The organism is Sphingomonas sp. AC449 (assembly GCF_979253475.1).
This window is the reverse complement of the sequence record NZ_CEEDCZ010000002.1, coordinates 54,011-102,832: the sequence shown is the minus strand read 5'-3', so window position 1 is coordinate 102,832 and position 48,822 is coordinate 54,011. Positions and strand designations below refer to the sequence as shown.

Annotated in this window: 49 protein-coding genes and 2 riboswitches; of the genes, 27 read left to right on the top strand and 22 right to left on the bottom strand. The window is 67.1% G+C overall.

Features of this window, described 5'->3' with window-relative positions; genetic code table 11:
* The 3 genes from AC0CH3_RS04110 to AC0CH3_RS04100 form a co-directional block, all read right to left on the bottom strand.
* A partial coding sequence (locus tag AC0CH3_RS04110; protein WP_465237630.1) for a homocysteine S-methyltransferase family protein occupies positions 1-1,039 on the bottom strand: 1,039 nt, incomplete at its 3' end.
* 102 nt (positions 1,040-1,141) lie between these two features.
* Entirely contained in the window at positions 1,142-2,086 is a 945-nt protein-coding gene (gene metF / locus AC0CH3_RS04105) for a methylenetetrahydrofolate reductase (RefSeq protein WP_354302882.1), read from the bottom strand.
* Positions 2,083-3,036, bottom strand: a complete 954-nt coding sequence (locus tag AC0CH3_RS04100) for an ArsR/SmtB family transcription factor (protein ID WP_056020867.1) — start codon at positions 3,034-3,036, stop codon at positions 2,083-2,085. The genes metF and AC0CH3_RS04100 overlap by 4 nt, the downstream gene beginning before the upstream one ends.
* Positions 3,037-3,241: 205 nt before the next feature.
* On the opposite strand from AC0CH3_RS04100, the gene AC0CH3_RS04095 reads away from it, so the two are divergent.
* The 3 genes from AC0CH3_RS04095 to AC0CH3_RS04085 are packed head-to-tail and all read left to right on the top strand — an operon-like array spanning position 3,242 to position 4,783.
* The gene (locus AC0CH3_RS04095) at positions 3,242-3,613 is read left to right on the top strand and encodes a hypothetical protein (protein WP_056020864.1); all 372 of its coding nucleotides are present in this window, start codon (positions 3,242-3,244) and stop codon (positions 3,611-3,613) included.
* 16 nt (positions 3,614-3,629) lie between these two features.
* Positions 3,630-3,839 (top strand): hypothetical protein, encoded by a 210-nt coding sequence (locus AC0CH3_RS04090; protein WP_354302883.1) that lies wholly within the window; start codon positions 3,630-3,632, stop codon positions 3,837-3,839.
* Positions 3,836-4,783: an aldo/keto reductase gene (locus AC0CH3_RS04085; protein WP_354302884.1), complete on the top strand. Its 948-nt coding sequence runs from the start codon at positions 3,836-3,838 to the stop codon at positions 4,781-4,783. Before AC0CH3_RS04090 ends, AC0CH3_RS04085 begins: the two co-directional genes overlap by 4 nt.
* A gap of 3 nt (positions 4,784-4,786) precedes the next feature.
* Here the strand turns inward: AC0CH3_RS04085 and AC0CH3_RS04080 are convergent, their stop codons facing one another.
* Both AC0CH3_RS04080 and AC0CH3_RS04075 read right to left on the bottom strand, forming a co-directional pair.
* Positions 4,787-5,155, bottom strand: coding sequence for a response regulator (locus tag AC0CH3_RS04080; protein ID WP_056020854.1), 369 nt, complete (start codon positions 5,153-5,155; stop codon positions 4,787-4,789).
* A 155-nt stretch (positions 5,156-5,310) separates the two neighbouring features.
* Positions 5,311-6,693, bottom strand: coding sequence for a helix-turn-helix domain-containing protein (locus AC0CH3_RS04075; protein WP_465237629.1), 1,383 nt, complete (start codon positions 6,691-6,693; stop codon positions 5,311-5,313).
* Between the two features lie 193 nt (positions 6,694-6,886).
* Here AC0CH3_RS04075 and AC0CH3_RS04070 point away from each other — a divergent pair, with 193 nt between their 5' ends.
* The 3 genes from AC0CH3_RS04070 (at position 6,887) to AC0CH3_RS04060 (ending at position 8,851) form a co-directional block, all read left to right on the top strand.
* The gene (locus tag AC0CH3_RS04070) at positions 6,887-7,045 is read left to right on the top strand and encodes a hypothetical protein (protein WP_200916239.1); all 159 of its coding nucleotides are present in this window, start codon (positions 6,887-6,889) and stop codon (positions 7,043-7,045) included.
* A 99-nt stretch (positions 7,046-7,144) separates the two neighbouring features.
* Complete coding sequence (locus tag AC0CH3_RS04065; protein WP_354302887.1) at positions 7,145-8,110, top strand: cation diffusion facilitator family transporter; 966 nt, start codon at positions 7,145-7,147, stop codon at positions 8,108-8,110.
* Between the two features lie 60 nt (positions 8,111-8,170).
* Positions 8,171-8,851, top strand: coding sequence for a hypothetical protein (locus AC0CH3_RS04060; RefSeq protein ID WP_354302889.1), 681 nt, complete (start codon positions 8,171-8,173; stop codon positions 8,849-8,851).
* Here AC0CH3_RS04060 and AC0CH3_RS04055 read toward each other — a convergent pair.
* Positions 8,845-10,380, bottom strand: coding sequence for an aminoacyl--tRNA ligase-related protein (locus AC0CH3_RS04055; RefSeq protein ID WP_354302890.1), 1,536 nt, complete (start codon positions 10,378-10,380; stop codon positions 8,845-8,847). The two genes, AC0CH3_RS04060 and AC0CH3_RS04055, sit on opposite strands and share 7 nt — an antisense overlap.
* A 183-nt stretch (positions 10,381-10,563) precedes the next feature.
* Between AC0CH3_RS04055 and AC0CH3_RS04050 the strand changes: the two genes are divergently transcribed.
* Positions 10,564-11,457: a DMT family transporter gene (locus tag AC0CH3_RS04050; protein ID WP_354302892.1), complete on the top strand. Its 894-nt coding sequence runs from the start codon at positions 10,564-10,566 to the stop codon at positions 11,455-11,457.
* Positions 11,458-11,553: 96 nt separating this feature from the next.
* Here the strand turns inward: AC0CH3_RS04050 and AC0CH3_RS04045 are convergent, their stop codons facing one another.
* The 6 genes from AC0CH3_RS04045 to AC0CH3_RS04020 all read right to left on the bottom strand — a co-directional run bounded on the left by AC0CH3_RS04045 (position 11,554) and on the right by AC0CH3_RS04020 (position 17,965).
* Positions 11,554-12,081, bottom strand: coding sequence for a CcdC protein domain-containing protein (locus tag AC0CH3_RS04045; protein ID WP_354302894.1), 528 nt, complete (start codon positions 12,079-12,081; stop codon positions 11,554-11,556).
* Between the two features lie 114 nt (positions 12,082-12,195).
* Positions 12,196-13,776, bottom strand: coding sequence for an aminomethyl-transferring glycine dehydrogenase subunit GcvPB (gene gcvPB, locus AC0CH3_RS04040; RefSeq protein ID WP_354302896.1), 1,581 nt, complete (start codon positions 13,774-13,776; stop codon positions 12,196-12,198).
* A complete protein-coding gene (gene gcvPA, locus AC0CH3_RS04035; RefSeq protein ID WP_354302898.1) occupies positions 13,773-15,143 on the bottom strand; it encodes an aminomethyl-transferring glycine dehydrogenase subunit GcvPA in 1,371 nt (456 codons plus the stop codon). Before gcvPA ends, gcvPB begins: the two co-directional genes overlap by 4 nt.
* A 135-nt stretch (positions 15,144-15,278) precedes the next feature.
* The gene (gcvH, locus tag AC0CH3_RS04030; RefSeq protein WP_055872811.1) at positions 15,279-15,650 is read right to left on the bottom strand and encodes a glycine cleavage system protein GcvH; all 372 of its coding nucleotides are present in this window, start codon (positions 15,648-15,650) and stop codon (positions 15,279-15,281) included.
* Between the two features lies 1 nt (position 15,651).
* Positions 15,652-16,899 carry a glycine cleavage system aminomethyltransferase GcvT gene (gene gcvT / locus AC0CH3_RS04025; protein WP_354302900.1) on the bottom strand — a complete coding sequence of 416 codons (1,248 nt, stop codon included), beginning with the start codon at positions 16,897-16,899 and terminating at the stop codon, positions 15,652-15,654.
* Between the two features lie 46 nt (positions 16,900-16,945).
* Positions 16,946-17,050, bottom strand: a riboswitch (glycine riboswitch).
* Position 17,051: 1 nt separating this feature from the next.
* A riboswitch (glycine riboswitch) is annotated at positions 17,052-17,170 on the bottom strand.
* 156 nt (positions 17,171-17,326) lie between these two features.
* Positions 17,327-17,965, bottom strand: a complete 639-nt coding sequence (locus tag AC0CH3_RS04020; RefSeq protein WP_235532327.1) for a hypothetical protein — start codon at positions 17,963-17,965, stop codon at positions 17,327-17,329.
* A 119-nt stretch (positions 17,966-18,084) separates the two neighbouring features.
* On the opposite strand from AC0CH3_RS04020, the gene ispH reads away from it, so the two are divergent.
* The 3 genes from ispH to rnhA are packed head-to-tail and all read left to right on the top strand — an operon-like array spanning position 18,085 to position 20,513.
* A complete protein-coding gene (gene ispH, locus AC0CH3_RS04015; protein ID WP_082445943.1) occupies positions 18,085-19,089 on the top strand; it encodes a 4-hydroxy-3-methylbut-2-enyl diphosphate reductase in 1,005 nt (334 codons plus the stop codon).
* A gap of 3 nt (positions 19,090-19,092) precedes the next feature.
* The gene (gene thrB, locus AC0CH3_RS04010) at positions 19,093-20,043 is read left to right on the top strand and encodes a homoserine kinase (protein ID WP_354302902.1); all 951 of its coding nucleotides are present in this window, start codon (positions 19,093-19,095) and stop codon (positions 20,041-20,043) included.
* Positions 20,040-20,513: a ribonuclease HI gene (gene rnhA / locus AC0CH3_RS04005; protein ID WP_354302904.1), complete on the top strand. Its 474-nt coding sequence runs from the start codon at positions 20,040-20,042 to the stop codon at positions 20,511-20,513. Before thrB ends, rnhA begins: the two co-directional genes overlap by 4 nt.
* A 26-nt stretch (positions 20,514-20,539) precedes the next feature.
* On the opposite strand, the gene AC0CH3_RS04000 is transcribed toward rnhA, so the two are convergent.
* The gene (locus tag AC0CH3_RS04000; RefSeq protein ID WP_354303548.1) at positions 20,540-21,631 is read right to left on the bottom strand and encodes an NAD(P)/FAD-dependent oxidoreductase; all 1,092 of its coding nucleotides are present in this window, start codon (positions 21,629-21,631) and stop codon (positions 20,540-20,542) included.
* Complete coding sequence (locus tag AC0CH3_RS03995; RefSeq protein WP_354302906.1) at positions 21,631-22,617, bottom strand: alpha/beta hydrolase; 987 nt, start codon at positions 22,615-22,617, stop codon at positions 21,631-21,633. Before AC0CH3_RS03995 ends, AC0CH3_RS04000 begins: the two co-directional genes overlap by 1 nt.
* Positions 22,618-22,720: 103 nt before the next feature.
* Between AC0CH3_RS03995 and AC0CH3_RS03990 the strand changes: the two genes are divergently transcribed.
* Genes AC0CH3_RS03990 through AC0CH3_RS03955 form a run of 8 tightly spaced genes read left to right on the top strand, consistent with a single transcriptional unit; the run spans position 22,721 to position 30,378 of the window.
* Positions 22,721-23,206 carry an A24 family peptidase gene (locus tag AC0CH3_RS03990; RefSeq protein WP_354302908.1) on the top strand — a complete coding sequence of 162 codons (486 nt, stop codon included), beginning with the start codon at positions 22,721-22,723 and terminating at the stop codon, positions 23,204-23,206.
* A gap of 49 nt (positions 23,207-23,255) precedes the next feature.
* Complete coding sequence (gene cpaB, locus AC0CH3_RS03985) at positions 23,256-24,296, top strand: Flp pilus assembly protein CpaB (protein ID WP_354302910.1); 1,041 nt, start codon at positions 23,256-23,258, stop codon at positions 24,294-24,296.
* Positions 24,297-24,309: 13 nt separating this feature from the next.
* Positions 24,310-25,932, top strand: coding sequence for a type II and III secretion system protein family protein (locus AC0CH3_RS03980; RefSeq protein WP_156350386.1), 1,623 nt, complete (start codon positions 24,310-24,312; stop codon positions 25,930-25,932).
* 32 nt (positions 25,933-25,964) lie between these two features.
* Complete coding sequence (locus AC0CH3_RS03975; protein ID WP_354302912.1) at positions 25,965-26,600, top strand: CpaD family pilus assembly protein; 636 nt, start codon at positions 25,965-25,967, stop codon at positions 26,598-26,600.
* The gene (locus AC0CH3_RS03970) at positions 26,600-27,883 is read left to right on the top strand and encodes an AAA family ATPase (RefSeq protein ID WP_354302914.1); all 1,284 of its coding nucleotides are present in this window, start codon (positions 26,600-26,602) and stop codon (positions 27,881-27,883) included. Before AC0CH3_RS03975 ends, AC0CH3_RS03970 begins: the two co-directional genes overlap by 1 nt.
* 53 nt (positions 27,884-27,936) lie before the next feature.
* Complete coding sequence (locus AC0CH3_RS03965) at positions 27,937-28,908, top strand: type II secretion system F family protein (RefSeq protein WP_354302916.1); 972 nt, start codon at positions 27,937-27,939, stop codon at positions 28,906-28,908.
* Positions 28,909-28,918: 10 nt separating this feature from the next.
* Positions 28,919-29,911: a type II secretion system F family protein gene (locus AC0CH3_RS03960; RefSeq protein ID WP_056020800.1), complete on the top strand. Its 993-nt coding sequence runs from the start codon at positions 28,919-28,921 to the stop codon at positions 29,909-29,911.
* Positions 29,912-29,964: 53 nt separating this feature from the next.
* Complete coding sequence (locus tag AC0CH3_RS03955) at positions 29,965-30,378, top strand: hypothetical protein (protein WP_354302918.1); 414 nt, start codon at positions 29,965-29,967, stop codon at positions 30,376-30,378.
* A gap of 224 nt (positions 30,379-30,602) precedes the next feature.
* Here the strand turns inward: AC0CH3_RS03955 and ppdK are convergent, their stop codons facing one another.
* From ppdK to AC0CH3_RS03940, 3 genes are all read right to left on the bottom strand, one after another.
* Positions 30,603-33,266 (bottom strand): pyruvate, phosphate dikinase, encoded by a 2,664-nt coding sequence (gene ppdK, locus AC0CH3_RS03950; RefSeq protein ID WP_465237628.1) that lies wholly within the window; start codon positions 33,264-33,266, stop codon positions 30,603-30,605.
* A gap of 63 nt (positions 33,267-33,329) precedes the next feature.
* Positions 33,330-35,570 carry a glycine--tRNA ligase subunit beta gene (glyS, locus tag AC0CH3_RS03945; RefSeq protein ID WP_465237627.1) on the bottom strand — a complete coding sequence of 747 codons (2,241 nt, stop codon included), beginning with the start codon at positions 35,568-35,570 and terminating at the stop codon, positions 33,330-33,332.
* A gap of 124 nt (positions 35,571-35,694) precedes the next feature.
* Positions 35,695-36,534, bottom strand: coding sequence for a glycine--tRNA ligase subunit alpha (locus AC0CH3_RS03940; RefSeq protein WP_354303550.1), 840 nt, complete (start codon positions 36,532-36,534; stop codon positions 35,695-35,697).
* A 162-nt stretch (positions 36,535-36,696) separates the two neighbouring features.
* Between AC0CH3_RS03940 and AC0CH3_RS03935 the strand changes: the two genes are divergently transcribed.
* From AC0CH3_RS03935 to AC0CH3_RS03920, 4 genes are all read left to right on the top strand, one after another.
* On the top strand, positions 36,697-37,605 hold the full coding sequence (locus AC0CH3_RS03935; RefSeq protein WP_354302922.1) for a TraB/GumN family protein: 909 nt from the start codon (positions 36,697-36,699) through the stop codon (positions 37,603-37,605).
* A gap of 251 nt (positions 37,606-37,856) precedes the next feature.
* Positions 37,857-38,555, top strand: a complete 699-nt coding sequence (locus AC0CH3_RS03930) for a 50S ribosomal protein L25/general stress protein Ctc (RefSeq protein ID WP_056020790.1) — start codon at positions 37,857-37,859, stop codon at positions 38,553-38,555.
* Between the two features lie 242 nt (positions 38,556-38,797).
* Positions 38,798-39,367 (top strand): aminoacyl-tRNA hydrolase, encoded by a 570-nt coding sequence (pth, locus tag AC0CH3_RS03925; protein ID WP_354302924.1) that lies wholly within the window; start codon positions 38,798-38,800, stop codon positions 39,365-39,367.
* Complete coding sequence (locus tag AC0CH3_RS03920; RefSeq protein ID WP_056479833.1) at positions 39,364-39,969, top strand: TIGR02466 family protein; 606 nt, start codon at positions 39,364-39,366, stop codon at positions 39,967-39,969. The genes pth and AC0CH3_RS03920 overlap by 4 nt, the downstream gene beginning before the upstream one ends.
* A gap of 146 nt (positions 39,970-40,115) precedes the next feature.
* On the opposite strand, the gene AC0CH3_RS03915 is transcribed toward AC0CH3_RS03920, so the two are convergent.
* Positions 40,116-41,180, bottom strand: coding sequence for an NAD(P)-dependent alcohol dehydrogenase (locus AC0CH3_RS03915; protein ID WP_354302926.1), 1,065 nt, complete (start codon positions 41,178-41,180; stop codon positions 40,116-40,118).
* Between the two features lie 294 nt (positions 41,181-41,474).
* Here AC0CH3_RS03915 and ychF point away from each other — a divergent pair, with 294 nt between their 5' ends.
* Entirely contained in the window at positions 41,475-42,572 is a 1,098-nt protein-coding gene (ychF, locus tag AC0CH3_RS03910) for a redox-regulated ATPase YchF (protein ID WP_055880966.1), read from the top strand.
* A 20-nt stretch (positions 42,573-42,592) separates the two neighbouring features.
* On the opposite strand, the gene AC0CH3_RS03905 is transcribed toward ychF, so the two are convergent.
* The 3 genes from AC0CH3_RS03905 to AC0CH3_RS03895 all read right to left on the bottom strand — a co-directional run bounded on the left by AC0CH3_RS03905 (position 42,593) and on the right by AC0CH3_RS03895 (position 43,945).
* Complete coding sequence (locus AC0CH3_RS03905) at positions 42,593-43,105, bottom strand: GNAT family N-acetyltransferase (RefSeq protein ID WP_457325981.1); 513 nt, start codon at positions 43,103-43,105, stop codon at positions 42,593-42,595.
* Positions 43,106-43,189: 84 nt separating this feature from the next.
* Positions 43,190-43,660 (bottom strand): VOC family protein, encoded by a 471-nt coding sequence (locus tag AC0CH3_RS03900; RefSeq protein ID WP_354302928.1) that lies wholly within the window; start codon positions 43,658-43,660, stop codon positions 43,190-43,192.
* A gap of 48 nt (positions 43,661-43,708) precedes the next feature.
* Complete coding sequence (locus AC0CH3_RS03895; protein WP_354302930.1) at positions 43,709-43,945, bottom strand: hypothetical protein; 237 nt, start codon at positions 43,943-43,945, stop codon at positions 43,709-43,711.
* Between the two features lie 151 nt (positions 43,946-44,096).
* Between AC0CH3_RS03895 and AC0CH3_RS03890 the strand changes: the two genes are divergently transcribed.
* The 4 genes from AC0CH3_RS03890 (at position 44,097) to AC0CH3_RS03875 (ending at position 48,026) form a co-directional block, all read left to right on the top strand.
* The gene (locus AC0CH3_RS03890) at positions 44,097-44,453 is read left to right on the top strand and encodes a hypothetical protein (RefSeq protein WP_354302932.1); all 357 of its coding nucleotides are present in this window, start codon (positions 44,097-44,099) and stop codon (positions 44,451-44,453) included.
* A gap of 50 nt (positions 44,454-44,503) precedes the next feature.
* Positions 44,504-46,132, top strand: a complete 1,629-nt coding sequence (locus AC0CH3_RS03885; RefSeq protein WP_354302934.1) for a hypothetical protein — start codon at positions 44,504-44,506, stop codon at positions 46,130-46,132.
* A gap of 98 nt (positions 46,133-46,230) precedes the next feature.
* The gene (locus AC0CH3_RS03880; RefSeq protein WP_465237626.1) at positions 46,231-47,553 is read left to right on the top strand and encodes an alkaline phosphatase family protein; all 1,323 of its coding nucleotides are present in this window, start codon (positions 46,231-46,233) and stop codon (positions 47,551-47,553) included.
* An 11-nt stretch (positions 47,554-47,564) separates the two neighbouring features.
* Complete coding sequence (locus AC0CH3_RS03875; protein WP_354302938.1) at positions 47,565-48,026, top strand: MaoC family dehydratase; 462 nt, start codon at positions 47,565-47,567, stop codon at positions 48,024-48,026.
* A 12-nt stretch (positions 48,027-48,038) separates the two neighbouring features.
* On the opposite strand, the gene AC0CH3_RS03870 is transcribed toward AC0CH3_RS03875, so the two are convergent.
* Positions 48,039-48,692, bottom strand: coding sequence for a hypothetical protein (locus tag AC0CH3_RS03870; RefSeq protein WP_354302940.1), 654 nt, complete (start codon positions 48,690-48,692; stop codon positions 48,039-48,041).
* Positions 48,693-48,822: the final 130 nt, after the last annotated feature.

Sequence of the window (48,822 nt, the reverse complement as noted above, 5' to 3'; positions counted from 1 at the left end):
GGTCGAGGCCGGCGAGCTTGGTCCGCACCTCCGGGCTCGCGACCACACGCGGTTCCAGCCCGCGCACACCGTCCGCCATCGCCTTGATATGCGCCGGCGTTGAGCCACAGCAGCCGCCGAGCACGTTGACCTGCTTGGCCACCGCCCACTCGCCGACCAGCCCCGCGGTCGTCGCGGGCATCTCGTCATACTCACCGAGCTCGTTGGGCAGCCCGGCGTTCGGGTAGATCATGATCAGCGTATCGGCGATGCCGGCCAAGGTCTTCACATGCGGCCGCAACTGCTCCGCACCGAACGAACAGTTCAGCCCGATCGTGATCGGCTTGGCATGCCGCACCGCGTGCCAGAACGCCTCGACCGTATGCCCCGACAGGTTGCGCCCCGACAGATCGGTCAGCGTCATCGACAGCATGATCGGCACGTCGCGCCCGAGATCGTCGCCCGCCTCGATCGCGGCCATGATCCCGGCCTTGGCGTTCAGCGTGTCGAACACCGTCTCGATCAGGATGAAGTCGACGCCGACCCCCTCGCCGCCTTCGAGCAACGCATCGATCTGCTCGCGGTAGACGCCCTTGAGATAATCGAAGTCGATCTCGCGAAAGCCCGGATCATTGACGTCGGGCGACAGCGACAGCGTCTTGTTGGTCGGCCCGATCGCGCCCGCCACGAACCGCGGGCGGCCGTCCTTCGCTTCATATTCGGTTACGAGGCGGCGGGCGATCTTCGCGCTCTCGACGTTGATCGCGCGCACCAGATGCTCGGCGCCGTAATCCGCTTGGCTGATGATGTTCGCGCTGAACGTGTTGGTCGACACGATGTCCGACCCAGCCTCCAAATATTCGCGCGTGATCGTCTCGGGCACGTCTGGCCTGGTGATCGCCAGAATGTCGTTGTTGCCCTTCTGGTCGTGGCTGAGCTTCAGGTCGCCCGCATAGGCCGCCTCGTCGAGCTTCCAGTTCTGGATCTCGGTCCCGAACGCGCCGTCGGTGATCAGGATGCGCTTGGCGGCTTCGGCGTTGAAACGGTCACGTACATTCATCAGTTTCACTCCGTCATCCCGGACTTGATCCGGGATCCAGGACAACAAAGAGCACCGCTTGGCGCTCTGGATCCCGGATCCAGTCCGGGATGACGATGGGGTCTATGCCGCGGCGACCGTTTCGGCCGACTTGGCGCGCACGCCGAGCATATGGCAGATAGCATAGGCGAGTTCGGCGCGGTTGAGCGTGTAGAAGTGGAAATCCTTCACGCCGCCCGCATAGAGCCGCCGACACATCTCGGCCGCGATCGTCGCCGCGACGAGCTGCCGCGCGGCGGGATGATCGTCGAGCCCGTCGAACAGCCGGTCCATCCAGGCCGGGATCTCCGCGCCACAAAGCCCCGCGAACTTGCGCGTCTGCGCGACGTTCGACACCGGCAGGATGCCCGGCAGGATCTGCGCGGTGATGCCCGCCGCGGCGACGCGGTCGCGGAAGCGGAAATACGCCTCGGGCGAGAAGAAGAACTGCGTGATCGCACGGCTGGCGCCTGCGTCGAGCTTGCGCTTCAGATTGTCGATATCGGCATTGGGATCACCCGATTCCGGATGGGATTCGGGATAGGCCGCGACCGAAATCTCGAACGGATGCAGCTTGCGCAGGCCCGCGACCAGCGCCGCCGCATTCTCATACCCACCCGGATGCGCCTGATAGGGCTGGCCGAGCGTCGGCATGTCGCCGCGCAATGCGACGATGTGACGCACGCCCGCCGCCCAATATTCCTCGGCAACCTGGTCGATCTCGGCCTTGGTCGCCTCGACACAGGTGAGATGCGCCGCCGCGTTCATCGACGTCTCGCGCTGGATTCGTGCGACGGTCGCATGCGTCCGCTCGCGCGTCGACCCGCCCGCGCCGTACGTCACCGACACGAAATCGGGACCGAGCGGCTCGAGCGTGCGGATCGCGTCCCAGAGCTGCGCGTCCATCTTCTCCGTCTTGGGCGGGAAGAACTCGAAGCTGATGCCGACATCGCCCGCCAGATCCGCAAACAGCGGCTCTTCGAGTGCGCGACGGGCTTCCGCCAATTGGGGGACCGAAATGTTCGTCATGCCGCCTTCACCTCACGCAGGCTCGCGCCGACCTTTCGGCCGAGCCATAATTTCACCGTCAACTCACCGCCCTCGAGCGTCTCGACACGCGCCGTTTGGAGCCCTGCCGCGTCGAACCACGCCGCCATCTGATCGTCAGCGAACCCGAGCCGCGTATGCGCGTCGCGGGTCCGGAGATCCTCGCGGTCGTGGCTGGCAAAATCCGCGATCAGCAATCGTCCACCCGGTTTGAGGACGCGGGCGGCTTCGCCCACCGCGGCCCCGGGTTGCTGCGCGAAATGGAGGACATGGTGCAGGATCGCGACGTCGGCAGCGGCATCGGCGAGAGGCAGCGCGTACAGATCCGCCTGGCGAAGTTCCGCATGCGCCATGTCGTGGAGCTTCGCGCGCGCCAGTCGCAGCATCTCCGAGCTGCGATCGATGCCGAGCGCGACCTTTGCCCGGTTGCCGAACAGTTCGAGCATGCGCCCCGTACCCGTGCCGATGTCGATCAGCGTTCCCATCGCGGCGTCCCCGAGCATCGCTGCCATCGCCGCCTCGACTTCGCTCTCGGCGATATGCATCGACCGGATCGCATCCCATTCGCCGGCATGGCCCTCGAACCATGCCGCGGCACTCGCCGCCCGGTCCGCGCGCACCGCGGCAAGGCGCGCGACGTCGGCCACCGCCCAATGGTCGGGCTCCGCCTTGTCCCACTGGTCGAGCGCCGCGGCGATGGGTTCGATGATGTCCGGTCGGCCGAGCGCCACGAAGACCCAGCTGCCTTCCTTGCGCCGTTCGGCCAGGCCGGCGTCGCAGAGGATCTTCACATGCCGGGATACGCGCGGCTGGCTCTGGCCCAGCACCTGTGCAAGCTCGCCCACCGAAAGCTCCATCCGCCGCAGCAATGCGAGAATCCGAAGCCGGGTCGCGTCCGCCATCGCACGGAAGATTTCGAGCGCCATCGTCATGCAGCAACATATAAAGAATTCTTTATATGCGGTCAACGCAGCCCGTGGCATTCTTCGCGGCGTGCCGTCGAACGACATCCTGTCGCATCTGACGGATCATATCGGCACGACCCGCGTTCGAGTGCGCTATGGGCTAATGAACCTAGCTCACAGGGACATATCCCCCCGGACCAACACCCGGGTTCCTCGATGGGAGTGATTGCACATGAAGAAGTTCCTTATTCCTGCACTGGCCCTCGCCGCCGGTCTTTCGGCCTGCAGCAACAATGCACAGAACGAGACCGCCGAGGCCGCAAACGCGATCGCCACGGATGCGACCGCGACGACCGAGAATGCCGTCAACGACGTCGAGGCCGCCAGCGACCGCGCGCTCGGTTCGGCAGAAGCCTCGCTCGACAATGCCGGTGCGCGCCTCGACCGCGCGGGTGACCGCCTCGACGCGTCGACCGACCGCGCCGGCGATCGCATCGAAGCCAATGCGGATCGCGCTGGTGCTTCGATCAACAACGGCGCAGACCGCGCAGCAGACGCGACGGGCAATGCGCTGACCCGCGCAGGCAACGCGATCAAGGACTGACCTGATGCGCCCTCACTTGCCCGGTTTCGGATTGCTGGTGGGGGCACTTCTGGCGTCGTCGGCGTGTTCACCGTCCGACGCGCCGCCGGGCGCCGTCACGGCGGACGAAGCACAGCAACTCAATGACGCGGCGGCGATGCTCGACCAGAACAGCGTCGATCTCGATCAGATCAACACCGAAACCGCACCGAATTCCGTAACAAACCAAGGTGACCCGCCCCGATGACCCAGCGCCGCCTCGGCTCGACCGACCTGAAGATCGCCCCGCTGGTCCTGGGCGGCAACGTCTTCGGCTGGACGGCAGACCGCACTGCCAGCTTTGCCGTGCTCGACGCGTTCGTCGCCGGCGGCGGCACGATGATCGACACCGCGGACGTTTATTCCGCATGGATCGACGGGCATTCCGGTGGCGAGTCGGAGAGCATGATCGGCGAATGGCTGAGGACGTCCGGCAAGCGTGACGCGGTGCTGCTCGCGACGAAAGTCGGCATGCTCGCGGGCGATGGCGGCGAAAAGCTCGCACCGGCGCGTATCGCGGCGGCGGCCGAAGCCTCGCTCAGGCGTCTCGGCACCGATCGCATCGATCTCTATTACGCGCACCAGGACGACGAGCAGGTTGCGCAGGACGATGTTCTCGAGGCATTCGGCAAGCTTGTCGACGCGGGCAAGGTCCGCGTCATCGGCGCGTCGAACTTCCATGCGGCGCGGCTCAAGTCCGCGGTCGACAGCGCGAAGGCGTCGGGCCTGCCGCGCTACCATGTCCTTCAGCCCGAATATAACCTCGTCAGCCGCGGGAAGTTCGAAGGCGAGCTACAGGATTACTGCGTTACGGAGAACATCGGCGTGCTGCCCTATTACGGGCTGGCATCGGGGTTTCTCACGGGCAAATACCGGACGCGCGACGATCTCGACCAGAGCGTGCGTGGGCGCGGGATGGGAAAATTGCTCGAAGGCAAGGGCAAGGACGTTCTGGACGCGCTGGACGGCGTGGTCGAGGAGACCAAGGCGACGCATGCACAGGTCGCGCTGGCCTGGCTGATGGCACAGCCGGGCGTCACCGCACCGATCGCAAGCGCGACCACCGTCAAGCAGATCGAGGATCTGTTGCCGGCCATGTCGCTGACGCTGTCTGACGATCAGCGCGACCGCCTCACGATGGCGGGCGCCTGATCGTTACCGGAGTTCGTCGACGATAGCCGAATATTCATAGGGCTTCTGGAAGAACGCGACGTCGTCGGGAAGCCGATCGACCGCGCGCGGCTTCCCGCCGGACGTAACCACAACCCGGATATCGGGCCAGCGCTCCCGCACCACCATCGCGAGCGCCAGTCCGTCCATGGTCCCGGGCATGTCGATATCGGTAAAGACCGTGCGCACGTCGTTGCGTGTCGCGAGGATCTGCAGCGCCTCATCGGCGTCGTTCGCAACGAGCGTCGCCATCCCGGCATCCTCGATCTGCGCGGTCGCGGTGATCTGCACCAGCAAATGATCTTCGACGATCAGAACAACACCCGCTTCGGGGTCCCTGATGGGTGGAAACATGTTCAAGGTGGAGGCCCCGTGGAAAAAACTCGACCGTAACGCGCCAGATTGCCTCGTGAAATCAGAGGGATTGGCTTGGTCCCACCATAAACGACCAGATTGGGATTTGGCCTCGCATCGGTTCAAATATTCTTGTGCGAGGGGTTTTGGACGGATCAGTCCCCCGCAAAGGTCAACGCCGACGTCCGGCGCTCCCGCTCGTTGACGATCAGCGCGCGCCCCGCGGGGGCCGCCGAGCGCTGCGGGCAATCGCCGCGGAAACAGGCGCGGCAGCCAAGGCCGATCGGCATCGCCGCCCCGGCCAGGTCGATGCCGCTTGCCGCGACCAGCCCGGTGGCAAGGGAGGCCTGCACGCCGAGCCCGATCGAGAACTCCGCGCGTACCGCGCCGAACCGTCGCCCCTGCGGCGTCACGGTCCGTGCCATCGTCAGCCACCGCGCACCATCCTCGAGCTCCACGAGCTGGACCGCCAGACTTCCCGGCCGATCAAAGGCGTGGTGCAACTGCCAGAGCGGACAACGCCCCTCCCCCTCGACCAGCGCCGCGCCGCTCGCGCCAGGATAGCGCTTCGAGGCCTGCCCGGCGCGATCGATCCGGATCATGAAGAACGGCAGACCGCGCGCGCCGACGCGCTGCAGCGTCGTCAAACGGTGCGCGACCTGCTCGAATCCGGCGCCGAACCGTCGCTGCAGAAGCTCGATGTCATAGCCGGTGGCCTCGCACCCGCGCAGGAACCGCGCATAGGGCATCATCACGCCCGCCGCGAAATAGCTGAGCAGATGCCGCCGATACAGGCGTTCCGCCGCGCGATCCGAAAACGCCGCGCCCTTCGCGAGCGAGTCGATCTCCGCGCGCGCCTCGATCTGGCCAAGCTGGAACGCGACGGCAAACGTGCGCGATGCGGGATCGAGCACCTCGCTCAGCTGCAGCTGCCGGGCGTGAAGATCGAGGCGGCGCAACGTATCGGGCAACACGTCGGCGGGTAGCACCCGGATCGTGATCCCGTGCCTGGCGCGAAGCCGTTCGGCGATCGCGCCGTACAGATCCCCCGCGCCCAGACGCAGTTCGTCGGCGAGCTCCTCGGCAGCGGCGTCGAGGTCGGCGAAATGGTTACGCCAGCGCTCGATCTCGCGCCGGACCAGCCCGACGGGATCATCCGGCACTGCCGCGTCACCCGCGCTTCCAATTCGGTCGAAGACGCGCGCGAATGCCTCTACCCCGCCGGGCGCGCTCGCAAGCCATTCCTCGACCTCGTTGCGATCGATTTCGAGATCGGCGAACATCGGATCGGCGAGGCGCCTGCGGATCGCGTCCGCGCCGCCGCCCGGCTCGCCGGCCGCCAACGCGCGCGGATCGAAATCAAAACTCTCGGCGAGCTTCACGAGCAGCGCGGCCGAGATCGGTCGCTGGTTGCGTTCGACCAGATTGAGGTAGCTCGGACTGATCGCCATCATGTCCGCCATCGCGGCCTGCGTCAGCCCGGCGCCGCGCCGCAACCGCCGGATCGCATGCCCCGCCAACAATTTTCGATCCGCCATACGGCTCTCCGTTCTGTCACGAACTTTACAGAACAACACGAGGCACGCAACCCGGGGCGACAGCCCGACGCCGTGCCTTGATGGTTCACTCTGTCCACGTCCTGCTTTGTCAGGCTTTACAGTTGCATTGCCGCTTCCCGTACACGATCGAATGTAAAGGAAGCGACAAAGACAAACACGACGGAGGAAACCCATGACGAACGAACCCGCCCGCGCTCGCGCCGTTTTCTCGACGGAGGATTTCGCGCTGCTCAAGGAAGCGATCGGCGAACTGATCCCCAAGGTCGCGGTCGACGACAGGAAGATGAGCCGGCTCAGCGCGCTGTATCACCGCCTCGGTCGCCTGGGCTGATCCGTCCCTAACCCACTGGAAAGAAAAGCCCGTCGATGGACTATCCATCGGCGGGCTTTCTCGTATGGAACCGGCTTTCGCACCCGCGCAGGATTCCCGATGACCGACGGACTGATCACGAGAATCAAGGACGACATCGTCCTGTACGGCGCGCTCGCCGCCAATGTCGGGATTGCCGTCGCGAAGTTCGTTGCCGCCGGGATCACCGGCTCTTCCTCGATGCTCACCGAGGGCGTGCATTCGCTCGTCGACAGCGGCAACCAGGTCCTGCTGCTCTATGGCCAGTCGCGTGCCAAGCGTGCGGCGGATACCGCGCATCCGTTCGGCTATGGTCGCGAGCTGTATTTCTGGGCGTTCGTCGTCGCCATCCTGATCTTCGCGGTCGGCGCGGGCGTATCGATCTACGAAGGCTATCGCCACATCATCGCGCCCGAACCGCTCAGCGATCCGCTCATCAACTATGTCGTCCTCGGCGTCTCGGCGCTGCTCGAGGGGACGAGCTGGACGATCGCGGTGCGCGAATTCTCGCGCGCGAAAGGCGACCTAGGCTGGTGGCAGGCTGTGCACCAGTCGAAGGACCCCGCGGGCTTCATCGTCCTGTTCGAGGATTCGGCGGCGCTTGCCGGACTGGTGATCGCGGCGCTGGGCGTCTGGGCGAGCCACGCGTTCGGCGATCCGCGGATCGACGGTGCGGCATCGATCGCAATCGGCCTGATCCTGGCACTGGTCGCGGTCCTGCTCGCGCGCGAATCGAAGGGGCTTCTGATCGGCGAGCGTGCCGACCCTGCGATCATCGCGTCGATCCGCGAGATCGTGCAGGCGCATCCCGCGATCCTCGCGGTCAACCATGTCCGCACGATCCACACCGCTCCCGACAGCATCTTCGCAGCGATCAGCGCCGATTTCGACGACTCGGTGACGATGGGTGAAGGCGAGGCGATCATCGAGGTGCTGGAGACACGCCTTCGCGACGCCGTGCCGACACTCGCATCGATCTACATACGTCCGGAAAACAGCGCGGCAGCGGCTGCCGCCGCCGCATCACAGAGCGCCCCTCATCCCTGAACCGCAGAATGGCTGCGCGATGTTGCACAGCGCCCACAACCGGCGCTAGCATCCGATATCATGAGACTTATCAAGCAGTTCGCCGCGCTCCTCCTTTTCCTGTTCGTCGCGCAGCCTGCCCAAGCGGCGGTGACGATCACGTTCTGGAGCCATGAACTCGGCAACAGCTTTCCCCACGCGTTCGTGACGCTACGCGGCGTACCCGACGCCGGCGGTGCGCCGGTGGACGTCAACTACGGCTTCACCGCAAGGACGCTGAGCCCCGCGCTGCTGTTCGGTCCGGTCGCGGGTGCGCTCGACGTGGCGACGCCGTCGTACATCAAGGGCAGCAACGCGCAGTTCTCGGTCGTGATGACGGATGCGCAATATGCGGCGATCGTCGCGCTGGCTGCCGAATGGAGCGGCGCCACGGGCAGCAGCGAATACCGGCTCGGCGATCGCAACTGTGTCCATTTCGTTCAGGAAGCCGCCCGGCGTGTCGGCCTGACCGGACTTCAGCATCCCAGGCTGATGAAAAAGCCCCGTTCGTTCCTCAAGGCAGTGGCTTCGGCGAACACCGGGCACGTCACGCTGATCAACCAGCACGGCAAGGCGCATCTGGAGACGCTGCCGCCGCTGACACGCGCGCCCGCCGCCTTGTCGACCGCAACCGCCGGCACGCGGTCATCCGGGCAAACGGCCGCGTCGGCGACGAACGCCGCGCGGCCCACGCGACCGGCGGCGCAGGCCACGGCTCAATAGGCACGGCCGATCAGGACGCGCTCGACCGAGGGCTCGCCGGTGAAGATGCACGGACCGTTATCCTGGCCGGTCTGTCCCATCGGCGCATTGCGGATCGTGAGCTTCAGCGCCTTCAGCCGCTCGACGACCTTGTCGAGCGCGGCGCCGGTGGGCTTGGACCAGCGGACGTCGACCCAGCCCGGGTTCTTGATGCCGTCCGCAAAGTGCGCCTCGAGCGCCGCGAAATCGTCGACGGGGACGATGTTGGCCTTGAGGCGGTTCATCGACTCGACGTGGAGCGTCGCCTGCACGTCGTGCAGCATGCCCGAGACCTCGGCGACGAAGTCCGTGCGGGCGACCGCATTGCTGTCGAGCTTGCCGTCCTCACGATAGAGGCGATCGCGGCGAATGACCGAGACGTTGCCGCCCGCCATGTCGCGCCCGCCGACCTCGATCACGATCGGCGCACCCTTCTTGACCCAGCCCCAGCGCTTCGTCGCGGCCTTGGCGGGCTTGAGATCGAGCAGCGCACGCACGGGTTCGCCCAGCGCGGACTGCTTGGCGAGCTCCGCCTGGAGCGACTTGCAATAGTCGACGATCGCCGCGTCGTCGGGATTGTCGCGCAGCATCGGCACGATCACCACCTGCCACGGCGCGATCATCGGCGGCACGCGCAGCCCGTCGTCGTCGCCGTGCACCATGATGACGCCGCCGATCATCCGCGTCGACACGCCCCAGCTCGTCGTGTTGGCGAGCTCGAACTCGCCGGCTGCGTTCTGGAAGCGGATGTTCTGCGCCGACGCGAAATTGGTGCCGAGGAAATGCGAGGTGCCCGCCTGGAGCGCCTTGCCGTCCTGCATCATCGCCTCGATCGAATAGGTCGCGACCGCGCCGGGGAAGCGCTCGTTCTCGGGCTTTTCGCCCGCGATCACGTGGAGACCAAGGCACTCCTCGGCGAAGTCACGATAGACTTCGAGCATCTTGAGCGTCTCGTCGCGCGCCTCCTGCGGGGTGGCGTGCGCGGTATGCCCCTCCTGCCAGAGGAACTCGCTGGTGCGCAGGAACATGCGCGTGCGCATTTCCCAGCGGACGACGTTGGCCCACTGGTTGATCAGCACGGGCAGGTCGCGCCACGACTGGACCCAGCGCGCGAACGCGGCGCCGATGACCATCTCGGACGTGGGCCGCACGACGAGCGGCTCCTCGAGCTTCGCCTCGGGATCAGGGACGAGCCGGCCATAGCCGTCGGCCTTCAACCGGTGATGCGTGACGACCGCCATTTCCTTGGCGAACCCGTCGACGTGCTCTGCCTCCTTCTCGAAATAGGAGAGCGGGATGAAGAGCGGGAAATAGCAATTCTCGTGCCCCGTCGCCTTGATCCGGTCGTCGAGCAGCCGCTGGATGCGCTCCCAGATGCCATAGCCCCAGGGCCGGATGACCATGCACCCGCGGACGCCCGATTCCTCGGCGAGGTCGGCTTCCGAAATGACGGCCTGGTACCAGGCGGAGAAATCCGCCTCGCGGGTGACGGGGAGTGCGCGCTTTATCATGGGCTGCGCTTATCGCGTACACGGCGGTTCGTCACCCCATCCCACCGCCCCTCCCCCGTCATCCTGACGAAAGTCAGGATCCAGAGCCAAGAGCGGCGCGCGTGGTACCCTGGATCCTGACTTTCGTCAGGATGACGGGAGTTTCGGGTGGGATCGCGGGCGCGGTTTGCGTAGGGGCAGGCAATGCCCTCAGACCGCATCCTTCCCGCCATCGGCATGCGGCTGCTGTCGGTCGTGATCTTCGCGTTGATGAACACCGCGATCAAGCTGGCCGAACGCCACGGCGCGAGCGTGTCGGAGATCCTGTTCTTTCGCCAGTTCGGCGCGTGCCTGCTGGTGTCGGCCGTCATCGCCGCCGGGCCCGGCCTCCCCTCGATCGCGACGCAGCGCCTGCCCGCGCACATCGTCCGCGCGGTCGTCGGACTGTCGGCGATGGCGTTCACGTTCAACGGGATCGTCGCGCTGCCGCTGGCGGAGGCGACGACGATCGGCTTCACCGTACCGATCTTCGCGACGATTCTCGGTGCGCTCGTGCTGCGCGAGCCGACCGGCTGGCATCGCTGGGGCGCGGTGGCGGCGGGGTTTGCCGGCGTGCTGATCGTCGCGCAGCCGGGCGGCGATCACTTTCCGCTATGGGGCGCGGGTTGTGCGCTGGCAGGCGCGTTCGGGACGGCAAGCGTGTCGATCCTGCTCCGGCAGATCGGCAAGACCGAGAGCGCGCTGACGACGGTATTCTGGTTCTCCGCGCTGTCGTTGATCCCGTTGTCGGTATTCTACGCACAGGCCGCGCAGCCGCATGACGCCATTACCTGGGCGTGTCTCGCGACCGTCGGGATTGCGGGGGGGCTCGCGCAGATCGCGATGACGACGTCGCTGCGGCTCGGGCCGGTGTCGGTGGTGGTGCCGATGGATTATTCGAGCCTGTTGTGGGCGACATTGCTCGGCTGGCTGGTGTTCGACACGCTGCCCGCCGAGGCGACGTGGTTCGGCGCGCCGGTCATCGTCGCGAGCGGGCTGTACATCGTCTGGCGCGAGCATGTCCGCCGGCAGGACGAGACGGATCGCGCGATCGCTTGAAGGCTCCCCGTCCACTGACAATCCCGTCATCCTAACGAAAGTCAGGATCCAGAGTTACGGAGCACCGCCCTATGCGGCTCTGGATCCTGACTTTCGTCAGGATGACGCAGTGGGTCGAACCCGCGCGGTTTCGAGCATCCGTTTCGCGCGCAGGTACATCTCGATCCGTTGCGTGGTGAACAGGCCGAGCGCGAGCGCGACCAGCATGTCGGTGACCGCAAACGGGTCGAGGTGCAGTGCCTGCCCGTCACCGATCACCGCGCGTGCCCCGGAGCGGATCGCGACGATCGCGACGAGGAACAGGACCGCGGCGGGCGACGACGTCGTGTTGAGTGCATGGCTGTCGGGATCGATCGTGATCCGCATCATCTTGCCGCGCTGCCAGCCGAGCGCCGCGCCCATGACGAGCGCGATCGCGCAGAACAGCCAGGCGAGACCGTGCGGCGGGTACATCACCGCCATGTAGAGCGCGACCGCAGCGTACAGCGCGGGAAAGACCCAGAGCCGCTCGAGCTTGAGCGGCTTGACCACGCTCATCCGCCGCCACCGGACCGCAAAGACCACCGCGATGACGACCGCCGTGATCGCGTAGCTGATCCAGCCCTGGACATCGTTCGCCTGCATCGATTCCCCCCTGCGACCTTACCCCTTGCGGTGTAGTATGGTCACAACACAGCGGGAGTAAAGGGGGCGTACGGCAAAGCCCCCCCCCCGGCGGCGACCGGGGAGGAGGCCGTCCTACTCGGCCGCCTGCGCGAGGGGCGCTGGATCCTTCCAGACCAGCACCGGCTTGCGAGCCGCGAGCGTCTCGTCGAGGCGCGCGCGGGGGGCGAAGTGCGGCGCGGTCTTGAGGTTGGGGTCGCCCGCCTTGGCGCGCTCGGCGACCGAGCGGAGCGCGGCGATGAACTGGTCGAGCGCCGCCTTCGACTCGGTCTCGGTCGGCTCGACCAGCATCGCACCGTGGACGACGAGCGGGAAGTACATCGTCATCGGGTGGAAGCCCTCGTCGATCAGCCCCTTGGCGATGTCGATCGTTGAGAAACCGGCGGCGAGGCCCGAGTCCGAGAACAGCGCCTCATGCATGCACGGACCCGACGGTCCGAACGGCGCGTCGAGCGTGTCGTCGAGGCTGCGCAGGATGTAGTTCGCGTTGAGCACCGCATCCTCGGACACCTGGCGCAGGCCGTCCGCACCGTGGCTGAGGATATAGGTCAGCGCACGCGTGAACATGCCCATCTGGCCGTGGAACGCGACCATCCGGCCGAAGCTGCCGGCGTGATGTTCGTCGGCATTCTCCTCCTCGATCAGGACGAACTGGTCCCCCTGCTTCTCGACGAACGGCAGCGGCGCGTAGGGTGTGAGCGCTGCCGAGAACACCACCGGCCCCGAACCCGGACCGCCGCCGCCATGCGGGGTCGAGAAGGTCTTGTGCAGGTTGATGTGCATTGCGTCGATGCCGAGATCGCCCGGCCGGACGCGGCCGACGATCGCGTTGAAGTTCGCGCCGTCGCAATAGACGAAACCGCCCGCCGCGTGCACCGCGTCCGAAATCTCGCGCATGTCGCGCTCGAACAGCCCGCAGGTGTTGGGGTTGGTGATCATCACGCCCGCGACGTCGGGGCCGAGCCGGGCCTTCAGCGCGGCGGTGTCGACGCGGCCCTCGGCGGTGGCGGGGATATCCTCGACGCTGTAGCCCGCGAACGCCGCGGTGGCGGGATTGGTGCCGTGCGCGCTCTCGGGGACGAGGATGATCTTGCGATGCCCCTCACCCTTGGCTTCGAGCGCGGCGCGGATCGCGAGGACGCCGCACAACTCGCCATGCGCGCCAGCCTTCGGGCTCATCGCGACCGAGGTCATGCCGGTGAGCGTGACGAGCCAGTGTGCGAGCTGGTGGATGACCTCGAGCGCGCCCTGCACCGTGTCGACCGGCTGGAGCGGGTGGACGTCGGAGAAACCGGGCAACCGCGCCATCTTCTCGTTGAGGCGCGGGTTGTGCTTCATCGTGCACGAGCCGAGCGGGAAGAAGCCGAGATCGATGCCGTAATTCTGGCGCGACAGGCGCGTGTAATGGCGAACGGTCTCGGGCTCCGAGAGACCGGGGAGGCCGATCGGGGCCTTGCGTGCCAGCGCGCCGAGCTTGCTGGTCGTCGCGCGCGCGGGCGTGGTCGCGAAGTCGACGCCGGTGGTGTGGCTGTCGCCGATCTCGAAGATCAGCGCTTCCTCGAGCATCAGCGCCTTGTTGCCGGTGACGCTGGCGGGGACGTTGCCCTTGCCCTGCTCGGGCGCGGTCGGGCGCCAGCCGCTCTGGTTGATGCTCATGCCAGTATCTCCCCAAGTACGGTGGATAGTGCGGACGCAAGCGTTTCGACGTCCTCCGCGGTGGTCGTTTCGGTCACGGCGACGACGAGGCCGTTCGCGAGATCGTCCTTGCCGGGATAGAGCCGCCCGAGCGAGACGCCCGCGAGGATGCCGCGATCGGCGAGCGTGCGGACGACGGGACGCGCCTCGACGGGCAGCTTCAGCGTGAACTCGTTGAAGAAGCTGTCGTTGATCAGTTCGACGCCGGGGATCTGCGACAGCCGCTCGGCCGCGGCCACGGCACCCGCATGGTTCACCGCGGCGAGCTGGCGAAGGCCCGCTTCACCCAGCAACGTCATGTGGATCGAGAAGGCCAGCGCGCAGAGCCCCGAATTGGTGCAGATGTTCGACGTCGCCTTTTCGCGGCGGATATGCTGCTCGCGCGTCGACAGAGTCAGCACGAACCCGCGTCGGCCATCGGCGTCGACGGTTTCGCCACAGAGCCGGCCGGGCATCTGGCGGACATATTTGTCCTTGCACCCGAACAGGCCGACATAGGGCCCGCCGAACTGGAGGCCGACGCCGAGCGACTGCCCCTCGCCGACGACGATGTCCGCGTCCATCTCGCCGGGCGAGGTGATCGCGCCGAGCGCGACGGGCTCGGTGACGACCGCGATCAGCAATGCCTTCTTGGCATGGCACGCATCCGCGAGCGGACGCAGATCGGCGATGCGGCCGAGAATGTCGGGATATTGGACGACCACGCACGACGTATCGTCGTCGATCTTCGCGATCAGCCGGTCGAGGTCCATCTCGGGCACCAGCCGCGGGTCGGTCGTGTCGAGCACGTCGCCGGTGAACTTGGCCATCGTGTTCGACACCGACACGTAATGCGGGTGCAGCCCCGCCGACAGGATCGCCTTGCCGCGCTTGGTGATACGCCGCGCCATCACGATCGCTTCCCAGCACGCGGTCGAGCCGTCGTACATCGACGCGTTGGCGACGTCGGTGCCGAGCAGCCGCGCGACCTGCGTCTGGAACTCGAACAGCATCTGCAGCGTGCCCTGCGCGATCTCGGGCTGGTACGGCGTGTAAGCGGTCAGGAACTCGCCGCGCTGGATCAGGTGATCGACGCTGGCGGGAACATGATGCTTGTACGCGCCGCAACCGAGGAAGAACGGCGCTTCCCCTGCGGTCAGGTTCTTCTTGGCGAGCGCCGCCATGTGGCGTTCGACCGCCATTTCGGACGCATGCATCGGCAGGTCGCGGACGGGGCCGTCGAGGCGCGCGGCCTCGGGCACGTCGACGAAGAGGTCATCGATCGTCGCGGCGCCGATGACGGCGAGCATCGCCTCGCGGTCGGGCTGGGTCAGGGGAAGGTAGCGCATTGTCGGCACTCCCCCCCTCCCGCAAGCGGGAGGGGGTTGGGGGGTGGGCGCCCGGCCTATTGCGGGCGGAACGTCTGGAGGTGAGCGCGTGCCCACCCCCTGCCCCCTCCCGCATGCGGGAGGGGGTTCTAGGACTTAAAGCCCTTCGACGAAGGCTGCGTAGGCAGCTTCGTCCATCAGGCTGTCGAGCTCGCTCGGATCGCTGAGCGTCAGCTTGAAGAACCAGCCGGCGGCTTCGGCATCCGAATTCACCAGGCTCGAATCGTCGGCGAGCGCGGCATTGCCCTCGATGACGGTGCCCGACACCGGCGAATAGACGTCCGAGGCGGCCTTGACCGATTCGACGACCGCGGCATCGGCGCCCTTGGTCAGCTGCTTACCGGCCTCTGGAACCTCGACGAACACGACGTCGCCGAGCTGGCTCTGCGCGTATTCGCTGATGCCGACTGTGCCGACATCACCGTCGACATCGACCCATTCATGATCTTGCGTGAAGAAACGGCTCATATCACTTGGCTCCTGCGCGGACGTAGCGGTGGGGAATGAAGGGCATCGCGGTGACGGTCGCGGTATGGACCTTGCCGCGCTGTGCGATCTCGATGCGGGTGCCCGGCGTCGCCAGCGCGAGCGGCACATAGGCCATCGCGATCGGCTTCCCGAGCGTCGGCGCGAAGCCGCCGCTGGTGAGGCGGCCGATCGGCGCGCCGGTGTCGTCGATCACCTCGGACCCTTCGCGCGCGGGCTGGCGGCCCTCGACGATCAGGCCGACCCGCTTGGTGGCAGGACCATGCTCGCGCTGGGTGAGGATACGCTTGGCGCCGGGGAAATCGGCGGCCTCACGGCGGCGCTTGGACAGCGCGAACCCGAGGTCCGCCATCACCGGCGTGGTCTCGGGATCGAGGTCGTGGCCGTAAAGCGGCAAACCGGCTTCGAGACGCAGCGAATCGCGCGCGCCAAGGCCGATCGGCTTGATCTCGGGCAGCGCGAGCAGCGCGTCGGCAAAGGCGACGGCGTGTTCGGCGGGAAGCGATATCTCGACGCCGTCCTCGCCGGTATAGCCCGATCGGCTGATCCAAAGCGGCACCTCGTTCCAGTGGAACGCGCCCGCGGTCATGAACACGAGGCGGTCGATGCCGGGAACGATCCGCGCGACCGCCGCGACCGCCTTGGGGCCCTGCACCGCGAGCAGCGCCTGGTCCTCGAGGATGTTGATCGTGACGTCGTCGGGCAGATGCTCGATGAGATAGCTGACATCGTCGTACTTGGTCGCGCCGTTGACGACGACGTAGAAGCTGCCGCTCGCGGTCGGCGACGGGTGGAGCGGGTCGTACGCCTCGGGCTCGATGTCCTGCGCCGAGAAGGGCGAGGGCTGATCGTCGGGCAGGCGCGTGGCCATCAGGTCGTCGAGGATGCCGCCGTCCTGCGCGAGCAGCAGCGAGTAGCGCATCTTGCCCTCACCGAGCCCGGCGATGTCGCCCGGCAGCACGGTTTCGAGCGCATGCGCGACGCCCTCGCCCGAGAAGACGAGCTGCCCCATGTGGCTGACGTCGAACAGGCCGGCCGAGTCGCGCGTCCAGGCGTGTTCGGCCATGATGCCGTCATACTGGATCGGCATCTGATAGCCGGCGAACTCGACCATCCGCGCGCCCTGTGCGCGGTGCCACGCGTCGAGCGGCAACGGCAGCACCTCGGGCTCGACGTAATCGTCGGCCTGGTCGATGATGCTGGCATAGTCTCGAATGTCGGCGTCGCTCATGTCGGTCTCCGTCGAAGGGGCGCGCGGCACCCTGTGGTGCTGCGATCCAACCCCCTCTGTCACGGAACCTGAGAGCTTTCACCGCCTGATTGGCGGCTTACCCCTTCGGTGGCCCTCGGCGCGAACGCCAGGACGCTTTCCAGAGTGTCGATCAGCCCCGCGCGGTCTCTGGTGCCTGAGAGATTCCGGGGTGGTTGCTCCTTCGGCGGCCCCCTGCCCTTCTAAAGGCCAGTCCTTGAAGGACCAGGAAACGCTCTCCCGCGCGGTGCCATGCCGGTTGCCCGACATCGACGCGCCAAGCTGTGACGCGCCGCACAATCTTAGTCAATCGGGCTTGGTGATCACGGCCCGAGATTGTCGAAACTCCCGTTCTTCCGCGCGCGCGGAAGAACGAATCGTCTGCGACAAGCCGGGTCCGCAGGCGGCGTCAGCGGGTGGCGTTGTACTTCAGCTGCGCATCAGTGAGCTGGAAGCCGACCAGGGCTTCGAACGTCGCGCGCTGGACGGCCTGGCGCACCTCGGGGGTGCTGAGCGGATCGACGGCGGCGTCCTCGTCGCCCGCCTTGCGCTTGCGCGTCAGCCGCTCGCGCACTTCGGGCGGCAGCGTGGCGGCGGCGCGCGTTATCGTCGCCGTGCCCTGGCCATCGGCCTGTGCGCGCGCCTGTCCGGCATCGAAATGCAGCGAGACGCGGCCGACGCGCTTGGCGACCACCGCGCTGCCGCCGCGGACGACCGTCACGAAGTACGGCACCGTCACGTCGCGTGCCGCCTCGGTCCGCGCGCGCCGCGCCTGCACCGTGAAGGTGACGGTGGTCAGGATCGGATCGGTCGCGTCGGCACAGGTCGAGCGGACGTTGGTCATCAGTGCGGTGACGTCGATCGCCGACTGGTCGCGGCTGGTGACCGGGTCAAACATGGTGATGTCCCCGGTCGCGGCCGGAACCGCCACGGTCGGGCAGGCCGAGCGAATGGCGGAGATGCCACCGGTCGCGTCGATTTCACCCTTCGACGCACAGCCGCCCAAGGTGAGCGCGAGGATCGAAGCGGCAAGGATGGGGGCTTTCACGGGGACGCGTACCTTCTCGAACGAGCGAAAGGGCCTGCGCAATCGCACCGGCCCCTGTCGCCGCGCACCATAGGAACCGGCTTTCGTCCAGGCAAGCAATCGCGTAGAGCCCGACGACTATGAGCATCCCCGCAGAGTCCGCCGCAGACCCCGCAGCCGTTCCCGCGACGACGCGCGGCGACAAACCCGCGCTCGAACTGCTGATCGCGGCACCACGCGGCTTCTGCGCCGGCGTCGACCGTGCGATCCGCATCGTCGAGCTGGCGATCGAGAAGCATGGCGCACCCGTCTATGTCCGTCACGAGATCGTCCACAACAAGTTCGTCGTCGACACGCTCAAGGCGCAGGGCGCGGTGTTCGTCGAGGATCTGAGCGAGGTGCCCGACGATGCGCCGGTCGTGTTCTCGGCGCACGGCGTTCCCAAATCGGTGCCGCTCGACGCGCAGGCGCGCGGTCTCGAATATCTCGATGCGACCTGTCCGCTGGTATCCAAGGTGCACCGCCAGGCCGAGCGGCTGGTCGCGCAGGGGCGGCACATCGTGTTCATCGGCCATGCCGGGCATCCCGAGGTGATCGGCACGTTCGGCCAGGTCCCCGAAGGCGCGATGTCGCTGATCGAGACGGTCGAGGATGCCGAGGGCTTCACCCCCGCCGACCCCGCCAACCTTGCCTTCCTCACGCAGACCACGCTGTCCGTCGACGACACCGCCGCGGTCGTCGCGACGTTGCAGCGCCGTTTCCCCGAGATGCAGCCGCCGCGCGGTGAGGACATCTGCTACGCGACCTCGAACCGCCAGGCGGCGGTCAAGGCGATCGCGCATGGCTGCGACGCGATGCTGGTGATCGGTGCGCCCAATTCGTCCAACTCGGTCCGGCTCGTCGAGGTCGCGCTGCGCGAAGGCACGCCCGCGATGCTCATCCAGCGCGCGAGCGAGCTCGACTGGGACTTCCTCGCGGGCGTCGGAACGCTCGGGATCACCGCTGGCGCGTCGGCCCCCGAATTGCTCGTGCGCGAGCTCGTCGATCGGCTGTCGGAGCGGTTCGAGGTCTCGGAGCGCGAGGTCGAGACCACGCGCGAGACGATCGCGTTCAAGCTGCCCCGCGGACTCGAAGCCGCGGCCTGACGCGTGGCGGTCTATACGCACGTCTCGGCCGAAGCGCTTGGCGACTTCCTCGCGCGGTTCGATCGCGGCGAGCTGCTGTCGGCAAAGGGGATCGCCGAGGGCGTCCAGAACAGCAACTACCTGGTCGAGACGACCGCCGACCGCTTCATCCTGACGCTGTACGAGGAATGGACGTCGACCGACGACCTGCCCTTCTTCCTCGCGATGCTCGACCATCTGGCGGCCGCAGGCAATCCGGTCCCTCGTGCGCTGCCGGACCGGCACGGCGTCGCGATCCAGCAGCTCGCGGGCCGGGCCGCGTGCCTGATCGAGTTCCTGACGGGCGTCTCGGTCTCGCACCCGACACCGCGACAGGCGCACGCCGCGGGCGCGGCGATGGGCCGCATCCATACCGACCTCGCCGACTTCGCGCAGGCGAGGCCCAACCCGCTCGGTGCCGACACATGGCGTCCGCTTCTCGAACGATGCGGACGCGGGATGGAGACGATCGAGCCGGGGCTGTACGACCGCGTCGACACCGCCCTGCAAGCGGTCCTTGCCGACTGGCCGCGCGATCTGCCGGTCGCGGCGATCCATTCCGACCTGTTTCCCGACAATGTCCTGATGCTCGGCGACCGGGTGACGGGGATCATCGACTTCTATTTCGCGTGCACCGACATCCGCGCCTATGATCTCGCGGTGATGCACACCGCCTGGTCGTTCGACGCCGAGGGCCGGCGTTTCGACCCGGCGATCGGCCGCGCGCTGATCGACGGATATACCAGCGTCGCGCCGTTGTCGGTGGCCGAGCGCGCGGCGTTGCCGACGCTCGCGCAGGGTGCCTGCCTGCGATTCCTGCTCACGCGGGCATGGGACTGGGTCAACACACCGGCGGATGCGCTGGTGACGCGCAAGGATCCGCTGGCCTATTGGCGGCGACTCGACGCGTATCGCAAGGACGATCTGTTTGCATGACTGACGACGTGATGACGAAGGTGGAGATTTTCACCGACGGCGCCTGCAAGGGCAATCCCGGCCCCGGCGGCTGGGGCGCGGTAATCCGGATGGGCGTGCACGAGAAGGAATTGTCGGGCGGCGATGCGCAGACGACGAACAACCGCATGGAGATGACCGCCGCGATCGAGGCGCTCAACATCCTGACACGGCCCTGCGCGGTGACGCTATACACCGACAGCAAGTACGTGATGGACGGGCTGACCAAGTGGGTGAAGGGCTGGCAGCGCAACGGCTGGAAGACCGCCGACAAGAAGCCCGTCAAGAACGCCGAACTCTGGCACGCGCTGCTGGCTGCGGTGGCGCGGCACAAGATCGAGTGGCAATGGGTCAAGGGCCATGCCGGCCACCCCGAGAACGAGCGCGCGGACAAGCTCGCCAGCGATGCCGCGGTCGCGTCGATCGCACCCGGAGCAACGCGGCGCCGCTGACCGCTTGCCGTCCGACGCCGCCGCGATCAGCCGGCGTCGAACCGGTCGGGCGCATAGCGGTCCGCATCGATGTGCGCGACGATCGCATCCGGCGCGCGCTTGAGCAGCAACGCCGCTGCCAGGCGCGCGGCGGCGGGCGCGGTCTGAATCCCGAACCCGCCCTGTCCCGCGCACCAGAAGAACGCGGGATTGCGCGGATCGAACCCGTACACCGGGTGACGATCCGGCGCGAACGTCCGCAGCCCCGCCCAGCGGCGCTCGACCTGCTCGACCCGCCAGTCGACCGCCTGCTCGAGCCGGTCGATCGCGATCGCGACGTCGATCTCCTCGGGCGCGGCATCGCAGGGATCGGTGGGCGTCTCGTCGTGCGGGCTCAGCCATAACCGACCGCCGGGTTCGGGCTTGAAATAGAAGCCCCCCGCGATATCGGCGACATGCGGCAGACCCGGCGCGACGGGCGGATCGGTGCGCAGCTGTACCATCGTCCGGCGGTAGGGGCGCATGCCGAGCGGACGAACCCCGGCGCGCATTGCCACCATATCGGCCCAGGCGCCCGCGGCATCGACCAGCATGTCGGCCCGGAACGTGCCGCCGCTCGTTTCGATCGTCCATTGCCCGCTCGCATGGGTCGCCGCATTCAACGTCGCATGCGTGACGATATCCGCGCCCGCGCGTCTGGCGGTCGCCAGTTCATGCGCGTGCAGCCCCGCGACATCGATATAGGCACAGCTCGGCTCGGCCACGCCGAGCGTCCATTCGGGACGCAGACCCGGCACGACCGTCGCCGGATCGACACGGTCGAGCACCACCGCGCTTCCGGCGAATTCGGCGATGAACCGGTCGACCGCGCGCGCATCGCCGGCGCGACCGATGTGGAGCGATCCGAGCGGCTGGAGAAATCCGCCGGCCTGCAGGACCGGACCCGACGCGGTCGTCAGTGGCTGGATCCCCGGCCCGCCATAGGTTTCCGACCAGAAGGCGGCCGAACGCCCCGTCGCGTGATAGCCGGGGGCATCCTCCCCCTCGATCACCAGCACGCGCGCTTCCGGGGCGATGGCGGCGGCCAGACTCGTTCCGGCCATCCCCCCGCCGACGATCGCGACGTCGTAGCGCGTCATCATGCCGGCACCGCGTCGTCGAGGAACGCGTCCATCGCCGATAGTGCACGGTCGCGTACCGCATCCGATTCGCGCAGGATCTCATGCGCGGATTCGGGGCCGAACCGCACCAGGTCTGCATGGGGCAGGCGCGCCGCGACTCGGGCAGCGGCACGCGGGTCGACCAGCCGGTCGGCGTCCGCCACGAGCATCAGCACGGGCACCGCAATCGCCTCGACGCGCCGATCCCGCGCGAGCGCTGCGCAGCCGTCGAACGCCTGCGACAGCCACGACCAGCTCGGCGGACCGAGTTGCAGGCCCGGGCTGGCATCGTGCCACCAGCGTTCGTCGCGATACCGCTCGACGTCGTGCGTCAGCAACCGCTGGCGGGATGCGACGGGGCCCGGCCGTTCATTCTGCCGCCACGCTGCGCGCATGGGCAGCCGGCGCGCCATATAGCGCGCGATCCGTCCCGACATCTCCGCACCGAGCGGCGATCGCAGCCCCAGCATCGGCGCGACGAGGATCGCGGCGGCAGGATCGATCGTCCCTGCCGCAAGCGCGCGCATCACGAGCAGCCCGCCCATCGAATGGCCGAGGATCGCCGCCGGGCTCTTGCCCCCGTCCTCGCTGCGCCACTGCTGCCAGAAGGCCGCCAGATCAGCGTCATAGACCCCGAAGTCGGTGACGTGACCGACATAGGGATCGGGCGACAGACGGCCCGACCCGCCCTGCCCGCGCCAGTCGAGCGAGGTGACCGACCACCCCGCGAGGTGCAGATGCGCGATGGTTTCGAGATACTTCTCGAAGCTGTCGCCACGTCCCGCCTGGAACAGGAATCGACCACGCGGGCGCTCGGCAGGCCAGTCGAATCGCCGCAGCATCCAGCCATCGGGTGCTTCCCAGCCCCCCACCTGCGCCGCCGCGGGAATCGCGCGACGTGCGTCGGCAGCGAGCGTGAACGATCGCCGCGAAGGCGCCGGTCGGGCCGGCTTTTCGCTTACCAAGCTACTAATTTCGCAGGGAAAATGATCGACTTTGGCGGGGGCGGTATCGGGCATTGGCGTGACGGTTACTTTTTTGAAAGCCATAGGAATTAAGACCTAACGCATGGGGTCGGATTTTACGCTTTCATTTCTGCTTTTCGCGCTGGCGGGCATGCTCGTCCTGGCCGCGATCGAGGATGCGCGCGTGCGTGAGATCGCCAACTGGAAGACCGGTGCGATCGCACTGCTGGCGCCTTTGTGGTGGTTTGCCAGTGGGATGGCGCCCTGGCCCGACATGGCGATCCAGCTGGGCATCGCGGTCGCGGTGTTCGCGATCTTCTGCGTCGTCTTCCATTTCGGGATGATGGGCGGCGGCGACGTCAAGCTGATCGTCGCGCTGTCGCTGTGGCTGCCGATCGGGGCGTTCATGGTAATGCTGGTGGTGATGTCGGTGGCGGGCGGGGTGCTGACCGCAGGGATGCTGATCGACCGCCGGATTCGCCGGAAGCCCGGACCGCAAAGCCCCCCGATCGAAGTTCCCTACGGCATCGCGATCGCGTTCGCGGGCCTGTTCGTGCTGCACGAACCACTCCTTAACACCCTCTGGTAGATACTTAATGTTGGATCAACCAACCGGCGCCCGAAAGGCACGATGAGACATGGATAGTCGCAAGGTCATATTGCTGGTGGGCGCGTTGTTCGTCGCGGCGATCACGGCATTCTTTGCCCGGTCGCTGATCGCGGGCAGCGCAACGCCGCAGGCGACGGCAGTGTCGATGCAGCCCGTTGCGATCGACGGGCCCGAGGTTCTCGTCGCCACGCGCGCGCTGCCGGTGGGGACGATCCTCGACGCGTCCGCGCTGAAGTTCCAGCCCTGGCCCAAGGAACTCGTCGACAACGCCTATTACCTGAAGGACAAGACCGACCTGAAGGCGCTGCAGGGCACGGTCGTCCGCAACATCATCACCGCGGGCCAGCCGGTCACGCAGGGTGCGCTGGTGAAGCCCGGGGATCGCGGATTTCTGGCGGCGGCGCTCGGGCCGGGCATGCGCGCGGTGACGGTGCCGGTCTCGGCGCAGGCGTCGGTCGCCGGCTTCGTGTTCCCGGGGGACCGCATCGACCTCGTGCTGACGCAGGCGGTCGCCGGCGGGGGTGACGGCGATCCGCTGAAGGTGTCCGAGACGATCCTGCGCAACGTCCGCGTGCTGGCGACCGACCAGCGTACCGACAACAAGGTCGGCGAGGACGGCAAGACGGTCGTGAGCACCTTTTCCAACGTGACGGTCGAGGCGACGCCGCGGATGGCCGAGCAGATCGCGGTCGCGCAGACGGTCGGCACGCTGTCGCTGTCGCTCCGCTCGATCGCGGACAATGCGAGCGAACTCGAGGAAGCGATCGCGTCGGGCAGCATCAAGGTGCCCGCAGGCACCGACCCCAAGGCGGAGCGCGCGATGATGGCACGGCTCGCCAGCCAGCCCTCGGGCGGCGTGGCGAGCTATGCCACGGGTGCCGACGTATCGCGCTATCAGCGCAGCACGGTGCCGGGTCGCCCGCCGGTCGCCGCGAACGGCAATGCGGCGTCGGGGATGCCGTCCCCCGCTACCGCGCCGGGGCAGCCGGGCCAGGCCATTACCGGCCCCGTGATCCGCGTCGCACGCGGCAACAGCATGACGATCGTTCCGGTCGGGGGGAAGAATTAAGATGCGTATCCGCATGACAGGTTTGCGCGCGCCGCTGGGATGGCCGCTCGCGGCGATCCTCGCAGCGGCAGGCACGGCGCCCTCCGCGATCGCCGACGCGCAGAGCAATTCCCCGCGGACGATGCGCGCCGCGGTGCAGGCGCCCCCCTCCGGGCTGGTCCAGGTCAACACCGGTCGCGGCCGGCTGGTGACGCTGTCGCGGCCGATGAGCGACCTGTTCGTCGCCGACGACACGATCGCCGACGTCCAGGTCCGGTCGCCGACCCAGCTCTACATCTTTGGCAAGAAGACGGGCGAAACGACGATCTCGGCCACCGCGAAGGGTGGCGCGATCGTCTACAGCTCGACCGTCCGCGTCGGCAACAACCTCGATTCGGTCCAGCAGATGCTCGGGCTGGCGATGCCCGAGGCGCAGGTCGTCGCGACGTCGATGAACGGCCTCGTGCTGCTGACCGGGACGGTCGCGGCACCCGAGGACGCCGCCGAGGCGGAACGGCTGGTCCAGGCGTTCGTCGGCGACCAGACCAAGGTCCTGTCGCGCCTCAAGACCGCGACCCCGCTGCAGGTCAATCTGCAGGTGCGCGTCGCCGAGGTGTCACGCAGCTTCGTCAAGACGATCGGCGTCAACCTGACGAGCCGCGGATCGGGCAATTTCCTGTTCAACATCGCGCAGGGCGGGCGACAGGGCGCGATCACCACCGTCCCCGGAGTCATCGGCGCGCCGGGCACGCCGATCGACGCGAACGGCGCGTTCCCCGGCAGCACCCTGTTCGGTTTTCCGGCCAAGGCCGACAACGCGACCTCGCTGGGTCTGGCCGGACGGTTGCTCGGGCTCGACCTGCTCGCGGCGATCGATCTCGGCGAGCAGACGGGACAGGTTTCGACGCTCGCCAATCCGAACCTGACCGCGCTGTCGGGCGAGACGGGCACGTTCCTCGCCGGCGGCGAGGTGCCCGTGCCGATCGCGCAGGCGCTGGGGACGGTGACGGTCGAGTATAAGCAATACGGCGTCAGCCTGGCCTATACGCCGACGGTGCTGTCCGACGGCCGCATCTCGCTGCGCGTCCGTCCCGAGGTGTCGCAGCTCGATTATTCGAACGCGGTGACGCTGAACAACACGCGCGTCCCCGGCCTCACCACGCGGCGGACCGAGACGACGGTCGAGCTCGGTTCGGGGCAGAGCATGATGATCAGCGGGCTGCTGTCGAACGCGCACAACAACACGTACGACAAGACCCCGGGGCTCGCGAGCCTGCCGGTGATCGGCGCGCTGTTCCGCTCGAACAGCTTCCAGCGCAACGAGACCGAGCTGGTGATCATCATCACGCCGTATCTGGTGAAGCCGGTCAACAACCCGTCCGACATCGCGCTGCCGACCGACGGCTACAAGGCGCCGACCGATGCCGGCCGCGTCCTGCTGGGCGAACTCGGCAACGGCACGACGGGCGAGCGGCGCCCCGTCCCGACGGTCGCGCCAACGGGCTATGCGACCCCGGCGATCGGTGCGACCGCCCCCGTCGGTCCGCTGTCGCGTCCCGACCGTCAGAACCCCGTGGCGGATACCCGCTCGCTGCCTGCGGCGGCGCCGGCCAGATCGGGCAAGGGCATTGTCCCGATGCCCGGCTTCTCCCGCTGACCCCGCGCACCGTGTCCAAAGGATTTCACGCAATGACGACACATCCGCTCCTGCTGGCGACGCTCGGATTCGCGCTGCTGCTCGGTGGCTGCATGGGGACGCAGAATCGCGGCCTCGAATCGGTCCACCAGCCGGTGGTCAGCCGCGCCGACTATGCGCTCGACCTCGGCACCGCGGGCGACGGGCTGGCCCCGGGCGAGGCGCGCCGGCTCGCAGGCTGGATGAACACGATGCGGATCGCCTATGGCGACCGCGTCGCGATCGACGACCCGGCGGGTGAGACGCCCGCGGCGCGCGCGCAGGTCGCCGACGTGGTCGCGGGCTATGGCCTGCTGCTGTCGGACGACACGCCGGTGACGCAGGCGCCGGTCAGCCCCGGCGCGATCCGCGTCGTCGTCAGCCGGATGCGCGCGGAAGTGCGCGGGTGCCCCGACTGGTCGCGCAACGCCAGCAACGAGATCGCGAGCCATACGTCGGCCAATTACGGCTGCGCGGTGAACAGCAACCTCGCGGCGATGATCGCGCGACCGGAGGACCTGGTCCGCGGATCGGCGGTCAGCGAGACCTATGACCCCGCCTCGTCCTTCAAGGCGATCGACACGTACCGCAAGGCGGTCCCGACCGGCGCGGGCAATGCGCTGAAGTCCGAAACCGTGGGAGGGAAGTAATGAACGCCCCCTGGAAGCCCGGCGGCATCGCGCACCGCGAGCCCTTCGCCGCCTATGTCTGCGACGAGATCACCGCCGAGGCGCTGCGTCCGATCGCCGCCGAGCTCGGCTGGTCAGTCGACAAGGTCAACAAGGGCGGGCTGCGCAACGCGATCCAGTCGCTGTCGGTATCCGCATCGCCGCAGATCCTGTTCGTCGACCTCGCCGAATCGGGCGACCCGCTGAACGACATCAACGCGCTTGCCGAAGTCTGCGAACCCGGCACGATCGTGATTGCCGCGGGACAGGTCAACGACGTCCGGCTGTACCGCGACCTCGTCGCCAGCGGGATCCACGACTATCTGCTCAAGCCACTTCACCCCGACATGCTGCGCGACACGTTCGGCCATGCGCAGACGATCCTGAACGCGCCCAAGCACGTCGAGGCCTCCACCGATCGTGCGCACTGCTCGATCGCAGTGATCGGTACGCGCGGCGGCGTCGGCGCGTCGACGATCGCGACATCGATCGCGTGGCTGATCGCCGACCGCGAGAGCCGGTCGACCGCGCTGCTCGACCTCGACGTCCATTTCGGCACCGGCGCGCTGTCGCTGGATATCGAGCCCGGTCGCGGCCTGACCGACGCGATCGAGAATCCGAGCCGTATCGACGGGCTGTTCATCGAACGTGCGATGGTCAAGGCGTCGGAACGGCTGTCCGTGCTGAGCGCGGAGGCGCCGATCAACGCGCCGCTGATGACCGATGGCGCCGCCTTCTATCAGCTGCAGGAGGAGATGAGCGCGGCGTTCGAATGCACCGTCGTCGACCTGCCGCGCGCGATGCTGGTGCAGCACCCGCATCTGATCAACGACGTGAACACCGTCGTCGTCGTCACCGAACTGACGCTGGCCGCCGCGCGCGACACGATCCGCATCCTGTCGTGGCTCAAATCGAATGCGCCGCAGGGCAAGGTCGTCGTGCTCGCCAACCGGATGCACGCGGGCGGGCAGCTCGAGATCACGCGCAAGGACTTCGAGGGCTCGATCGAACGCAAGATCGATTACGTCGTGACCTTCGACCAGAAGCTCGCATCGCAGGCGGCCAAGCTCGGCAAGCCGATCGTCGAGGCGGGCAAGGCATCGAAGACGATCGCACCGATCGTCACGATGGTGAACGAGATGATCGTGAACATGGACGCGGGCGACGACGCGGTGAACGGCGCGTCGGGCAAGGGCGGCTCGCTGCTCGGCAAGTTCGGCGGGCTCAAGGGCCTGATGGCGAAGCGGCCGGCGAAGAAGAAGTGACGGTGATGCCGACCAATATCCCGCAATCCGCGCGCAGGGAGGCCTAGGCCGTCATGGACATGATGCCGTTCGTGATGGTGATGCTCGGCGCGACGCTGGTGATCGGGATGATCGTGTTCGCGTTCGCCGGGCCGTCGACGGGCCGTGCGCAGACGCGGCGGATCGCATCGCTGCGCGAGCGGCACGGCGAAGGCGCGGTGATCGCCGAGGCGCAGATGCGCCGGATCGCGAACGCGCGCGACACGCGGATGGATCTGGCGGTCGGCCGGATCCTGCCCAACCCCGCCGAACTCGCCAAGCGGCTCGCGATGACGGGCAAGGACTGGACCGTCGGGCAGTACGGGGTCGCGACCGCGGTCATCGCGCTGGTGGTGGCCACGCTGATGCTGTTGAAGGGGCTGCCGATCCTGCTCGCGCTCTTCGTCGGGCTGTTCATCGGTGTCGGCCTGCCGCACCTCGTGGTCGGCAAGGTCATCGCGCGGCGCGTCGGCAAGTTCACGCAGAAATTTCCCGACGCGATCGAGCTGCTGGTCCGCGGCCTGCGGTCTGGTCTGCCGATCAGCGAGACGATCGGCGTCGTCGGCAGCGAACTCGACGGCCCGGTCGGCGAGGAATTCCGCTCGGTCAGCGACAAGATGAAGATCGGCCGGACGATGGACGTCGCGCTGCAGGAGACCGCGGACCGGCTCGGCACGCCCGAATTCCAGTTCTTCGTGATCACGATCGCGATCCAGCGCGAGACCGGCGGCAACCTGGCCGAGACGCTCGCCAATCTTGCCAACGTGCTGCGGATGCGCGCGCAGATGAAGCTGAAGATCAAGGCGATGTCGTCCGAATCCAAGGCGTCGGCCTATATCATCGGCGCGCTGCCGTTCATCGTGTTCGGGCTGATCTGGTTCATCAACGGCACGTACATGCAACGTTTCTTCATCGACGAGCGGCTGATCGTGATCGGGCTTGGCGGGCTGTGCTGGATGGCGATCGGGTCGTTCATCATGTCCAAGATGATCAGTTTCGAGATTTAGGACCTAGACGATGGGCGAGACCGCCGGACCTACGCTGCTCGGAATCGACGTGATCACCGCCGCGACCATCCTGTCGGGGATCGCGGCGTTCGCGGTGATGATCGCGATCTATGCGGTCACCACCGTCAGCGACCCGATGACCAAGCGCGTCAAGGCGCTGAACGACCGGCGCGAACAGCTGAAGGCAGGCATCACCGCCTCGACCAAGCGACGCGCGAAGCTGGTCCAGCGCAACGACACCGCCGACCGGATGCGCGGCTGGCTGTCGTCGATGAAGGTGCTGCAGGACAGCCAGGTCAAGGCGGTCCAGGTCAAGCTCGCGCAGGCGGGGATCCGGTCGAAGGAATGGGCGCCGGCGGTCATTTTCGGCCGGCTGGTGTTGCCGATCGTGATCGGCGGCGCGATGCTGATATGGGTTTACGGCACCGACGGGTTCGCGACCTGGGGCCCGCTCAAGAAATACGGGCTCGTCGCGATGAGCTTCATCCTGAGCTACAAGGCGCCCGACCTCTATCTCGACAACAAGATCAAGAAGCGCACCGATGCGATCCGCAAGGGCCTTCCCGATGCGCTCGACCTGCTCGTGATCTGCGCCGAGGCCGGGCTGACGATCGATGCCGCGTTCCACCGCGTCGCGCGCGAGCTGGGGCGCGCCTATCCCGAGCTGGGCGAGGAATTCACGCTGACCGCGATCGAGCTGGGCTTCCTCACCGACCGGCGCAGCGCGTTCGAGAATCTGGCGAACCGGGTGAAGCTCGACGCGGTCAAGGGCGTCGTCACGACGATGGTGCAGACCGAGAAATACGGGACGCCGCTCGCGTCTGCGCTGCGCGTGCTGTCGGGCGAGTTCCGCAACGAGCGGATGATGCGTGCCGAGGAAAAGGCAGCGCGGTTGCCGGCGATCATGACGGTGCCGCTGATCCTGTTCATCCTGCCCGTGCTGTTCGTCGTCATCCTCGGCCCGGCGGCCTGCTCGATCTCGGACGCGCTGCTCAAGGGCTGAGGCAACCGCAGCCGCGGCGGATCGTTGAGCCCCCGTAACAGGAGGGTTTCACGATGCCGTTGTTTTCCACACCGACGCAGTTCGCCGCACTGGGGCTGGTCTTGATCGCGGGCTGGCTGCTGGGTCTTGCAAGCCATCCGGGGGGCAAGAAGTGGAAGGCGCGCTATCTCGCCGAACGCGATGCGCATGGCGCCGCCAAGAAGGACGCCGATGCCCGTGCGACCGCCGCCGAGAAGCGCGCGGTCGAGGCCGAGCATGAGAATGCACGGCTGGTGAAGGCGGCTGCCGCCGCACCGGTCGCGGCACCTGCCACCGCTCCCGGTTTCGTGTCGGCACCGGTGACGACGGACACGCGCGTTGCCGCACCGATTGCGCAGCGCAGTGCAGTCGCGAGCCAGAGCGCCCGCCCGGCATTCGCCGCCGACGGGGCCAAGCGCGGCTGGTTCGACTTCAACCCGCGTCGCTGAGGTTCGGCGACGGGAGAACCGTTTCCCCCGCTACGTGCTCTCCCGCGAAGGCGGGAGCCCAGTCTGGGCCCCCGCCTTCGCGGGGAAACAGTCTTTCTCGAGTATTTCCCACCCCGGCGTAGGCCGGGGCCCAATCGGTATGTCTGAAGTAACTCAGGACGTTCCCTGGTTACTCAGCATCCCCAATTGGGCCCCGGCCTTCGCCGGGGTGGGGTCGTATTGTCTTACTTCTCGGTCAGCGCCGCCTGCGCCGCCGCGAGGCGGGCGATGGGCACGCGGTACGGGCTGGCCGAGACGTAATCGAGACCGACCTTCTCGCAGAACGCGATGCTCGCCGGGTCGCCGCCATGCTCGCCGCAGATGCCAAGCTTGATGTCGGACCGGGTCTTGCGGCCACGTTCGGCGGCGATCTCGATCAGTTCGCCGACGCCCTCGACGTCGATGCTGACGAACGGGTCCTTCGCGTAGATGCCCTGCTCGACATAGGCGCCGAGGAACCGCGACGCGTCGTCGCGGCTGACGCCCAGCGTCGTCTGCGTCAGGTCGTTGGTGCCGAACGAGAAGAACTCGCCGACTTCCGCAATCTCGCCGGCGCGTAGCGCTGCGCGGGGGAGCTCGATCATCGTGCCGACGAGATACTCGATCGTCCGGCCCTTGTCGGCGAACACCGCCTGCGCAGCCTTGTCGACGACCGCCTTCATCAGCTCGAGCTCGCGGCGGGTCGCCACCAGCGGGATCATGACCTCGGGGATCGGTGCCGCGCCCGACTTCTCCGCGACGTCGACCGCCGCCTCGAAGATCGCGCGTGCCTGCATCTCGTAGATCTCGGGATAGGTCACGCCGAGACGGCAGCCGCGATGGCCGAGCATCGGGTTGAACTCGTGCAGTTCCGCCGCGCGCCGCTTGAGCGTGTCGACGTCGATCCCCGCGGCGTTTGCAACCTCGGCGAATTCCGCCTCCTCATGGGGCAAGAATTCGTGGAGCGGCGGATCGAGCAGGCGGATCGTCACCGGCAGCCCGGCCATCACCTCGAGGATCTCGGTGAAGTCCTTGCGCTGTTCGGGGAGCAGCTTCTCGAGCGCGACGCGACGCCCCTTCTCGTCGGTCGCCAGGATCATCTGGCGGACGTTGGTGATGCGGCTGGTCTCGAAGAACATGTGCTCGGTCCGGCACAGCCCGACGCCCTCGGCACCGAACTCGCGTGCGACGCGGCAATCTTCCGGAGTCTCGGCGTTGGCGCGGACCTTGAGGCGGCGGACCTCGTCGGCCCACACCATCAGCGACGCGAAATCGCCCGACAGCTCGGGCTGCACGGTCGCGACCGCGCCGATCATCACTTCGCCGGTGGTGCCGTCGATGGTGAGCAGGTCGCCCTCCTTCACCTCGCGACCGCCGCAGCGCATGATCTTGGCCTTGGCGTCGATCGACAGCGTCCCCGCGCCCGAGACGCACGGGCGCCCCATGCCGCGAGCGACGACGGCAGCGTGGCTGGTCATCCCGCCGCGCGCGGTCAGGATGCCCTTGGCCGCGTGCATGCCGTGAATGTCTTCGGGGCTGGTCTCGGTGCGGACGAGGATGACCGCGACGCCGTCGGCGGCCTTCTTCTCCGCGGTGTCGGCGTCGAACACGACCGTGCCCGAAGCCGCGCCCGGCGATGCGGGCAGGCCCTTGGTCAGCACATCGCGAGTCGCATTGGGATCGAGCGTCGGGTGGAGCAGCTGATCGAGCGCCATCGGATCGACGCGCTGGATCGCCTCCTCGCGCGTGATCAGCCCCTCGTTCGCCATGTCGACCGCGATCTTGAGCGCAGCCTTGGCGGTGCGCTTGCCGGCGCGCGTCTGGAGCATCCAGAGCTTGGTCTTCTCGACCGTGAACTCGATGTCCTGCATGTCGCGATAATGGTTTTCGAGCGTGTCGAACACGTCGGCGAGCTGGCCGTAGACCTCGGGCATCGCCTCTTCCATCGAGGCGGGCTTGGCGCCGGCGTCCTCGCGCGCGGTCTTGGTGAGATATTGCGGGGTGCGGATGCCGGCGACGACGTCTTCGCCTTGGGCATTGATCAGGAACTCGCCATAATAGGCGCGGTCGCCCTTCGACGGGTCGCGCGTGAACGCGACGCCGGTCGCCGACGTCTCGCCCATGTTGCCGAACACCATCGCCTGGATGTTGACCGCGGTGCCCCAGGCGGCGGGGATGTCGTTGAGGCGGCGATAGACTTTCGCGCGCTCGGACTGCCACGAACCGAACACGGCGCCGACCGCGCCCCAGAGCTGGTCGTGAACGTCCTGCGGGAAGGGCTTGCCCCACTGCTTTTCGACGAGGCTCTTATATTCGGCGACCAGCGCGCGCAGGTCGTCGGCGCTGAGTTCGGTGTCGAGCGTGAAGCCCTGGTCTTCCTTGGCGATCTCGAGTGCTTCCTCGAACGCGCCGTGATCGAGCTCCAGCACGACGTCGGCGTACATCTGGATGAAGCGACGATAGCTGTCCCACGCGAAGCGTGCGTCCTCGGACTTGGCGGCGAGGCCCTCGACCGTCTCGTCGTTGAGGCCGAGATTGAGGACGGTGTCCATCATCCCCGGCATCGACGCGCGCGCGCCGCTCCGGACGGAGACGAGCAGCGGGTCGGCGGCGTCGCCGAACTTCTTGCCCGTGACGCCCTCGATATGCGCGAGGCCGGTCGCGACCTCGTCGCGCAGGCCCTGCGGGAACTGGCCGCCCTCGTCGTAATAGACCGCGCAGAACTCGGTCGAGATCGTGAAGCCCGGCGGGACCGGGAGGCCGATCGACGCCATCTCGGCGAGGTTCGCACCCTTGCCGCCGAGCAGGTTGCGATCGCCCTTGCCGCCGTCCGAAACACCGCCGCCGAAGCGGTACACATATTGGGTCATCACGGGTCCTCTAGGTGTTGTTGCGCACAAGGCGGCAGTGAAAGTCTATGCAGGCGGGGCGGGTCAGCCCTCGATCTTCGAAAAATCCGCGACGTTGTGCACTGCGGCGCGAACGCGCTCAAGTAGCGCGAGACGGGCGGAGCGCTTCGCAGGGTCGGGATCGTTGACGATAACGCTATCGAAAAACGCATCGATCGGCGCACGCAGCGACGCCAGCGCGGCCATCGCCGCGGCGAAATCCTCCGCGGCGATTGCTGCGGTCGCGCGGGGTTCGGCGGTGTCGAGCGCGGACTGGAGCGAGGCCTCTGCCGGTTCGGGCGCATACTGCTCCCTCTCCCCTGCGGGGAGAGGGTCGGGGTGAGGGGCAGTACCGGGCGCGGCACTGCTTGGCAGCCCCTCTCCCCTACCCTCTCCCCGCAGGGGAGAGGGAGCAGAAGGTGCTTCCTTCTTGAGGATATTGGCGGCGCGCTTGTAGCCGGCGAGCAGGTTCTTGCCGTCCTCGGTCGATATGAAATTGGCGAGAGCTTTAGCCCGCGCTTCGACCCGATCGACCCGGTCGTCGCTTCCAGTGCCCCAGCCGGTGGAAGCTTGGACGTAGTCATAACGGATGCCAGCTTCACGCAGCTGAACGCCGAGGCGATCATGCAGAAAGTCGGAGAGCACGATACCGAGCGCGGCATTCTCTTCGCCAGACCACGCGCGCGCTGCAGCGTCGATCTTGAACTTGAGATTGGCCGCCTGGATCGTACGCAGGACTCCCAGCGCTGCTCTTCGCAATGCGAATGGGTCCTTGGACCCAGTCGGAAACATCTCGACGGCAAAGAACGAGAAGAGCGTATCCAGCTTGTCCGCCAAACCGACCGCCACCGTCACCGGGTCGGTAGGAACATCATCGCCCTGCCCGACCGGCTTGTAATGGTCGCGGATCGCGGCGGCGACGGCGGGGTGCTCGCCCTGGGCTGCGGCGTAGTAGCCGCCCATCAGGCCCTGCAATTCGGGGAACTCGCCGACCATGCCGGTGACGAGATCCGCCTTGGCGAGACGCGCGGCGCGGTCTGCGAGGGTGGCGAGCTGCTCCCTCTCCCCGTCGGGGAGAGGGTTGGGGTGAGGGGCTGTTCCGGGCGTGGCGCCGCTGGGCAGCCCCTCACCCCGGCCCTCTCCCCGCAAGGGAGAGGGAGCAGGAGTGACGATGCCCTTTTCGACCAGCCAGCGCGCGAGTTTCGCGACGCGGTCGACCTTGTCGGCGAGCGTGCCGAGCTTTTCGTGGAAGACGATCTTTTGGAGCTTTCCCGCCTGCTCTTCGAGCGGCACCTTCAGGTCGGTGTCGTAGAAGAATTTCGCATCCGACAGACGTGCGGCGAGCACCTTGCGGTTGCCCTCGACGATCTTCGCGCCGCCGTCGTGCGCGGCGATGTTAGCGGTACAGACGAACGCGTTGGCGAGCGTCCCGTCGGCGCTGCGGCAGACGAAATATTTCTGGTTTACGCGCGCGGTGAGCTGGATCACCTCGGGCGGCACGTCGAGAAACGCGGGGTCGAACTGGCCGAGCAGCGGAATCGGCCATTCGGTGAGCCCGGCATTCTCGGCGACGAGACCCTCATCGTCGATCAGCTCGAGCCCGGCCTGCATCGCGGCCTCGCGCGCGTGATCGCGGATCAGCGTCGCGCGCTCGTCGTGATCGACGATGACGTGGCAGGCGCGCAGCTTCTCGACATAGTCGTGCGCGCCGCCGATCGTGATCTGGTAGGGGTGGTGGAAGCGGTGGCCGAGCGTGGCGGCGCCGCTCGCGATGCCCGCGATCTCGAACGGTACGATCTCTTCGCCGAGCAGCGCGACGACGCCTTGCAGCGGGCGGACCCAGCGCAGGCTTTCGGTGCTGGCGGAGGCATCGCCCCAGCGCATCGACTTGGGCCACGGGAACGCGCGGACGATTGTGGGGATGGCGTCTGCCAGCACGGCGGCGGTGGCGCGGCCGGGCTTTTCGGTGACCGCGAAGAACGTGCCGCCGCGATCGACCAGCTGCTCGCGCGTGAGGCCGGTCTTGCGCAGGAAGCCTTCGAGCGCCTGCGGGGGGGCGGACGTCTTGGGGCCCTTCACCTCTTCGGAGACCGCGGCGGTCTCGAGCGGCAGGTCGCGCGCGATCAGCGTCAGCCGGCGCGGCGTCGCATAGGTGACGAGCGCGCTGGTGGCGATGCCCGCCTTGGCGAGTTCGGCGGTGAAGAGCTTGGCGAGATCTTCACGCGCCTTCGCCTGCATGCGGGCGGGGATTTCTTCGGAGCGGAGTTCTAAGAGAAAGTCGGTCATTCGGGCTCACCGGTCGGAGCAAAAACACTCTGCGCTCTCTGCGCCTCTGCGCGATAGTCTGTTCGCGCAGAGGCGCAGAGGACGCGGAGAGAACAAGAGATACAGCCTGCGGCGCTTGGGAGCATCACGCTGCCCATCCGTGTTTGTCCATCCAGGCGGCGCAGGCGCCTTTGGCGAGGTCGCGGACTCGGCCCATATAGGCCTGGCGCTCGGCGACCGAGATCACCCCGCGCGCCTGCAACAGGTTGAAGACGTGGCTGGCCTTGATCGCCTGCTCGTACGCCGGGATCGGCAGCTGGTGGTTCAGGCTGTTCTCGCATTCGGCGACGTGCTTGCGGAACTGGTCGAACAGCGAGTCCGTGTCGGCGACCTCGAAGTTCCACTTCGACATCTCCTGCTCGTTCTCCAGGAACACCTCGCCATACGTCACCCCGGTGTCGTTGAACGCGAGGTCGTAGACGCTGTCCTTGTCCTGGATATACATCGCCAGGCGCTCGAGCCCGTAGGTCAACTCGCCCGCGACGGGCTTCATGTCGAAGCCGCCCATCTGCTGGAAATAGGTGAACTGGGTCACCTCCATGCCGTCGCACCAGACCTCCCAGCCGAGACCCCAGGCGCCGAGCGTCGGGCTTTCCCAGTCGTCCTCGACGAAGCGGATGTCGTGCTTCAGCATGTCGATGCCGATCGCCGCGAGACTGCCGAGGTAGAGTTCCTGGAGGTTGGCGGGCGAAGGCTTCAGGATCACCTGATACTGGTAATAATGCTGGAGCCGGTTGGGGTTCTCGCCGTAGCGACCGTCCGTCGGGCGGCGGCAGGGCTGGACGAACGCGGCGTTCCACGGTTTCGGCCCGAGCGCGCGCAGCGTCGTGGCGGTGTGGAAGGTGCCCGCGCCCATTTCCATGTCGTAGGGCTGCAGGATCAGGCACCCGTGCTCGCTCCAATAGTCATGGAGCGTGAGGATCATGCGCTGGAAGCTGAGAGGCTTTTTCAGGGGCTGGGTCACGCGCGGGCTTTGGCGGATGGGGCGCGATCTAGCAAGCCGGTCTCGCGGGCACGACCGTCGGGTTTGTATTGAAGCGTCGACCGCAATACCCGACATACCCTGCACAACCACAAAGGACGTTCGTTGAAGCTTGCACCGTTGCGCGCCGCGCTGTCCGCGTTCGCCCTGTCCCTCGCCCTCCCCGCCTGCGCGCAGGTCGCGCCGAAACCGGCGCAGGCCGCCAACGATGCCGATCCGGCCTTGTGGGTGGTGAAGGACAAGGACACGACGATCTATCTGTTCGGGACGATCCATGTGCTCAAACCCGGCATGACGTGGTTCGACGAGGCGGTGAAGACCGCGTTCGACCGCTCGCAACAGGTCGTGCTCGAGCTGGTGATGCCCGATCCGGCGAAGATGCAGACGCTGGTGATGGCGACCGGCGTCGCGAAGGACGGACCGACGCTGACCGAACAGCTGCCCGCGGACAAGCGCGCGGCCTATGCGAAGGCGGTGACCGATCTGGGGCTGCCGGCGAACGCGTTCGACCGGTTCAAGCCGTGGCTCGCGGCGACCAACCTGTCGATCGCGCCGCTGTCCAAGCTTGGCTATGACGCGGCGAACGGGCCCGAGCAGGTGATCACCGCGGCGGCGAAGGCGGCGGGGAAGCCGGTCACGGGTCTGGAGACCGCGGAGCAGCAGCTGGGGTATTTCGGCGGGCTGTCGCAAAAGGCGCAGCTGCAGTTTCTCGGCAGCACGATCGACGAGCTGCCCAAGCTCGAGACGACGATGGCGACGATGGTCGACGAATGGGCAAAGGGCGATCCCGAGGCACTCGCGAAGGAGATGAACGAGAGCCTGAAGGATTCGCCCGAGGTGGCCAAGGTGCTGCTGGTCGATCGCAACGCGCGCTGGGCGGAGTGGGTCGCGAACCGGATGAAGACGCCGGGGACGGTGTTCGTCGCGGTCGGTGCCGGGCATCTGGCGGGCGCCGATAGCGTCCAGGCGCAGCTGGCCAAGCTCGGCGTGAAGGCAGAGCGGGTTCGGTATTGAGCGACTTACCCTCTCCCCTCGGGGGAGAGGGAGGGAGGCGCACTTGCGCCGGAAGGGTGAGGGCACGCGTTTGGGGCAGACCGTGCCCTCACCCTCCCACTGCTTTGCAGCGGGCCCCTCCCTCTCCCCCGAGGGGAGAGGGGTAGAATTGCTTTTCCCCCTCACTTCCGCTATGCGCCCGCGCTTCCGGTCCATGGTCATCCCTGGAGGCGTGGGCGGGAAGGACAACAAACGAGTTTCGGAGAATATCGATGAGCGAACAGTTGACGCTCGCAGCCGAGACGCGTGACCGGGTTGGCAAGGGAGCCTCCCGGGCGCTGCGTCGTGATGGCCGCGTGCCTGCCGTGATCTACGGCCAGAATCAGGAACCGACGTCGGTTCACCTCGAGGAAAAGGCGCTGATGAAGGCGCTGATGACCGGCCACTTCATGAATTCGGTCGTGATGGTCAACGGCATCCGCACGCTCCCCAAGGACGTGTCGTTCCACCCGGTCAGCGATCGCCCGATCCATGTCGACTTCCTGCGCATCGGTGCGCACTCGACGGTGACGGTTGCCGTGCCGGTCGTGTTCACCGACGAGGACGAGGCACCGGGCATCAAGCGCGGCAACGGCGTGCTCAACATCACGCGCCACGAGATTGAGCTGGTCGTCGACGCATCGGACATCCCGGGCGAGATCACGATTTCGCTCGCCGGCAAGGAAATCGGCGATTCGATCCACATCAGCGACGTGACGCTGCCCAAGGGCGCGACGCCTGCGATCGACGACCGCGACTTCGCGATCGCCACGATCGTGCCGCCGACCGTGCCGACCGTTGAGGACGAGCAGCTCGAAGCTGAAGTCGCCGAGGCGCAGGCCGCCGAGGCTGCTGCCGAGGAAGAGACCCCGGTCGAGCCGAACGACGATAACAACGACGACGACAAGATCACGCCGCAGAAGAAGGACTAATCTCCTTCATCTTCGGATGATTGTCTTGACGTGATCGGGCGGGCGGGAAAGCTAGGGCTTTCCCGCCCGTTTCATTTTGTATCGGCGTACCGCCCACCCAGAAAAACCGTCATCCCCGCGCAGGCGGGGATCCAGACCCTCAGACCTTCCTATGGAATCGAGAGGCTTGCCATTATGGGTTCCCGCCTGCGCGGGAATGACGGTTTGGGGCGCGGGCAACGATCGTTTTTGGAGAATAGAACGTGCAGATCTGGGCGGGACTCGGCAATCCGGGGGCGCAATATGCGATGCACCGGCACAATGTCGGGTTCATGGTCGCCGACGCGATCGCCGCGGTGCACGGCTTCGGCGCGGTCAAGAAGCAGTTCCAGGGCTGGACGCAGGAGGGGCGGATCGGATCGGAGAAGATCCTGCTGCTGAAGCCTGCGACCTTCATGAACGAGAGCGGCCGCGCGATCGGCGAGGCGCTGCGCTTCTACAAGCTCGACGTCGATGCGCTGACGGTGTTCCACGACGAGCTCGACATCGCCCCCTTCCGCGTCAAGGTGAAGACCGGCGGCGGGACCGCGGGGCATAATGGGCTGCGCTCGACCGACCAGCATCTGGGCCCCGATTTCCGCCGCGTGCGGCTCGGCATCGGGCATCCGGGGCACAAGGACCGCGTCACCGGCTATGTGCTCGGCAATTACGCCAAGGCGGAGATCGAGCCGCTGTCCGACATGCTCGGCGCGATCGCCGCGGAGGCGGCGTGGCTGGCGGCGGGCGACGACGTCCGCTTCATGAATGATGTCGCTGTGAGGATGCAACCATGACCACCCGTTCGCTGTTCGCCACCCGGTTCTACGAGGCCGATCTCGGCGACGATGCTCTGGTCGAGGAGCTGGAGGACGCGGCGCTCGAACTGTCCAAGGCGGACCGCGCGGGTGTCGCCTGGTCGAAGGCGCATGGCTATCGTGGGTACACGTCCTACGCGTCGCTCAACGACTTGCCGCTGCGCGATCCGCGGTTCGGCGATCTGGTGCGGTTGCTCAACAAGCATGTCGCGGCGTTCGCGAAGGACTGCGCGTTCGATCTGGGTGGGCGGAAATTGAAGCTCGACAGCCTGTGGGTGAACGTCCTCAAGCCCGGCGGCGCGCATTCGGGGCATATCCATCCGCACAGCGTCGTGTCGGGGACGATGTACGTGACGATTCCCGAGGGCGCGGGTGCGCTGAAGCTGGAGGATCCGCGGCTGCCGATGATGATGGCGGCGCCGACGCGGCTCGACGATGCGCCGGAGGATCTGCGGACGTTCGTCTATGCGGTGCCGAAGCCGGGGAGCGTGTTTCTCTGGGAGAGCTGGCTCAGGCATGAGGTCGTGCCGAATGCTGCGAAGGGCGAGCGGATCAGCATCAGTTTCAACTATCGGTGGTGAGGTAGGCGGCCCCCACGCTCCCCGTCATCCTGACGAAAGTCAGGACCCAGAGCCAAGCAACGTAGGCGCTCGTAACCCTGGGTCCTGACTTTCGTCAGGATGACGGAGAAGGGGCGGCACCCGCAACGCGCGCCGCCCCTGCCCGATCAGGCCGTCGGCATCGACGCCATGTCGATGACGAAGCGGTACTTCACGTCGCTCTTGACCATGCGGTCATACGCGGGCTCGATCTCATCCATGCGGATCATCTCGATGTCCGACACCAGGCCATGCTCGTTGCAGAAATCGAGCATTTCCTGCGTCTCCGCGATCCCGCCGATCAGCGAGCCTGCCAGCTGGCGACGGCGGAAGATCAGGTTCCCGACCGAGGGCGACGGATGCGGCTCAGCGGGCACGCCGACCAAAGTCATCGTGCCGTCGCGCTTGAGCAGCTCAAGGAACGGGTCGAGATTGTGCGGTGCGGCAACGGTGTTGAGGATGAAGTCGAAGCTGTTCGCATGCTCCGCCATCGCATCGGCATCCTTCGACACGATCAGGTCCTTCGCGCCCAGACGCTTGGCATCGTCACGCTTGTTCGGCGAGGTCGAGAAGACATAGACCTCGGCGCCCATCGCGTTGGCGATCTTGACGCCCATGTGGCCGAGACCGCCGAGACCGACGATGCCGACCTTCTGGCCGGGGCCGACCTTCCAGTGCTTGAGCGGCGAATAGGTGGTGATGCCGGCGCAGAGCAAAGGCGCGACCGCGGCGAGATCGGCCTCGGGATGCGAGACCTTGAGCACGAAGCCTTCGTCGACGACGATATGATCAGAATAACCGCCGAAGGTGTGGCCGCCGAGCACGGGATCGGGGCCGTTATACGTGCCGACGAACCCGGTCGTCTCGCAATATTGCTCCTCGCCGTCGGTGCACGACGGGCACTGGCCGCAGCTGTCGACCATGCAGCCGACGCCGGCGATGTCGCCGACCTTGAACTTGGTGACGTCGTCACCGACCGCGGTGACGCGCCCGACGATCTCGTGGCCGGGAACGCACGGGTACAGCGTGCCTTCCCACTCGCCCTTGGCGGTGTGGAGATCCGAGTGGCAGACGCCGCAGAACGCGATGTCGATCGCGACGTCGGTCTTGCCCGGCGCGCGGCGCTCGAAGCTGAACGGTGCGAGCGGCGTCTCGGGCGACTGGGCGGCATAGCCCTTGGCGGTGGTGGTCATGCTATTCCTAAATTCTGACTGGCAGAACGCGATATACGCACGACGACCCCGATATCTACCGAACGGTATGATAATTTTGCTGCATTGCGGCAATCGGTTACGTCGATCAGTCGCGCACTCCGTCATCCTGACGAAAGTCAGGATCCAGAGTTACGGATGGTGCCCCATGCGACCCTGGATCCTGACCTTCGTCAGGATGACGGGAGAGTTAGGGCGAAGGCTCAGGCCTGATGCTGGCGTTCCGTGGCGCCCTGCCCTAAAGCGCGGCGCACATTCTTATACCAAGGGCATATCATGGGTTTTCGCTGCGGCATCGTGGGGCTGCCGAACGTCGGCAAGTCCACCCTCTTCAACGCGCTGACGCAGACGGCCGCGGCGCAGGCGGCGAACTATCCGTTCTGCACGATCGAGCCCAACGTCGGTAACGTGGGCGTGCCCGACAAGCGGCTCGACTCGCTGGCGAAGATCGCGGGCTCGCAGAAGATCATCGAGACTCAGCTCGGCTTCGTCGACATCGCCGGCCTCGTGCGCGGCGCGTCGAAGGGCGAAGGGCTCGGCAACCAGTTCCTCGGCAACATCCGTGAGGTCGACGCGATCGTCCACGTGCTGCGCTGTTTCGAGAATGGCGACGTGACTCATGTCGACAACAAGGTCGACCCGATCGCCGATGCCGAGACCGTCGAAACGGAACTCATGCTCAGCGATCTCGAAAGCCTCGAGAAGCGCGTCCCCAACCTCGCCAAGAAGGGGATGCAGGGCGACAAGGAGGCGAAGATCGGCGCGGCCGTGCTCGGCCAGGCACTCGAGCTGCTGCGCGAAGGCAAGCCCGCGCGGCTGACGGTACCCAAGGACGAGGACGAGGCGCGCGTGTTCGCACAGGCGCAGCTGCTGACCGCCAAGCCCGTGCTGTACGTGTGCAACGTCGACGAGGGCGATGCCGCGAACGGCAATGCGCTGTCGGCGCGCGTGTTCGAAAAGGCCGCGGCCGAGGGCGCCGAGGCGGTCGTCGTGTCGGCGGCGATCGAGGCGGAGATCGCGACGATGCCCGCCGAGGATCGCGGCGAGTTCCTGGGCGAGCTGGGGCTGGAAGAGACCGGCCTCGCGCGCGTCATCACCGCGGGGTACAAGCTGCTCCAGCTGCTGACCTTCTTCACGGTCGGCCCGAAGGAGGCGCGCGCCTGGACCGTCCATGCGGGCGCGACCGCGCCGCAGGCTGCGGGCGAGATCCACGGCGATTTCGAAAAGGGCTTCATCCGCGCCGAGACGATCGCGTATGACGACTTCATCGCACTGGGCGGGGAATCGAAGGCCCGCGAGGCAGGCAAGCTGCGCGCCGAGGGCAAGGCGTATGTCGTCCATGACGGCGACGTGATGCACTTCCTGCACAGCTGAGGCGCGACCCGCGCGGATGGCTAACCGACGTCGCGTTGGCCATTTCGCAGCGTGAGATACACGCTGTCGCTCCACGCGCCGCCGATGTTCCAGGTGCGAGAGGCACGCCCCGTCTCCTCGAACCCGGCGCCGTGCAACAGCCGAAGCGAAGCCGCGTTGCGCGGGTCCACGTCCGCCTCGACGCACGCCAGACCATGCACCGAAAAGGCGCGGTCGAGCACGGGGGTGAGCGCTTCGCGTGCATAGCCGCGCCCCCAGGTGTCGCGGTGCAGGATAAAGCCGATCTCGGGAAACTGAAACAGCCCCAGCTTCCCGATCACCCGCCCGTCCCGCTCGATGACGAAGTCCTCGCCGCTCCCCGGACTGATCGCCATCATCGCGGCAACCCAGTCGTGGGTTTCCGCTTCGTCCTGGTGCGGGGGCGTCGACCAGAACTGCATGGCTGCAGCATCGCTAAGGATACCGTGGAACGCGGGCACGTCATCCATCGATGCGGGCCTCAGCAGAAGTCTCTCCGTGCGTATCTCAACCATGCGTTCGCTTCTCGTCATCGCCGCGACGGTCGGCACGTGGGGGCCCCGACGCTGCGCCCCCTCGCACCGGGTCTCTACACGCCTCTATTTCGACGGGACGCCGCGCGAGTCGCCGATTTCCAGCCAATAGCCGTCGGGATCCTGCACGTAGATCTGCCGGACGCCGTCGAAGCGGAGTTGCATCGTCCGCTGCGTCCCCGCGAGGTCGGTCCAGACGAGATGGCGCTGGTCGAGCCATGCGGTCACCGTGGCAAGGTCGTCGACGTGGAGCGCGAGATGCTCGTTCCGGTTCGACGGCTTGGGCGCGGTGCGTCCGTCGAGAATGTGCAGGGCGAGCCCGTTTCCGAGGTCGAGCCATCGCCGGTTCTTCAGCGGCGTCGGGATGACGCGCAGCCCGAACGCCTCGTGATAGAAGGTCGCGCTGCGATCGATGTCCGCGGCCTGGATCGCGACGTGCTCCGCCTGCGCGGGCTTTGTCGGCGCCGCCTGCGCGGGCATCGCGGCCGCCGCCTGTGGTGCCGCGGCAAGGGCAAGCAGGACTGGAAACAAGATCATGAACGAGTCACTCCGGAACGATGGATGCACAGGCTAGAGCAATCGCGGTCAATCGCCAGCGTCGCGATCGGGCGCGGCGAGCGCGCGCCGTGCCCCGGTGCGGCCCGCGGCGGCGACGACGACGGCGGTCGACAGGAGGATTGCGGAGACCAGAGCGCCGGCCGACAGCATGCCCGCGGTCGTGACCGACGCGTCGAGCGTCGCGCGCTTGCCGAACCGGATCGAAATCTTGGCGGCGTTGCGGGTACGCGCTTCGCGTCGTCCGGACTGGTCTGCGATCGTCATTGGCGGAGGCTGGACGCTTTGCGGCGGTCCGGCAAGCCCGCGACCCCGCGGCAAGCATGACCACGGCCCGACCGTCGCAGCCGTCCCTGCCATTGGCTCCCCCAAAGGCTCGGAGGTTGTGGTGGGTCGCATCGGCGCCTAAAGCGACCCGATGATCGCGCGCCTGATCCTGGCCCTCCTCCTTGCTGCGTTTGCGTTTCCTGCGGTCGCGCCCGCAGCGTGCCATGACGCGCCTGCACCGCGCGGGCATGCCGCGGCGATGGACATGGCGGGCATGGTCATGGCCCCGACGCACGTCATGACCGACGCACAGCCGGATCATGGGTCGCCCGAGCGCAAGGCGACCGCACTGCATGGCTGCATCGGGTGCGTGCCGCCGTCGAACTGGAATGGCGCGCGGATCGAGGGCAGGCCGATGCACGAGCGGCCGCTGCTGATCGAGCAGGCTGCCGTGCTCGATCTAGGGGCGGGCGTCGCGCCAGCCCTGCGGCCTCCGCGGGAGGGCTGATCGCCGGGTGCCGACGCACACCGACTTTCAAGCTTTTCCAAGGATTTCTGATGATTGTTCGATCGAGGTTGCTCGCGGCTGGTGCCGCGAGGACGATGCTGCTTGTCGGCGGTGCAGGATTCGCCGCGATGCCAACGGACGCGCTGGCGCAGCATGCCATGCCGATGGGGGGCATGACGATGCCCGATGCCAAGCCGAAACAGAGCCCGTCCGAGACGGCGAAGCCGCACACGATGCCGGATCGTCCCGCGACGCACGCGGCGGAGTCGGGCGAGACGGTCGATCATGCGACCATGGACCATCGCGCGATGGGGCATGCCGCACAGGCGCCGGCGGCGACGCCCGACCCGATGACCGGCATGGACCATTCGCGGATGGATCATGGCGCGATGCCCGGCATGGCGGCGGAGCACGCGTCGATGGCGCATGCAGCGATGGGCCATGCGATGATCGCGGACCCGGCGTACCGCGCGGCGTCCGATGCGGCGTCGGCGAGGATGCCCGCGGGCTCGGCGATGGCGGGGATGGCGATGGGGACGTCCGCCGGATTCTACGGCCAGGGGAGCGGGACGTCGCGGCTGCCGACTGCCGAGGGGCCTATGCGCGGCTATATGACACAGGCCGGCGAGTGGATGCTGATGGCGCACGGCTATGCCTGGGGCGTCGCGACCGACCAGGGCGGCCCGCGCGGCCGACGCGAGGCGTTCGTGCAGTCGATGGCGATGGTGATGGCGGATCGCGATCTGGGCGAGCGTTTCCATATCCAGCTGCGCGCGATGAACAGCCTCGAACCGCTGATGGGCGCGCGCGGCTATACGAACCTGTTCGCGACGGGCGAACTCGCGAACGGACTCCCGCTGGTCGATCGCCAGCATCCGCATGACCTGTTCATGGAGCTGGCCGCAAAGCTCGATTACCGGCTGGGCAACGGCGCGACCGTCTTCGTCTATGGCGGGCCGGTGGGCGAGCCTGCGCTGGGACCGAGCGCGTTCATGCACCGCGGATCGGCGCGCTATCAGCCGATGTCGCCGATCACGCACCACTGGTTCGATTCGACGCACATCACCTATGGCGTGGTGACCGCCGGCTACGCGACGCCGGCATTCCAGCTGGAAGCGTCGGCGTTCAAGGGACGCGAACCCGACGAGCGTCGCTGGGGTATCGAGACGCCGCGGCTCGATTCGTGGAGCATCCGCGGCACTTGGACCCCCTCCCCCTATTGGGCGGTGCAGGCCAGCCACGGTCGGCTGAAGGAACCCGAGGCGCAGCATCCGGGCGAGGATGAGAAGCGCTCGACCGCGAGCGTCCAATATGCGCGCGCGGGGCTGTCGACGACCTTCGCCTACAGCCTGAAGGACCGCGTGCCGGGCGAGAAGCTGAGCGCGTTTCTCGCGGAGGCGACCTATGAGCTGACGCCGCGGCACGCCGTCTTCGGGCGCGTCGAGAACGTCGCCAATGACGAGCTTTTCCCCGATCACGACGATCCGCTCCACGACGTCAAGTTCCGCGTGACGAAGGCGGAGGCAGGCTATGCCTATCGCCTGCCGATCATCGGGCCGCTCGGACTGGCGCTGGGCGGGACCGTCGCGGTCTACGACAAGCCCGCCGCGCTGAAGGCGGCGTACGGGGCCACGCCGGTCAGCTGGACGCTGTTTGGCAAGTTCGCGGTCGGCCTGTAGCTCCCGGCAAGGATTCGACCAGATTCCAGGGGATTGGAAGGTGACGGGCGCGCGTGTCGCGGTTAGGGCCGGTCACCTTCCCCACAGGACGAATGGCCATGAGAATCATCCTGCTCTCGGCACTCGCGCTGACGCTTGCCGGGTGCGCCTATCCCGGCACGCCCCCTGCCCTCGCGCCGATCACGACCGCCGCCGCTGCGCCCCCGGGTACCACCGGACAGACATCGTCCGTCGCGCAACGCAGCGATGACGCGCGGGCGCCGGTCACGATCCTCGTGTCGATCGACGGCTTCCGCCCCGACTATCTGGACCGCGGCGTGACGCCCAATCTCAACCGGTTGCGGGCGGGCGGCGTCTTTGCCAGCATGCGCCCGTCGTTTCCGAGCGTCACCTTTCCCAATCACTGGACGCTCGTGACCGGGCTGCGCCCCGATCGCAGCGGGATCGTCGGCAACAAGATGCAGGACGCGGCGCGTCCGGGCGAGACCTTCACGATGGCGAGCGACGATCCGTTCTGGTGGAGCGAGAGCACGCCGATCTGGGTCGATGCGGAACGCGCGGGCATCCGGACCGCGACGATGTTCTGGCCCGGCGCCAATGTCGCGGTCGGCGGCACCGCCAAGCCCGACAGTCACGGCGCGATCGCGGGGGGCACGCGCCCACAGGACTGGCAGCAGTTCAACCAGCAGGTGTCGGGCACGCAGCGCGTCAACGCGGTACTCGACTGGCTGCGGCGTCCGGCCGCGATCCGGCCGAAGCTGGTGACGCTGTATTTCGACACGGTCGACAGCGTCGGTCATGCCAACGGCCCCGACGCCGCCGCGACGATCCAGGCGGTCGCCGATGTCGACGCCAGCATCGGCATGCTCGTCGACGGCCTTGCGGGTCTTGGCCAGACCGCCAACCTGGTGATCGTCGCGGATCACGGCATGGCGGCGACGAGCAGCACACGCGTCGTCGCGCTCGACCAGATTGCCGACGCGGCGGATTACAGGACGGTCGAAACGGGCGCCTATGCCAGCCTGAACGCAGTGCCCGGGCATGAAGCGTCGCTCGAGGCGCGGCTGCTCAAGCCGCACGATCACCTGCAATGCTGGCGCAAGGCGGAGATCCCGGCGCGGTTCCATTATGGCCGGAATCCGCGTGTCCCGGGCTATCTGTGTCTCGCCGAAACGGGATGGCGTGTCGAGCAGAGCGTGCCGACCAAGGTGTCGAGCGGTGGGTCGCATGGCTTCGACCCGTTCGCGCCCGAGATGCGCGCGGTGTTCATCGCCAACGGGCCCGGTTTTGCGCGCGGCAAGACGCTGGCGAGCTTCGACAATGTCGCGGTCGCGCCGCTGCTTCGCGATCTCGTCGGACTGCCCGCGAAGCAGGGGCTGGACGGCAGCAGCCTGCGCTTTCACAACGTGCGGAAGCGGTGAGGAGCGGCGGCATGCAGTATTACGAGGATATCTCGGTCGGCGCGACCGCGTCGTTCGGCCATTATGCGGTGACGCGCGAGGAGGTCACCGCCTTCGCCGCGAAATATGATCCGCAGCCCTTTCACCTGTCCGACGAGGCGGCGGCGCAGACGCATTTCGGGCGGCTGTCGGCGAGCGGCTGGCACACCTGCGCGATGGTGATGGCGATGGTGGTCGAGAATCTGAAGGCAAACCGGCAGGCGGGGCTCGGCTCGCCCGGGATCGACATGCTCAAATGGCTCAAGCCGGTCTATCCAGGCGACACGCTGCGCTGTGAAACCGAGATCCTCGAAAAGCGCGTGTCCGCCAGCCGGCCGGACATGGGAATCTACAAAAGCCTGATGCGCGTGTTCAACCAGGACGACGTGATGGTGATGACGTTCGTGTCGAACGGGCTGGTGCAGACGCGCCCCAAGGACGCGCCTGCAGTCTAAATCGTCTGGGACTTATTTGGGCGTGCGAATGCCCTCATAGGGGTTGCCGCCACCGCCGCGGCCACCGCCGCGATAGCCGTTAAAGCGCGGCGCGCTGCCGCGATTCTGGCGATATTCGCGGCGATCCTGTCGCGCTTCGCCACGATACGCCTGGCGAGCGCCACGACGCTCTGCGCGGTACTGGTCGGGCGTGATCTGGCCGCTGCGCACCTGGCCGCGGTCCTCCCGCCGGTCGCGACGGAAATCGCGGTTGGCCTCACGCCGATCGCCGCGATATTCGCGCGCCGCCGGGCTGTTGCCGCGGGCGAACCCGCCCCAGTTGCCGTTGCCGCGATAGTCGCCACGACGCCCCTGCCAATAGCGCTGCTGCGCGCCGTTCCAGCGATGGGGGCGACGGTACCGATCATAGACGAAGGCACCCGACCCTGGATAATAATAGCCGTTGGACCAGCCATAATAGGAGCCGAGTCCGACGCCGGCATAGCCTGCGCCATACCCGCCCCCGTACCCGCCGCCGAAGCCGCCGAACCCGTCGTCATAGCCGTAATAGGGATCGCTGGCGTACCCGATACCGCCGCCGCCATATCCATAGCCATCCGTGCAGCCGGCGACGCCAAGTCCGAGTCCGATGGTCAGGCTGACCAAGCCTATGCGTTTGAAGAACATGAGAAATCTCCCATACGTGGAGAGCGGACCCAACGCGCCGCCATTCGTCGTATAACCCGGTCGGCATACCGCAGGTTCCATGAACCGGTGCTGACGGCCGTCGGGGGGCGCGGTTGCGATGGGCTTGGTG

Coding starts and splice junctions, on each gene's coding strand:
- metF (WP_354302882.1), bottom strand. CDS start 2,086: ATGACGAACATTTCGGTCCCCCAATTGGCGGAAGCCCGTCGCGCACTC.
- AC0CH3_RS04100 (WP_056020867.1), bottom strand. CDS start 3,036: ATGACGATGGCGCTCGAAATCTTCCGTGCGATGGCGGACGCGACCCGG.
- AC0CH3_RS04095 (WP_056020864.1), top strand. CDS start 3,242: ATGAAGAAGTTCCTTATTCCTGCACTGGCCCTCGCCGCCGGTCTTTCG.
- AC0CH3_RS04085 (WP_354302884.1), top strand. CDS start 3,836: ATGACCCAGCGCCGCCTCGGCTCGACCGACCTGAAGATCGCCCCGCTG.
- AC0CH3_RS04080 (WP_056020854.1), bottom strand. CDS start 5,155: ATGTTTCCACCCATCAGGGACCCCGAAGCGGGTGTTGTTCTGATCGTC.
- AC0CH3_RS04075 (WP_465237629.1), bottom strand. CDS start 6,693: ATGGCGGATCGAAAATTGTTGGCGGGGCATGCGATCCGGCGGTTGCGG.
- AC0CH3_RS04070 (WP_200916239.1), top strand. CDS start 6,887: ATGACGAACGAACCCGCCCGCGCTCGCGCCGTTTTCTCGACGGAGGAT.
- AC0CH3_RS04065 (WP_354302887.1), top strand. CDS start 7,145: ATGACCGACGGACTGATCACGAGAATCAAGGACGACATCGTCCTGTAC.
- AC0CH3_RS04060 (WP_354302889.1), top strand. CDS start 8,171: ATGAGACTTATCAAGCAGTTCGCCGCGCTCCTCCTTTTCCTGTTCGTC.
- AC0CH3_RS04055 (WP_354302890.1), bottom strand. CDS start 10,380: ATGATAAAGCGCGCACTCCCCGTCACCCGCGAGGCGGATTTCTCCGCC.
- AC0CH3_RS04050 (WP_354302892.1), top strand. CDS start 10,564: ATGCCCTCAGACCGCATCCTTCCCGCCATCGGCATGCGGCTGCTGTCG.
- AC0CH3_RS04045 (WP_354302894.1), bottom strand. CDS start 12,081: ATGCAGGCGAACGATGTCCAGGGCTGGATCAGCTACGCGATCACGGCG.
- gcvPB (WP_354302896.1), bottom strand. CDS start 13,776: ATGAGCATCAACCAGAGCGGCTGGCGCCCGACCGCGCCCGAGCAGGGC.
- gcvPA (WP_354302898.1), bottom strand. CDS start 15,143: ATGCGCTACCTTCCCCTGACCCAGCCCGACCGCGAGGCGATGCTCGCC.
- gcvH (WP_055872811.1), bottom strand. CDS start 15,650: ATGAGCCGTTTCTTCACGCAAGATCATGAATGGGTCGATGTCGACGGT.
- gcvT (WP_354302900.1), bottom strand. CDS start 16,899: ATGAGCGACGCCGACATTCGAGACTATGCCAGCATCATCGACCAGGCC.
- ispH (WP_082445943.1), top strand. CDS start 18,085: ATGAGCATCCCCGCAGAGTCCGCCGCAGACCCCGCAGCCGTTCCCGCG.
- rnhA (WP_354302904.1), top strand. CDS start 20,040: ATGACTGACGACGTGATGACGAAGGTGGAGATTTTCACCGACGGCGCC.
- AC0CH3_RS04000 (WP_354303548.1), bottom strand. CDS start 21,631: ATGACGCGCTACGACGTCGCGATCGTCGGCGGGGGGATGGCCGGAACG.
- AC0CH3_RS03990 (WP_354302908.1), top strand. CDS start 22,721: ATGGGGTCGGATTTTACGCTTTCATTTCTGCTTTTCGCGCTGGCGGGC.
- cpaB (WP_354302910.1), top strand. CDS start 23,256: ATGGATAGTCGCAAGGTCATATTGCTGGTGGGCGCGTTGTTCGTCGCG.
- AC0CH3_RS03980 (WP_156350386.1), top strand. CDS start 24,310: ATGACAGGTTTGCGCGCGCCGCTGGGATGGCCGCTCGCGGCGATCCTC.
- AC0CH3_RS03975 (WP_354302912.1), top strand. CDS start 25,965: ATGACGACACATCCGCTCCTGCTGGCGACGCTCGGATTCGCGCTGCTG.
- AC0CH3_RS03970 (WP_354302914.1), top strand. CDS start 26,600: ATGAACGCCCCCTGGAAGCCCGGCGGCATCGCGCACCGCGAGCCCTTC.
- AC0CH3_RS03965 (WP_354302916.1), top strand. CDS start 27,937: ATGGACATGATGCCGTTCGTGATGGTGATGCTCGGCGCGACGCTGGTG.
- AC0CH3_RS03960 (WP_056020800.1), top strand. CDS start 28,919: ATGGGCGAGACCGCCGGACCTACGCTGCTCGGAATCGACGTGATCACC.
- AC0CH3_RS03955 (WP_354302918.1), top strand. CDS start 29,965: ATGCCGTTGTTTTCCACACCGACGCAGTTCGCCGCACTGGGGCTGGTC.
- ppdK (WP_465237628.1), bottom strand. CDS start 33,266: ATGACCCAATATGTGTACCGCTTCGGCGGCGGTGTTTCGGACGGCGGC.
- glyS (WP_465237627.1), bottom strand. CDS start 35,570: ATGACCGACTTTCTCTTAGAACTCCGCTCCGAAGAAATCCCCGCCCGC.
- AC0CH3_RS03940 (WP_354303550.1), bottom strand. CDS start 36,534: ATGATCCTCACGCTCCATGACTATTGGAGCGAGCACGGGTGCCTGATC.
- AC0CH3_RS03930 (WP_056020790.1), top strand. CDS start 37,857: ATGAGCGAACAGTTGACGCTCGCAGCCGAGACGCGTGACCGGGTTGGC.
- AC0CH3_RS03920 (WP_056479833.1), top strand. CDS start 39,364: ATGACCACCCGTTCGCTGTTCGCCACCCGGTTCTACGAGGCCGATCTC.
- AC0CH3_RS03915 (WP_354302926.1), bottom strand. CDS start 41,180: ATGACCACCACCGCCAAGGGCTATGCCGCCCAGTCGCCCGAGACGCCG.
- ychF (WP_055880966.1), top strand. CDS start 41,475: ATGGGTTTTCGCTGCGGCATCGTGGGGCTGCCGAACGTCGGCAAGTCC.
- AC0CH3_RS03905 (WP_457325981.1), bottom strand. CDS start 43,105: ATGGTTGAGATACGCACGGAGAGACTTCTGCTGAGGCCCGCATCGATG.
- AC0CH3_RS03900 (WP_354302928.1), bottom strand. CDS start 43,660: ATGATCTTGTTTCCAGTCCTGCTTGCCCTTGCCGCGGCACCACAGGCG.
- AC0CH3_RS03895 (WP_354302930.1), bottom strand. CDS start 43,945: ATGACGATCGCAGACCAGTCCGGACGACGCGAAGCGCGTACCCGCAAC.
- AC0CH3_RS03890 (WP_354302932.1), top strand. CDS start 44,097: ATGATCGCGCGCCTGATCCTGGCCCTCCTCCTTGCTGCGTTTGCGTTT.
- AC0CH3_RS03885 (WP_354302934.1), top strand. CDS start 44,504: ATGATTGTTCGATCGAGGTTGCTCGCGGCTGGTGCCGCGAGGACGATG.
- AC0CH3_RS03880 (WP_465237626.1), top strand. CDS start 46,231: ATGAGAATCATCCTGCTCTCGGCACTCGCGCTGACGCTTGCCGGGTGC.
- AC0CH3_RS03875 (WP_354302938.1), top strand. CDS start 47,565: ATGCAGTATTACGAGGATATCTCGGTCGGCGCGACCGCGTCGTTCGGC.
- AC0CH3_RS03870 (WP_354302940.1), bottom strand. CDS start 48,692: ATGTTCTTCAAACGCATAGGCTTGGTCAGCCTGACCATCGGACTCGGA.